The organism is Arsenophonus endosymbiont of Crataerina pallida, from assembly GCF_964020125.1.
Classification (GTDB): Bacteria; Pseudomonadota; Gammaproteobacteria; order Enterobacterales; family Enterobacteriaceae; genus Arsenophonus; species Arsenophonus nilaparvatae.
On sequence record NZ_OZ026540.1, the window covers coordinates 3,773,765 to 3,831,435 of the forward strand.

At 39.6% G+C, this 57,671-nt stretch carries 39 protein-coding genes, 2 tRNA genes, 3 rRNA genes and 7 pseudogenes (1 of these 51 cut by a window edge); 16 read left to right on the forward strand and 35 right to left on the reverse strand.

Going from position 1 to position 57,671, the window contains the following annotated elements; genetic code table 11:
* The 10 genes from murB to pepQ form a co-directional block, all read right to left on the reverse strand.
* Positions 1-673, reverse strand: partial view of a UDP-N-acetylmuramate dehydrogenase gene (gene murB / locus AACL31_RS20420; RefSeq protein WP_310513079.1) — the 5' portion only. It extends 368 nt beyond the left edge of the window; the window shows 673 of its 1,041 coding nt (coding positions 1-673); it begins with the start codon at positions 671-673; the stop codon falls past the left edge of the window.
* Positions 674-808: 135 nt separating this feature from the next.
* A 5S ribosomal RNA gene (rrf, locus tag AACL31_RS20425) occupies positions 809-924 on the reverse strand.
* 154 nt (positions 925-1,078) lie between these two features.
* Positions 1,079-3,970 (reverse strand): 23S ribosomal RNA (locus tag AACL31_RS20430).
* Positions 3,971-4,306: 336 nt separating this feature from the next.
* Positions 4,307-4,382, reverse strand: a tRNA-Ala gene (locus AACL31_RS20435).
* Between the two features lie 67 nt (positions 4,383-4,449).
* Positions 4,450-4,526, reverse strand: a tRNA-Ile gene (locus AACL31_RS20440).
* 66 nt (positions 4,527-4,592) lie between these two features.
* Positions 4,593-6,136 (reverse strand): 16S ribosomal RNA (locus AACL31_RS20445).
* Together the 16S, 23S and 5S rRNA genes with 2 tRNA genes alongside form the textbook arrangement of a ribosomal RNA operon.
* A 468-nt stretch (positions 6,137-6,604) precedes the next feature.
* Positions 6,605-7,132: a menaquinone-dependent protoporphyrinogen IX dehydrogenase gene (hemG, locus tag AACL31_RS20450; protein WP_310509796.1), complete on the reverse strand. Its 528-nt coding sequence runs from the start codon at positions 7,130-7,132 to the stop codon at positions 6,605-6,607.
* 27 nt (positions 7,133-7,159) lie between these two features.
* Positions 7,160-8,611, reverse strand: a complete 1,452-nt coding sequence (gene trkH, locus AACL31_RS20455) for a Trk system potassium transporter TrkH (RefSeq protein ID WP_310512350.1) — start codon at positions 8,609-8,611, stop codon at positions 7,160-7,162.
* Positions 8,612-8,641: 30 nt separating this feature from the next.
* Complete coding sequence (locus AACL31_RS20460; RefSeq protein ID WP_310512349.1) at positions 8,642-9,253, reverse strand: IMPACT family protein; 612 nt, start codon at positions 9,251-9,253, stop codon at positions 8,642-8,644.
* Complete coding sequence (gene pepQ / locus AACL31_RS20465) at positions 9,253-10,587, reverse strand: Xaa-Pro dipeptidase (protein ID WP_310512348.1); 1,335 nt, start codon at positions 10,585-10,587, stop codon at positions 9,253-9,255. Before pepQ ends, AACL31_RS20460 begins: the two co-directional genes overlap by 1 nt.
* A 269-nt stretch (positions 10,588-10,856) precedes the next feature.
* Here pepQ and fadB point away from each other — a divergent pair, with 269 nt between their 5' ends.
* Positions 10,857-13,043, forward strand: a complete 2,187-nt coding sequence (gene fadB, locus AACL31_RS20470) for a fatty acid oxidation complex subunit alpha FadB (protein ID WP_310512347.1) — start codon at positions 10,857-10,859, stop codon at positions 13,041-13,043.
* Between the two features lie 19 nt (positions 13,044-13,062).
* A pseudogene (fadA, locus tag AACL31_RS20475) lies at positions 13,063-14,235 on the forward strand (acetyl-CoA C-acyltransferase FadA).
* Positions 14,236-14,310: 75 nt separating this feature from the next.
* Here fadA and fre read toward each other — a convergent pair.
* The 3 genes from fre to pepE form a co-directional block, all read right to left on the reverse strand.
* Positions 14,311-15,012, reverse strand: coding sequence for an NAD(P)H-flavin reductase (gene fre / locus AACL31_RS20480; protein WP_310512346.1), 702 nt, complete (start codon positions 15,010-15,012; stop codon positions 14,311-14,313).
* Between the two features lie 10 nt (positions 15,013-15,022).
* Complete coding sequence (gene ubiD, locus AACL31_RS20485) at positions 15,023-16,495, reverse strand: 4-hydroxy-3-polyprenylbenzoate decarboxylase (protein ID WP_310512345.1); 1,473 nt, start codon at positions 16,493-16,495, stop codon at positions 15,023-15,025.
* Positions 16,496-16,612: 117 nt separating this feature from the next.
* A complete protein-coding gene (gene pepE, locus AACL31_RS20490; protein ID WP_310512344.1) occupies positions 16,613-17,338 on the reverse strand; it encodes a dipeptidase PepE in 726 nt (241 codons plus the stop codon).
* 134 nt (positions 17,339-17,472) lie between these two features.
* Here pepE and rfaH point away from each other — a divergent pair.
* Positions 17,473-17,882 (forward strand): annotated as a pseudogene (gene rfaH, locus AACL31_RS20495) (transcription/translation regulatory transformer protein RfaH).
* Between the two features lie 23 nt (positions 17,883-17,905).
* Here rfaH and tatC read toward each other — a convergent pair.
* The 9 genes from tatC to udp all read right to left on the reverse strand — a co-directional run bounded on the left by tatC (position 17,906) and on the right by udp (position 25,868).
* Positions 17,906-18,670 carry a Sec-independent protein translocase subunit TatC gene (gene tatC / locus AACL31_RS20500; protein WP_310512343.1) on the reverse strand — a complete coding sequence of 255 codons (765 nt, stop codon included), beginning with the start codon at positions 18,668-18,670 and terminating at the stop codon, positions 17,906-17,908.
* Between the two features lie 3 nt (positions 18,671-18,673).
* The gene (gene tatB, locus AACL31_RS20505; RefSeq protein WP_339053603.1) at positions 18,674-19,201 is read right to left on the reverse strand and encodes a Sec-independent protein translocase protein TatB; all 528 of its coding nucleotides are present in this window, start codon (positions 19,199-19,201) and stop codon (positions 18,674-18,676) included.
* A 9-nt stretch (positions 19,202-19,210) separates the two neighbouring features.
* On the reverse strand, positions 19,211-19,504 hold the full coding sequence (gene tatA / locus AACL31_RS20510; RefSeq protein ID WP_052044936.1) for a twin-arginine translocase TatA/TatE family subunit: 294 nt from the start codon (positions 19,502-19,504) through the stop codon (positions 19,211-19,213).
* A gap of 111 nt (positions 19,505-19,615) precedes the next feature.
* Positions 19,616-21,253 (reverse strand): ubiquinone biosynthesis regulatory protein kinase UbiB, encoded by a 1,638-nt coding sequence (gene ubiB, locus AACL31_RS20515; RefSeq protein ID WP_310512341.1) that lies wholly within the window; start codon positions 21,251-21,253, stop codon positions 19,616-19,618.
* Positions 21,234-21,893 carry a ubiquinone biosynthesis accessory factor UbiJ gene (locus AACL31_RS20520; RefSeq protein WP_310509785.1) on the reverse strand — a complete coding sequence of 220 codons (660 nt, stop codon included), beginning with the start codon at positions 21,891-21,893 and terminating at the stop codon, positions 21,234-21,236. The genes ubiB and AACL31_RS20520 overlap by 20 nt, the downstream gene beginning before the upstream one ends.
* Position 21,894: 1 nt before the next feature.
* Positions 21,895-22,650 (reverse strand): bifunctional demethylmenaquinone methyltransferase/2-methoxy-6-polyprenyl-1,4-benzoquinol methylase UbiE, encoded by a 756-nt coding sequence (ubiE, locus tag AACL31_RS20525; protein ID WP_290606513.1) that lies wholly within the window; start codon positions 22,648-22,650, stop codon positions 21,895-21,897.
* An 88-nt stretch (positions 22,651-22,738) separates the two neighbouring features.
* Positions 22,739-24,076: a DNA recombination protein RmuC gene (rmuC, locus tag AACL31_RS20530; RefSeq protein WP_310512340.1), complete on the reverse strand. Its 1,338-nt coding sequence runs from the start codon at positions 24,074-24,076 to the stop codon at positions 22,739-22,741.
* Between the two features lie 124 nt (positions 24,077-24,200).
* Complete coding sequence (locus AACL31_RS20535; protein WP_339053604.1) at positions 24,201-24,731, reverse strand: DedA family protein; 531 nt, start codon at positions 24,729-24,731, stop codon at positions 24,201-24,203.
* Positions 24,732-25,109: 378 nt separating this feature from the next.
* A complete protein-coding gene (udp, locus tag AACL31_RS20540) occupies positions 25,110-25,868 on the reverse strand; it encodes a uridine phosphorylase (protein WP_032116176.1) in 759 nt (252 codons plus the stop codon).
* Between the two features lie 352 nt (positions 25,869-26,220).
* Between udp and AACL31_RS20545 the strand changes: the two genes are divergently transcribed.
* The gene (locus AACL31_RS20545) at positions 26,221-26,613 is read left to right on the forward strand and encodes a YidB family protein (RefSeq protein ID WP_032116175.1); all 393 of its coding nucleotides are present in this window, start codon (positions 26,221-26,223) and stop codon (positions 26,611-26,613) included.
* 87 nt (positions 26,614-26,700) lie between these two features.
* Here the strand turns inward: AACL31_RS20545 and AACL31_RS20550 are convergent, their stop codons facing one another.
* From AACL31_RS20550 to AACL31_RS20560, 3 genes and pseudogenes are all read right to left on the reverse strand, one after another.
* Positions 26,701-27,570: a carboxylate/amino acid/amine transporter gene (locus AACL31_RS20550; RefSeq protein WP_310512338.1), complete on the reverse strand. Its 870-nt coding sequence runs from the start codon at positions 27,568-27,570 to the stop codon at positions 26,701-26,703.
* Positions 27,571-27,588: 18 nt separating this feature from the next.
* Positions 27,589-29,238: pseudogene (locus tag AACL31_RS20555) on the reverse strand (Na+/H+ antiporter).
* Positions 29,239-29,479: 241 nt separating this feature from the next.
* Positions 29,480-30,816 (reverse strand): annotated as a pseudogene (locus AACL31_RS20560) (NCS2 family permease).
* A gap of 722 nt (positions 30,817-31,538) precedes the next feature.
* Here AACL31_RS20560 and AACL31_RS20565 point away from each other — a divergent pair.
* The 3 genes from AACL31_RS20565 (at position 31,539) to AACL31_RS20575 (ending at position 34,517) form a co-directional block, all read left to right on the forward strand.
* Positions 31,539-32,465 carry a hypothetical protein gene (locus AACL31_RS20565; RefSeq protein WP_339053605.1) on the forward strand — a complete coding sequence of 309 codons (927 nt, stop codon included), beginning with the start codon at positions 31,539-31,541 and terminating at the stop codon, positions 32,463-32,465.
* Between the two features lie 433 nt (positions 32,466-32,898).
* Positions 32,899-33,171 (forward strand): hypothetical protein, encoded by a 273-nt coding sequence (locus AACL31_RS20570; RefSeq protein ID WP_339053606.1) that lies wholly within the window; start codon positions 32,899-32,901, stop codon positions 33,169-33,171.
* Positions 33,165-34,517, forward strand: coding sequence for a hypothetical protein (locus AACL31_RS20575; RefSeq protein WP_310512335.1), 1,353 nt, complete (start codon positions 33,165-33,167; stop codon positions 34,515-34,517). Before AACL31_RS20570 ends, AACL31_RS20575 begins: the two co-directional genes overlap by 7 nt.
* A 38-nt stretch (positions 34,518-34,555) precedes the next feature.
* On the opposite strand, the gene AACL31_RS20580 is transcribed toward AACL31_RS20575, so the two are convergent.
* Positions 34,556-35,500 (reverse strand): agmatine deiminase family protein, encoded by a 945-nt coding sequence (locus AACL31_RS20580; RefSeq protein WP_339053607.1) that lies wholly within the window; start codon positions 35,498-35,500, stop codon positions 34,556-34,558.
* 212 nt (positions 35,501-35,712) lie between these two features.
* On the opposite strand from AACL31_RS20580, the gene AACL31_RS20585 reads away from it, so the two are divergent.
* Positions 35,713-36,309, forward strand: a complete 597-nt coding sequence (locus AACL31_RS20585) for a TetR/AcrR family transcriptional regulator (protein WP_339053608.1) — start codon at positions 35,713-35,715, stop codon at positions 36,307-36,309.
* A 367-nt stretch (positions 36,310-36,676) separates the two neighbouring features.
* Here AACL31_RS20585 and ansB read toward each other — a convergent pair whose 3' ends face one another.
* Together ansB and AACL31_RS20595 are read right to left on the reverse strand one after the other, a co-directional pair.
* Positions 36,677-37,729 carry an L-asparaginase 2 gene (gene ansB / locus AACL31_RS20590; protein ID WP_310512332.1) on the reverse strand — a complete coding sequence of 351 codons (1,053 nt, stop codon included), beginning with the start codon at positions 37,727-37,729 and terminating at the stop codon, positions 36,677-36,679.
* A 451-nt stretch (positions 37,730-38,180) separates the two neighbouring features.
* Positions 38,181-38,720, reverse strand: a complete 540-nt coding sequence (locus tag AACL31_RS20595) for a single-stranded DNA-binding protein (protein ID WP_310512331.1) — start codon at positions 38,718-38,720, stop codon at positions 38,181-38,183.
* A gap of 269 nt (positions 38,721-38,989) precedes the next feature.
* On the opposite strand from AACL31_RS20595, the gene uvrA reads away from it, so the two are divergent.
* Together uvrA and AACL31_RS20605 are read left to right on the forward strand one after the other, a co-directional pair.
* Positions 38,990-41,824: an excinuclease ABC subunit UvrA gene (gene uvrA / locus AACL31_RS20600; RefSeq protein WP_339053609.1), complete on the forward strand. Its 2,835-nt coding sequence runs from the start codon at positions 38,990-38,992 to the stop codon at positions 41,822-41,824.
* A 472-nt stretch (positions 41,825-42,296) separates the two neighbouring features.
* Positions 42,297-42,474: pseudogene (locus AACL31_RS20605) on the forward strand (phenolic acid decarboxylase); the annotation flags it as partial.
* Between the two features lie 155 nt (positions 42,475-42,629).
* Here AACL31_RS20605 and AACL31_RS20610 read toward each other — a convergent pair.
* Positions 42,630-43,835 carry an IS91 family transposase gene (locus tag AACL31_RS20610; RefSeq protein ID WP_339053442.1) on the reverse strand — a complete coding sequence of 402 codons (1,206 nt, stop codon included), beginning with the start codon at positions 43,833-43,835 and terminating at the stop codon, positions 42,630-42,632.
* Between the two features lie 102 nt (positions 43,836-43,937).
* On the opposite strand from AACL31_RS20610, the gene AACL31_RS20615 reads away from it, so the two are divergent.
* Together AACL31_RS20615 and AACL31_RS20620 are read left to right on the forward strand one after the other, a co-directional pair.
* Complete coding sequence (locus AACL31_RS20615) at positions 43,938-44,231, forward strand: hypothetical protein (RefSeq protein ID WP_310513161.1); 294 nt, start codon at positions 43,938-43,940, stop codon at positions 44,229-44,231.
* 219 nt (positions 44,232-44,450) lie between these two features.
* The gene (locus AACL31_RS20620) at positions 44,451-45,455 is read left to right on the forward strand and encodes a hypothetical protein (RefSeq protein ID WP_310513162.1); all 1,005 of its coding nucleotides are present in this window, start codon (positions 44,451-44,453) and stop codon (positions 45,453-45,455) included.
* Between the two features lie 464 nt (positions 45,456-45,919).
* Here the strand turns inward: AACL31_RS20620 and AACL31_RS20625 are convergent, their stop codons facing one another.
* The 4 genes and pseudogenes from AACL31_RS20625 to dnaB all read right to left on the reverse strand — a co-directional run bounded on the left by AACL31_RS20625 (position 45,920) and on the right by dnaB (position 51,614).
* On the reverse strand, positions 45,920-47,578 hold the full coding sequence (locus tag AACL31_RS20625) for a filamentous hemagglutinin N-terminal domain-containing protein (RefSeq protein ID WP_339053610.1): 1,659 nt from the start codon (positions 47,576-47,578) through the stop codon (positions 45,920-45,922).
* Positions 47,579-47,828: 250 nt separating this feature from the next.
* A pseudogene (locus AACL31_RS20630) lies at positions 47,829-49,020 on the reverse strand (aromatic amino acid transaminase).
* 58 nt (positions 49,021-49,078) lie between these two features.
* Positions 49,079-50,164 carry an alanine racemase gene (gene alr, locus AACL31_RS20635; RefSeq protein ID WP_310512933.1) on the reverse strand — a complete coding sequence of 362 codons (1,086 nt, stop codon included), beginning with the start codon at positions 50,162-50,164 and terminating at the stop codon, positions 49,079-49,081.
* Between the two features lie 40 nt (positions 50,165-50,204).
* The gene (gene dnaB, locus AACL31_RS20640) at positions 50,205-51,614 is read right to left on the reverse strand and encodes a replicative DNA helicase (RefSeq protein WP_290607241.1); all 1,410 of its coding nucleotides are present in this window, start codon (positions 51,612-51,614) and stop codon (positions 50,205-50,207) included.
* 346 nt (positions 51,615-51,960) lie between these two features.
* Here dnaB and AACL31_RS20645 point away from each other — a divergent pair, with 346 nt between their 5' ends.
* Positions 51,961-52,281, forward strand: coding sequence for a hypothetical protein (locus AACL31_RS20645; RefSeq protein ID WP_310512934.1), 321 nt, complete (start codon positions 51,961-51,963; stop codon positions 52,279-52,281).
* Positions 52,282-52,330: 49 nt separating this feature from the next.
* On the opposite strand, the pseudogene dusA reads toward AACL31_RS20645, so the two are convergent.
* A pseudogene (dusA, locus tag AACL31_RS20650) lies at positions 52,331-53,364 on the reverse strand (tRNA dihydrouridine(20/20a) synthase DusA).
* A gap of 501 nt (positions 53,365-53,865) precedes the next feature.
* Between dusA and AACL31_RS20655 the strand changes: the two are divergent.
* The gene (locus AACL31_RS20655) at positions 53,866-54,273 is read left to right on the forward strand and encodes a pentapeptide repeat-containing protein (protein WP_310512935.1); all 408 of its coding nucleotides are present in this window, start codon (positions 53,866-53,868) and stop codon (positions 54,271-54,273) included.
* A gap of 488 nt (positions 54,274-54,761) precedes the next feature.
* Here the strand turns inward: AACL31_RS20655 and AACL31_RS20660 are convergent, their stop codons facing one another.
* Complete coding sequence (locus tag AACL31_RS20660; protein WP_339053074.1) at positions 54,762-55,730, reverse strand: IS110 family transposase; 969 nt, start codon at positions 55,728-55,730, stop codon at positions 54,762-54,764.
* Between the two features lie 123 nt (positions 55,731-55,853).
* Here AACL31_RS20660 and AACL31_RS20665 point away from each other — a divergent pair, with 123 nt between their 5' ends.
* Entirely contained in the window at positions 55,854-55,991 is a 138-nt protein-coding gene (locus tag AACL31_RS20665; protein ID WP_339053611.1) for a hypothetical protein, read from the forward strand.
* Positions 55,988-56,248: a hypothetical protein gene (locus AACL31_RS20670; protein WP_310512870.1), complete on the forward strand. Its 261-nt coding sequence runs from the start codon at positions 55,988-55,990 to the stop codon at positions 56,246-56,248. Before AACL31_RS20665 ends, AACL31_RS20670 begins: the two co-directional genes overlap by 4 nt.
* The last annotated feature ends 1,423 nt before the right edge of the window (positions 56,249-57,671 follow it).

The following is a 57,671-nucleotide window of genomic DNA, read 5'->3' on the forward strand; positions in this document are numbered from 1 at the left end:
GATCAGGTAACTTACTTTGCCGGATTTTACAAACAGCGTCAAAGATAGTTTCCGCTGTCACTGTTTGTGCTGCTAAGGAAGTCAAACCAGCATATGTTAATCTGGGTTGCCATAGTTTGTTAAGCTTCAGACCAACTGCAACAATAGCAAAATTTTCACGATATTTATGCTTAAAAATACTATCCCGATAACCAAATTGACATTCAGCGACATCTAAACGATATTGTTGACCATTATTTAGATTAACAATATCGACATAGTGACATGCATCTTTAAATTCCATACCATAAGCACCGATATTTTGTATAGGCGCTGCCCCTACAGATCCCGGAATTAACGCCATATTTTCTAATCCATAGATGCCATTTTTTATAAGTGTTTCAACCAATTGATGCCAATTATTTCCTGCGCCAACATGAATAAACCATTCCTTAGCTGATTCAGTTATCTCTAACGCCATAATTCGATTTAAAATAACCAGGCCATCAAAGTCACTAATGAAGAGAACATTACTCCCGCCGCCCAATAATAAAATAGGCCACCCTTTTAGTCGTGCATTTTTCCATAACATAAGCAACTCTTCTACTGAAGTAGCCGAGTATATTGCTTTTGCCTTAGCATCAAGACTAAAAGTATTATATTTTTTTAATTCATTATGATTATCAGAATGCATATATCAAAACTCAATTAATATATAGTAATTATATAGTCTATTAATGTAGATATATAGAGAATAGATAAGAGTTACAAAATCAAACAATAAAACGTCAAAAAGCCACCCTTGGGTGGCTTTCTTAACATAATCAAAGTCTGGCAGCTCCCTACTCTCACATGGGGAGACCCCACACTACCATCGGCGCTACGGCATTTCACTTCTGAGTTCGGCATGGGGTCAGGTGGGACCACCGCGCTATTACCGCCAAACAAATTCTTTTCTATTTATCCCGTCTTATTTCGCTGCCTTACAGTCTGCTCACCTACCTCAGTAGCGAACACACCTCGGCCTTCAGTAAAATTCGACCAGATTCAATCTCAAAACAAGCTAAAATTCTCTCTCTCAAAACACCTTCGGTGTTGTCAGGTTAAGCCTCTCGGGTCATTAGTACTGGTTAGCTCAACGTATCGCTACGCTTACACACCCAGCCTATCTACGTCCTCGTCTCGAACACCCCTTATAGGACATTACTGTCAGGGAAGACTCATCTTGAGGCAAGTTTCCCGCTTAGATGCTTTCAGCGGTTATCTCTTCCGCACTTAGCTACCAGGCGATGCCATTGGCATGACAACCTGTACACCAGTGGTGCGTCCACTCCGGTCCTCTCGTACTAGGAGCAGCCCCCCTCAATCTTCCTTCGCCCACGACAGATAGGGACCGAACTGTCTCACGACGTTCTAAACCCAGCTCGCGTACCACTTTAAATGGCGAACAGCCATACCCTTGGGACCTACTTCAGCCCCAGGATGTGATGAGCCGACATCGAGGTGCCAAACACCGCCGTCGATATGAACTCTTGGGCGGTATCAGCCTGTTATCCCCGGAGTACCTTTTATCCGTTGAGCGATGGCCCTTCCATTCAGAACCACCGGATCACTAAGACCTACTTTCGTACCTGCTCGCGCCGTCACGCTCGCAGTCAAGCTGGCTTATGCCTTTGCACTAACCTCACGATGTCCGACCGTGATTAGCCAACCTTCGTGCTCCTCCGTTACGCTTTGGGAGGAGACCGCCCCAGTCAAACTACCCACCAGACACTGTCCTCAGCCCGGATTACGGGCCTAAGTTAGAACATCAAACATTAAAGGGTGGTATTTCAACGTTGGCTCCATGCAGACTGGCGTCCACACTTCAAAGCCTCCCACCTATCCTACACATCAAGGCTCAATGTTCAGTGTCAAGCTATAGTAAAGGTTCACGGGGTCTTTCCGTCTTGCCGCGGGTACACTGCATCTTCACAGCGAGTTCAATTTCACTGAGTCTCGGGTGGAGACAGCCTGGCCATCATTACGCCATTCGTGCAGGTCGGAACTTACCCGACAAGGAATTTCGCTACCTTAGGACCGTTATAGTTACGGCCGCCGTTTACTGGGGCTTCGATCAAGAGCTTCGCCTTACGGCTTACCCCATCAATTAACCTTCCAGCACCGGGCAGGCGTCACACCGTATACGTCCACTTTCGTGTTTGCACAGTGCTGTGTTTTTAATAAACAGTTGCAGCCAGCTGGTATCTTCGACTGGCTTCAGCTCCGGATGCAAGACCCTTCACCTAATGCCAGCGTGCCTTCTCCCGAAGTTACGGCACCATTTTGCCTAGTTCCTTCACCCGAGTTCTCTCAAGCGCCTGAGTATTCTCTACCTAACCACCTGTGTCGGTTTGGGGTACGATTAATGATTACCTATCGCTTAGAGGCTTTTCCTGGAAGCTGCGCATCAACTACTTCACCACCTTGGTGGCTCGTCATCACGTCTCAGTGTTGTAGCAGTGCGGATTTGCCTGCACTACCCACCTACTCGCTTAAACCGGGACAACCGTCGCCCGGATAGCCTAGCCTTCTCCGTCCCCCCTTCGCAGTAACCCTTAGTACGGGAATATTAACCCGTTTCCCATCGACTACGCTTTTCAGCCTCGCCTTAGGGGTCGACTTACCCTGCCCCGATTAACGTTGGACAGGAAACCTTGGTCTTTCGGCGAGCGGGTTTTTCACCCGCTTTATCGTTACTTATGTCAGCATTCGCACTTCTGATACCTCCAGCAGACCTCTCAGTCCACCTTCTACGGCTTACAGAACGCTCACCTACCCAACAACATCTAAATGTCGCTGCCGCAGCTTCGGTGCATGGTTTAGCCCTGTTACATCTTCCGCGCAGGCCGACTCGACCAGTGAGCTATTACACTTTCTTTAAATGATGGCTGCTTCTAAGCCAACATCCTGGCTGTCTAAGCCTTCCCACTTAACCATGACTTGGGGACCTTAGCTGGCGGTCTGGGTTGTTTCCCTCTTCACGACGGACGTTAGCACCCGCCGTGTGTCTCCCGTGATAACATTCTTCGGTATTCGTAGTTTGCATCGGGTTGGTAAGTCGGGATGACCCCCTAGCCGAAACAGTGCTCTACCCCCGAAGATGAATTCACGAGGCGCTACCTAAATAGCTTTCGGGGAGAACCAGCTATCTCCCGGTTTGATTGGCCTTTCACCCCCAGCCACAAGTCATCCGCTAATTTTTCAACATTAGTCGGTTCGGTCCTCCAGTTAGTGTTACCCAACCTTCAACCCGCCCATGGCTAGATCACCGGGTTTCGGGTCTATACCCTGCAACTTAACGCCTAGTTAAGACTCGGTTTCCCTACGGCTCCCCTATGCGGTTAACCTTGCTACAGAATATAAGTCGCTGACCCATTATACAAAAGGTACGCAGTCACACCCTTTCGGGTGCCCCCACTGCTTGTACGTACACGATTTCAGGTTCTATTTCACTCCCCTTGCCGGGGTTCTTTTCGCCTTTCCCTCACGGTACTGGTTCACTATCGGTCAGTCAGGAGTATTTAGCCTTGGAGGATGGTCCCCCCATATTCAGACAGGATAACACGTGTCCCGCCCTACTCTTCGAGTTCACAACACTTACCGTTTCAGATACGGGGCTATCACCCTTTATTGCCGGCCTTTCCAGACCCTTCTCCTGCGGTAAATATTGATGTTGACTCTGGGCTGCTCCCCGTTCGCTCGCCGCTACTGGGGGAATCTCGGTTGATTTCTTTTCCTCGGGGTACTGAGATGTTTCAGTTCCCCCGGTTCGCCTCGTTTGACTATGAATTCATCAAACGATAGTGCATTAATGCACTGGGTTTCCCCATTCGGACATCGCCGGCTAGTACGCTTCATATCAGCTTACCGACGCTTTTCGCAGATTAGCACGTCCTTCATCGCCTCTGACTGCCTAGGCATCCACCGTGTACGCTTCATTCGCTTAACCTCACAACCCGAAGGTGTCTTCTACTGTCTTTTTGTTGGGTTATGGCTGCGCGTCCACCAATTCTTTGTTGGGCAGTGCGCGCAATGCTCACGTACTTTAGTACGCTGCGCTTGCTGTGCGCTGGCCGCCTCGAATTGCTGACTGCTCGCTCATAACGCTTCATCATGACAACTAAAACCCAACTGATTGGAGTTTTGAGAGTCCTCCACACTATTTTTTCAATAATGTGTGTTTCAATTTTCAGCTTGTTCCAGATTGTTAAAGAGCATTATTATTCGCAGCATACTGTTGCCAGCCTGCTCTGAATAACTTTTTTTCTATTTTTATCTTGCAATATGGTGGAGCTAAGCGGGATCGAACCGCTGACCTCCTGCGTGCAAAGCAGGCGCTCTCCCAGCTGAGCTATAGCCCCATTAAGATTGTCGTATCATTACACCTTACTGCTAACCTTGCCTTTCAGCCACTTCCATCGGCAATGTTGGTAGGCCTGAGTGGACTTGAACCACCGACCTCACCCTTATCAGGGGTGCGCTCTAACCACCTGAGCTACAAGCCTAATGATACCTTCTGCTCAATCTTCATCAGACAATCTGTGTGAACACTCACATTCCATCTATCTAGGTAAGGAGGTGATCCAACCGCAGGTTCCCCTACGGTTACCTTGTTACGACTTCACCCCAGTCATGAATCACAAAGTGGTAAGCGCCATCCAAAAGGTTAAGCTACCTACTTCTTTTGCAACCCACTCCCATGGTGTGACGGGCGGTGTGTACAAGGCCCGGGAACGTATTCACCGCGACATGCTGATCCGCGATTACTAGCGATTCCGACTTCATGGAGTCGAGTTGCAGACTCCAATCCGGACTTCGACGTACTTTCTGAGTTCCGCTTCCCATCGCTGGCTCGCCTCTCTCTGTATACGCCATTGTAGCACGTGTGTAGCCCTACTCGTAAGGGCCATGATGACTTGACGTCATCCCCACCTTCCTCCGGTTTATCACCGGCAGTCTCCTTTGAGTTCCCGACTCTACTCGCTGGCAACAAAGGATAAGGGTTGCGCTCGTTGCGGGACTTAACCCAACATTTCACAACACGAGCTGACGACAGCCATGCAGCACCTGTCTCAGCGCTCCCGAAGGCATTCCTCTATCTCTAAAGGATTCGCTGGATGTCAAGAGTAGGTAAGGTTCTTCGCGTTGCATCGAATTAAACCACATGCTCCACCGCTTGTGCGGGCCCCCGTCAATTCATTTGAGTTTTAACCTTGCGGCCGTACTCCCCAGGCGGTCGATTTAACGCGTTAGCTCCGGAGGCCACAGTTCATGACCACAACCTCCAAATCGACATCGTTTACAGCGTGGACTACCAGGGTATCTAATCCTGTTTGCTCCCCACGCTTTCGCACATGAGCGTCAGTCTTTGTCCAGGGGGCCGCCTTCGCCACCGGTATTCCTCCACATCTCTACGCATTTCACTGCTACACATGGAATTCTACCCCCCTCTACAAGACTCTAGCTAACCAGTCTTGAATGCCATTCCCAGGTTAAGCCCGGGGATTTCACATCCAACTTAATTAACCGCCTGCGTGCCCTTTACGCCCAGTAATTCCGATTAACGCTCGCACCCTCCGTATTACCGCGGCTGCTGGCACGGAGTTAGCCGGTGCTTCTTCTGTCGCTAACGTCAATTGCTAAGGTTATTAACCCTAACACCTTCCTCACGACTGAAAGTACTTTACAACCCGAAGGCCTTCTTCATACACGCGGCATGGCTGCATCAGGCTTGCGCCCATTGTGCAATATTCCCCACTGCTGCCTCCCGTAGGAGTCTGGGCCGTGTCTCAGTCCCAGTGTGGCTGATCATCCTCTCAGACCAGCTAGAGATCGTCGCCTAGGTGAGCCCTTACCCCACCTACTAGCTAATCTCATATGGGTTCATCCGAAGGTGTGAGGCCAGAACGGTCCCCCACTTTGCTCCTTAGAGATTATGCGGTATTAGCCACCGTTTCCAGTGGTTATCCCCCGCCTTCGGCCAGATCCCCATACCTTACTCACCCGTCCGCCGCTCGCCGGCAAGGAAGCAAGCTTCCTTCCGCTGCCGCTCGACTTGCATGTGTTAGGCCTGCCGCCAGCGTTCAATCTGAGCCATGATCAAACTCTTCAATTAAAAGCTTGATGCTCAAAGAATGTTTTACTGACCGTAACGCCCTTTTGTTCAACTCCCTTTGCCGATGTTTGACCACCTTCGCCGCTGCCGACCAAAATAACGTTACTGCATATTAGTTCATATATGAATTAACTGTTTTGTCACTCTTCAAGACTTTAAAATCAAATATTTTTTGATGATGTCTTGCGAGTGCCCACACAGATTGTCTGATTAATTGTTAAAGAGCGTGCGACCCAGGCCGCGAGGTGGCGAATATTACGCTTTTCACCTGTAAAGTCAAGTAGTTATTTCTACTTTTCTTTACCCTGCGTCAAGAAAATTCAATCCAATTGATTCGTTCTATACTGACTCAGTGGGGGCGCATTATAGGCAGTTTTACGCAGCTGGCAAGCAATAATTTGTAAACTTTAGTCGTTTGCTCTTTTTTTCGACAAAAAGCAGAAAAAATAGCAATTTTTAATCAAATTTTTATTTAAGCGCATTAAATTCACGCGCAAAGTATTCGACTTTTTGCCAATCAGTATATTCAACCTCTTTATTTGTATTCGTTTCTCCACCTGTTATTTTCATAATAAATTGGATCATAATACGATCTAACCATTTATATTGGGGATAACGTAGCGCTCCGGCAAACACATTAGTAATAGTTGGTTGCCACGGAATTTTAGCTAAAAATTTACGTACATAAACATTTGTTTCAGGTGTATCTTTGCCCTGTTTTCTGGCCGTCAAATTAACGCCAAAAAATGCACTTGGCATAGTATTCAACTCTTTTTGGTGATTTTGCGCAAAACTCAACACTGCAGGATTAAAATGACCATAACGGATTGAAGCACCGACTAATACTTTTTGGTAGACAGAAAGATTAAAATTTTTATCCATATTTAAATCTCTAACATCACATTGCTTACCTTCTTTACGTAAATATTCAGTAATTTTAAGTATTATTTTTTTAGTCTGACCATTTTCACCAGAATAAAGTAGCAAATAGCTCATGTGTTACCTATAAAATTATATAAATGATTATTCCCGCCAAAAGGTTGGAGTGAAAAGAACAAGTAAAGTGAACACTTCCAATCGGCCAAATAACATAGTGACTATTAAGATCCATTTTCCCGTTGGATTCATGGTAGTAAAGTTTTCAGCTACCGAGCCTAATCCTGGCCCTAAATTATTCAGTGTTGCCGCAATTGCGGCAAAAGCAGAAAACTCATCTACACCGGTAGCAATTAACAATAATAAACTTATAATAAAAACCAATGCATAAGCAGAAAAAAAACCCCAAACAGCTTCAATAATACGTTCAGGTAATGCCCTGGAGCCTAATTTTATCGTGTAAACAGCATTTGGATGTACTAACCGTTTTAACTCCCGTGAACCCTGCAAGAATAATAGTAAAATTCGAATAACTTTTAATCCACCTCCAGTTGATCCTGCACACCCACCGACAAAAGCAGCACAAAGTAACAATATCGGTAGAAAAAGCGGCCAATTTGCAAACCCATCGGTACTATAACCGGCTGTTGTTGCGACAGAGACAACCTGAAAAAAGGCTTGATCAAATGTTTGTAATAGAGAGTCATAAACTGAATGATATAGAAGTACTAACGTACAAATGATTATCAAAACTATTTGAAAACCGATAAATACTCTAAATTCAGGATCACGCCAGTAAATTGTCAGACTACGACCAGATAATACGGCAAAATGAAGACCAAAATTACAGCCAGAAATCAGCAAAAAAATAGCAATAATGGTATTAATAGCAGGGCTATTAAAGTAGCCAATACTTTGGTCATGAGTAGAAAATCCACCAATAGCGACAGTAGAAAAACTATGGGAGATAGCATCAAAAACATCCATGCCAGCGCCCCATAATGCTATCGCGCAGACTATAGTAAGCAAAACATAGATTAACCAAAGTGTCTTTGCCGTTTCTGCAATCCTTGGACGCATTTTATTGTCTTTAAGTGGGCCAGGCATTTCTGCCCGATAAAGCTGCATTCCACCTACGCCTAATAAAGGTAATATGGCTACCGCTAAAACAATAATTCCCATACCACCTAACCACTGTAGCATCTGTCGATAAAAGAGTATTGCTTTGGGTAAAGTGTCTAACCCAACCAATGTGGTTGCTCCAGTTGTTGTTAAACCGGAAAAAGATTCAAAAAAAGCATCGGTAACCGAAAGATGAGGCCGATCAGAAAAAATAAAAGGTAGTGCTCCAACACTACCTAACACGGTCCAAAAAAGGGCGACTATCAGAAAACCTTCTTTAGGTTTTAGATCATGTCGATTGTTTCTGTTTGGTATCCATAGTAACAATCCGATAATTAATGCCGCAACAAAGGTTTGGCTAAAGGCGCGTCCTGCTCCATCTCGATAAATCAATGCCACTATGCCTGGAATAATCATAGTGACAGAAAATAAGATAACAAGTAGCCCAACAATTCGGGTTATTGCTCGAAAATGCATGAGTGGTTCCTTGAGAATCTAGTCATAACATTAAGATTTAGGGGTTAAATTTAATGCGCCTCTACTTAAATTACGTAATTTATCCGCAAACTTTTGTTCAACATTGATAGGTAGTGAAATTTCTAATATCACATTTTCACTATATTCTCGCGCTAGGATCTGCCCTGCTGATTGTTGTATTAATTGCTCAATCATTTTTATATACACATATTCACAATGTATTAAATAATATTTTTGTAGCACTTTTTGCTGGGTGTTTAAGAGGTTAAGTGCATGTTGAACACTATTACCATAAGCTCTAACCAAGCCCCCAGTTCCCAATTTAATACCGCCAAAATAACGCACCACAACGACAGTAATTTCACCAATATGGCTAGCTAATAACTGAGTGATCATCGGCTTACCTGCCGTTCCTGTTGGCTCACCATCATCGGAAAAGCCTAATTTTTGGCAATCATCAGGCCTACCAGCAACATAGGCCCAACAATAATGGCGAGCATCAGGGTATTTATGTTTGATAGTTTGGATAAAATTTTTTGCTTCTGCAATTCCATCAGTATGTTCCAAATAAGTAATGAAACGGATTTTTTTAATCTCTTCGGTAACAACAACCGACTCTGCGGGTATCAAATAAGCATTCATTATTTTAAATGTAAATTACGTGTCATATTTTCAACTTTATTCTCATATATGATGATATTATCTTCGATACGAATACCACCATAGGGCATAAAGGACGCAATTTTAGACCAGTTAAAATATTTACTAAACGATCCTTCGCGCCAAGGAGCTAATAGTGTCTCGATGAAGTAGAGACCAGGTTCAATAGTTAATACCATACCAGGTTGTAAGATCCGAGTGCAACGTAAGAAAGGATAACATTCTGGTGCAGCCAAAGACTCTCCCGTTTCATCCTGCATCAATCCACCAACATCATGAACTTGTAATCCCAAAAGATGGCCTAAGCCATGCGGGAAAAATGGTGTTGTAAGCCCTTTTTCTATCATTGTCTCTACACTGATATTGCAAATAATGCCATGATCTAGCAATAAAGATGCAATATGTTGATGCATCTGTTGATGATATTCAGTATAGCGAATACCGGTTTTAATTGTATCGATCAATATCTGCTGTTTACTATCCAAGCCGTTAATCAAATTAGCAAATTCATCATTATTTTTAGCCGCATAAGTACGCGTAATATCTGCTGCATAACCGTGATATTCAGCGCCCGCATCAATTAAAAAACTATACATTTTCTTTGGTGGCTGATATTTCAATTTAGTGTAGTGGAGTACTGAACAATTTTCATTGAGTGCAATAATATTACTGTATGGCACGTCGATATCTCGCTGACCTGTAGCCTGCAAGTAACTAACATTAATATCAAATTCACTCGCTCCCTGATAGAAAGCCTCACTAGCGGCATGATGACCAGCTATTGCCATTTTCTGCGCTTGTTGTAAGCAACTCAATTCATAGTTGGTCTTATAAGCCCGATGAAAATGAAAATAATCTAATACCGATTTGCGATTAATATTAACCGCTGAAATACCTAATTCTTTAGCTAGATCAATAGATTCACCAATATAACCAGTATGTTTTTTATCTAACTGAAATAACCATTTTTTAATATCATTAGCCTCCTTTAAATGGAACAACTCAAACTCTTTTAGCCAAAAGCTGTCCGGTAGAGGATCAATACTATGCCAATAATCAATTGGAGAATAAAACCACAATTTAGGTTTACTAACTCCATCAACTAATAACCAACAATGGGCAACTTGAGTAATAGGTAGCCAAGCTTTGAAATGTGGATTAGCTTTGAATGGATAATGGTAGTCATCAAGAAAAACGCCTTTCGGCTCTCCAGAATGGATAAGTAAGGCATTCAATTTATTATTTTTCAAAACATTCTGGGTACGTTGCTGTAATGTTTTAATATGTTCTTGATATTGACTAGCAAAATTTTCCATTTTTAGTTCACCTGTTATTTTTATCTCTAATATTCAGCAAAATATCAGATTAAATATTATCATTAATTTAATAAATGCTTTTCCCCAACTAAAGTGTCTCATTTTTATCAATAAAAACAAATAAGTAAGTATTAGCGCGGTTTTCAATAATCCATAGAATTTGTTGTGATCAGGCTAGCATATTTTTTATACTTAATTTGCATTTTTTTAACAAAAAAATCACACTGCTAATCCCTGGTCGTACCAAACGGAAATCATAGGAGAACAGTATGCTCTATCAAAGTAATACTATTCAGGTTGATTGGATAAAACCCGGTATCGCAAATTTGGTATTTAATTCGCCAAATACCATTAATAAATTTGATTTAGAAACCGTTGATTCACTAAACAAAGCTATTGATTCACTGGAAAACAAAAAGATCCTAAGTCAATTAAAAGGGCTTATTCTGATTTCACAAAAACCCACTTTTATTGTTGGTGCAGATATTAAACAATTTCTCTCGCTATTTAATGCACCAAAGTCACAACTTCAACAATGGCTTAATTTTACTAACAGCATCTTTAATCGTATCGAAGACTTACCCATTCCGACCGTAACCGCCATTAATGGTTACGCTTTGGGAGGAGGCTGTGAGTGCGCATTAGCAACAGATTACCGTATCGCTACACCCGATCTTAAAATTGGTTTACCAGAAGTTAAACTGGGTATTATGCCTGGGTTTGGTGGTTCAGTACGGCTACCGCGCTTAATTGGTTTAGATAATGCACTACAAATGATCACCACAGGAAAAGATATCGATGCCGAAACCGCTTTAAAAAATGGTCTAATTGATGCGATTGTGGCCAAAGAACAGTTACTAAATTCAGCCCTGGTACTATTGGAAAATGCGATTGCCAGCAGATTAGATTGGCAGCAGGTACGGCAATCTAAAACCCAACCTTTAAAACTGAATAAAATAGAACAAACGATGAGTTTTAATGTCGCAAAAGGTTTAGTCATGAAAGCGGCAGGCTCACATTACCCAGCACCATCGAAAGCGTTAGAAACTATCGAAAAAGCGGCCAATTGTGGACGTAAAGAAGCGTTATCATTGGAAACTGAAGCTTTCATTCCACTGACTGACACCCCTGCAGCACATGCTTTAATTAGAGTTTTTCTCAATGATCAATATGTTAAAAATTTAGCTAAACAGAGAAGCCAATCCATTGAAGCCCCCATAAAAGCTGCCGTTGTTGGCGCTGGTATCATGGGTGGTGGTATTGCTTATCAATCAGCACGTAAGGGTATACCTATCATAATGAAAGATATTAATGAAAAATCTCTTCAGTTAGGTATGAATGAAGCCGCTAAATTGCTAAATAATCAATTTGAACGTAAGCAAATTTCAGCGCTGGAGATGGCGAAGATATTATCTTCAATTACTCCAACGCTAAATTACTCTGGAATTGAAAATGCGCAAATTATTGTCGAAGCGGTGGTTGAAGATCCAAAGGTCAAAACGGTCGTTTTAGCCGAAACAGAAAAATTATTAAATCAAAATGCTCTATTAGCCTCCAATACTTCAACTATTCCCATCACAAAATTAGCTAGTGTTTTACAGCGGCCGGAAAATTTCTGTGGCATGCATTTTTTTAATCCTGTTCATCGAATGCCATTAGTGGAAATCATTAAGGGCGAAAAAACTAGCACCAAAACTATCGATATGATAACTGCCTACGCAAATAAAATGGGTAAAACAGCTATCGTCGTCAATGATTGTCCAGGTTTTTTTGTTAACCGTGTACTATTCCCTTATTTATCTGGCTTTAATTTACTATTACAAGATGGTGCTGATTTTTATCAAATCGATAAGATCATGGAAAAACAATTTGGCTGGCCGATGGGGCCGGCTTATTTAATTGATGTTATTGGTATTGATACCGTGCAACACGCCCAACAAGTTATGGCTGACAGTTTTCCAGAACGTATGGCAAAAATTGATCAAGATGCTATTACTGTTCTATTTAATCATCAGCGTTTCGGCCAGAAAAATGGCGTTGGTTTTTATCAATACGTTACCGATAAAAAAGGAAAAATACAGAAACAACGCGATCCTAAAATTAAAGACTTACTAAGCAAAATTGGCGCTACTGGCAAACAATTTACTGAGCAAGATATTATCATGCGCATGATGATACCGATGATTAATGAAGTGGTTCGTTGTTTAGATGAACACATTATTGCTAGTCCAGCAGAAGCCGATATTGCCCTGGTATACGGTTTAGGTTTTCCGCCATTTCGAGGTGGTGCGGTCTGCTATCTTGATAATTTCGGTATCCAAAATTTTATCGAAATGGCGGAAAAATATGCCTCTTTAGGCCCTTTATATGCCATTCCTGACAGTTTAAAAAACAAAGCAGAAAAACAAGCAAGTTATTATCCAACGCCAGAAAAAATCACCTTCAACAGCAAATAATAGGCTTAAGGTCGTGATCATGGAAAATGTTGTAATTATTGATAGCATACGCACCCCAATGGGGCGCTCGAAAGGTGGGGCTTTTCGCCAGGTCAGAGCAGAAGAGTTGTCCGCCCATTTAATGACGCAATTACTAAGCCGTAATCCTGCCCTCAATAACAATAAAAATGATATTGACGATATTATCTGGGGGTGAGTACAACAAACCTTAGAGCAAGGATTTAATATTGCTCGTAATGCTGCGCTATTAACAGATATTCCCCATACTGTACCCGCCGTAACGGTTAATCGGCTGTGCGGTTCTTCTATGCAAGCATTACATGATGCCGCCCGATTTATTATGTCAGGTGATGCCAATGTTGTGTTGGTCGGTGGTGTCGAACATATGGGACATGTTCCTATGACCCACGGCATCGATATCAATCGTAAACTTGCTATTCATATTTCTACCGCTTCAGCTGCAATGGGATTAACTGCCGAGATGCTCGCCAGACAAAATCAAATCAGTCGCACTGAACAAGATGAATTTGCTTTACGTTCTCATCAAAAGGCAGCTGAGGCAACTCATCATGGATGGTTTAATAATGAAATCATAGCAACTGCCGGCCATGATATTGACGGCAATCTGGTTGCCATCAAGCAAGATGAGGTGATTCGATTTGATGCAAATTTAGCCAGCCTGACGGCTTTACCTCCGGTCTTTGATCCTATTTCAGGCTCAGTTACCGCCGGAAATTCATCGGCGCTATCAGATGGTGCAGCCGCCATACTTGTTACCAGTGAAAAATATGCTAAAACACATGAATTAAGAGTAAGAGCTAAAATTCGATCTATGTCCGTTATTGGTTGCGATCCCGCCATTATGGGATATGGACCTGTTCCTGCAACTAAAATTGCATTACAACGGGCTAATTTAACTCTCCAAGATATAGATGTTTTTGAAATTAACGAAGCTTTTGCTGCACAAGCTCTGGCTTGTTTAAAAGATTTACAGCTTATCGATAAAATGGAAGAAAAAGTTAACCTGCATGGTGGCGCGATTACCTTAGGTCACCCTTTAGGGTGCTCTGGTGCGCGGATCATCACTTCTTTACTAAATATTATGGAACGGAAAGATGCTCAGTTTGGTTTAGCTACTATGTGTATTGGTTTTGGACAAGGCATCGCTACACTTGTTGAGCGGATTAAATAACTAGTCTACGCTTTATGGTATGTTGTTGCTATTTTCCCGCCCAGAAGGGCGTTTTTTTTTGTTTTGTTATTATATTTAGATAAATTCGAATGCATCACCATAAAGATATTCAGGGCTGATCCCTCTTTCACTACAAAAACGTTCCCTCGCAATTTTTGCCATTTCAAAACGCCCGGCAATGTAAATTTCATATTTTGTAAGAGAACCAAAGTCATCCAGCACAGCACTCAAAACCGTACCTGTCCGTCCTCGCCAATCTGATTCAGGTTGTTCAACAACAGGAATAATTTTTATGTTGCGATATTGCTCTGAAAGAGACTGCAATTCACCCAAATCATAAAGGTGCTCTAATCTTCGTCCTCCCCAATAGAAGGTAATATCTCTGTCAGGGTTTTCTTCCAATGCAGCATATAAAATAGAGCGGGTATAAGAAAATCCTGTTCCCCCGGCAATAAGAATTATTGGTTTTTTACTTCCCTGGCGAAACCAAGCTTTACCATGAGGAATATCAATATTGATACTATTTTGCGCAAAAATACGCTCCATCACCGCCATGGCATAAAGATTAAACTCTGACGCCCCGATATGAAGCTCAATTAGTTTTTTTTCTGAAGGAATTGAAGCCAAGGAAAATAGACGCTTATCACGCTCATCCATAATGACCATTAAATATTGACCGGCACGAAAGGAAAATTGACCATCAGGTAATAAGCGAACGCGATAGACCGTATCAGTGATAGATTCTATAGAAACTACCTTACAACTTAATGTCGACATTCACATCCTCTCATAATTTAAAAATATCCAATTCATGCCAAATGTCATCTATCCGTTTTTTTATTTTTTCTGTCATAACAATTGGACGACCCCACTCTCGTTGTGTTTCACCCGGCCATTTATTGGTTGCATCAAGTCCCATTTTTGAACCTAAACCTGAGATAGGTGACGCAAAATCAAGATAATCGATCGGGGTATTTTCCATCATAACGGTATCTCGTGCTGGATCCATTCTGGTTGTTATTGCCCAGATAACATCATTCCAGTCACGTGTATTAATATCTTCATCACAGACAATGACAAATTTTGTATACATAAATTGCCGTAAATAAGACCAAACCCCCATCATAACGCGCTTAGCATGCCCAGCATATTGTTTCTTTATTGTTACCACGGCAAGCCGATAAGAACAGCCCTCAGGAGGTAAATAAAAATCAACAATTTCTGGAAACTGTTTTTGTAATATAGGGACTAAAACCTCATTTAGTGTAGCACCCAAAACGGCGGGCTCATCAGGGGGCCGGCCGGTGTAAGTTGAATGATAAATCGCATCACTACGTTGAGTAATATGCGTAACGGTAAATACCGGAAATTTATCGACTTCATTATAATAACCAGTGTGATCACCATAAGGCCCTTCCGGTGCAAATTCTTCAGGATCAATATAGCCTTCCAGAATAATTTCTGCACCCGCCGGTACCTCAAGCTCATTAGATATACATTTTACAACCGTTGAACGGTGTCCGCGTAATAATCCCGCAAATGCATATTCTGAAAGCGTATCCGGAATAGGTGTCACCGCGGCTAGAATAGTAGCAGGATCAGCCCCTAAAGCTACTGCGACAGGAAAAGGTTTAGCGGGATATTTATTACACCATTCTTGAAAATCCAATGCCCCACCCCGGTGAGATAACCAACGCATAATCAACTTATTTTTAGTTAATAGTTGTTGCCGATAGATACCTAGATTTTGCCGTGTCTTATGAGGCCCTCGAGTAACCGTCAATCCCCATGTTATAAGTGGTGCGACATCTTCTGGCCAACAATGCATTATGGGAATACGAAATAGATCAACATCGTCACCTTGCCAAATCTGTTCTTGACAGGCTGCCGACTTTAACCTTTTGGTTGGCATATTAAGAACTTGCTTAAATTTTGGTAACTTGTCGATTAAATCAGCGAATCCCTTAGGTGGATCCGGTTCTTTAAGAAACGCCAATAATTTGCCAACTTCATGCAATGCTTGGATATTTTCTTGCCCCATCCCCATCGCAACGCGTTCAACGGTCCCAAACAAATTACACAGAACTGGCATAGAAAAACCTTTAGGGTTTTCAAATAACAGTGCAGGCCCACCGGCCCGCAGAGTTCTATCTGCTATTTCTGTCATTTCTAAATAAGGATCGACTTCATAGCTGATACGCTTCAGTTCTTTTTTTTGTTCTAATAATGATATGAAATCTCTCAGATCACGGTATTTCATTATATATTTTCTACTTTTTAATTTGCTGGAGCTTCATTATAAATTGTTCCATGCAGGTTACCAATAAAGGTTCAGTCTGTTCAAATTAGTGAATATTTTGAATTAATTACAATGCAATTAAATACATTGATAAGGAACCCATTTTTTTAATATTTTTGTATCAAATTGCTCTGGAAAATGTTGGTTATACTGAAAAATCTTAAATCCTTCATTTTTGCCACTAAAATAATGTAGTTCATTATCTTTAATCTGTAAGCCACTACCTTCACGTAAGGCAATAACAATTTCATGGGGATTGATCACACAAAACTCAGCAATACGATCATCACGAGTTTCTCCCATATGCCCACTAATATGACTATCAATATAGTGCGGATTAATTTGTATTGGAAATAGCCCCAAGGAAGGCATTACAACTACATTAGTTACAGGCATATCATTGGTGGTTCTTATACTAGGAGTGGCGACATTGCATCCTGCACTCCAGCCAATATAGGGAATATTACGTTCAAAAACAGCACGTTGAATAGCTACGATCAATCCATTTTCATGCAGGCATTTATTTAGCCACCAAGTATTTCCTCCACTAACTAAAATACACTCCGCTGACTCAATCGCCTCTACAGGCGACTCAAAGTGTTCAATCGAAACCACTTCAATACCTAATGATTGACTAAGCTCAGCCGCACGTTGATTATGATCACCGCGTAAGACAGCATAAGGAACTAATACTGCTTTACGGATCTGACGACGTTGAAACATCTCTTTTAAACGTGATGTTACATAATTTAGCCATTGAGAATTCGTAGTTAATCGACCATTGCTAAGAAGAAAAATATCCATCTATCCCTAAGATCATCATATAAAACTATATTAATTGAATCATAAAGAATTAATCATGCTGGTTCTGGCGACATATCTTAATAATTTATAATTTGATATAATGATAAAGTGTAATTTTATTTTTGAGCCATAACATGGAAAATTGGTATCTTCTTTACTGTAAACGCGGGCAAATAGAGCGAGCAATAGAAAATCTAAAAAGACAGCATGTTATCTGCTTAACGCCAGAAGCTCAAATACAAAAAATGGTGCGAGGCAAACGCATCACAATTACTGAAGCATTATTTCCAAACTACCTTTTCGTTAAATTTAATCCTGAAGAAATCCATACCACAACGATACGTTCAACTAGAGGGGTTAGCCATTTTATTCGATTTGGCCTCTATCCTGTGATCGTACCAGATAATATTATTAATGAACTAAAATCCGCATCTAAACAAGTTCAGAACCTGATGGTGAAAATCGTTCAGTTATTCTTTTTAATATCCTTAATCAAAATGTAGCTAAGCTAATAGATAATAAACAATTTAAGAAAAGTGATTGATTGTAATTAAAAAAAATAGCGTTTTATTCTATTATTTCATTCGAATTTTTATCATCTGCTGCTTTGCGGCCCTTACCAACATAAAATTGTGACAACAACAAGCCCAATTCAAATAATAAATACATTGGTACCGCCAATAGGGTCTGAGAAAACACATCTGGTGGTGTCAAAAACATACCTACAATAAAAGTACCCACAATAATATAAGGACGCTTACGTTTTAAAGAATCGGGCGTCGTAACGCCTGTCCAGCAAAGTAGAATAATAGCAACTGGAACTTCAAACGCCGCACCAAAAGCCATAAAAAGTGTCATAACAAAGCTGAGATATTTACTAATATCAGGAATGAAATTCACACTTTCTGGTGTGGTTTTTACAAAAAAACCAAATGCTAAAGGAAAAACAACAAAATAGGCAAAAAGCATCCCCAGGTAAAAAAGTACACTACTGGAGACCAGTAAAGGCAACATCAAGCGCCGCTCATGCTTATAAAGGGCAGGAGCGATAAAAGCCCATAACTGATATAAGATCACTGGAATAGAAATAAATACCGCCACCATAAACGTCAGTTTAATCGGGGTAAAAAAAGTTGATGCCACATCAGTCGCACTCATGCGAGAACCGACGGGGAGCTGTTCAATCAAGGGTGCAGCAACCAAATGATAGATATCATTGGAAAAATAGACCAGAGCTAGAAAAACCACTGCAACTGTAAATAAGCTATAAAGAATGCGTCTACGTAATTCAATTAAATGGCTAATAAGTGGTTGAGGATCATCGATAGACATAGACTAATTTTCACCGTTAGTTTGATCAGAGCGCTTTTTTACTTTCTTTGCTGGAGATTTGAGCGTATTTTTACTTTTAGTAGGACTATCTGACGCGGTTACCAACTGATCAGTCTGTGCTGGCTGAGATTGTTTATTGGTTGTTATCGGTATTTCTTCATCTATTTTAGCTGTGCTATTTTCATCAAGATCGCTAGTAAATGCTTTTACTTTAGCCAATTCTTCTTCGATACGACTGTTCGATGATTGATAATTTTTCTTTAATAGCTCAGTAGATTCTCTCAATTCTTCCATCGATTGTTTAAGTTCCGGTGAAAGGGTCTGTAATTGTGCTTTTTCTTCTGCCTTCCTCAAGGTTTCCTGCAATTTTAACTCTTGTGAGAGTTCATGCTGAACGTTAGCAACCAATGAACGCAACGCACGTATCCAACCGGCAACCGTTTTGACGGCTATCGGCAAACGCTCCGGACCAAGAACCACTAGGCCAATAATCATAACCAATAACAGTTCACTAAAACCAATATCAAGCACGGTTTATACCTACTCTTTATTTTTTTTACTTTCAGCCGTTTCTTTTGTCTGACTTGTTGTTGTTTTCTCAGTAATATTTTTGGGTTCAAAATCAGCATCAGTATGCTGTTTTTCTGCTTTGTTACTATCATCAGTTTTACTGTGATCATCACTCATCGCTTTTTTGAAGTTTTTCAATGACTCCCCCAAATCTGAGCCGAGTGAGCGTAACTTCTTAGTACCAAAAATTAAAACAACCAGTAAAGCAATAATAAGAAGCTGACCGGGACTACCAAATGTAGCCATAGCAATTGTTGTTCCCATTGATATATACCTCTACGAAATTAGGTTCAACTATGTATAACCATATTATATACAACTAACTTTATCTAAGAAACATGCAGAGCCTAAGATAAATGTGTTTAAAGACGAACTTTAGCCAATTTTACCTGTTCGATACCATCCTATAGCCCATGAAATTATACCGAAAGATATAAACCCAATAGCAGCAATTTTTGAATCGAAAATCTGCAATAAAGTACCACATAACAAGCAAGTTGCTCCAATTCCTAGTAAATATTGGCCTTGTCTTTGCTTTACTTGTCGCCCTTGTAGCTGGACTGTGAATTTATCGATACTATCTTGTAAATATTTATGCTGCTTAAGCGCTCCGTAAATAAGATCGGGAATTTCTGGCATTTTTTCTGCCCAATAAGGTGCTTTTTCCTTAAACGCACTAATAATCGCGGCTAAACCCATTTGTCGATGTAGCCAATCTTCAAGAAAAGGTTTAGCTGTTTTCCACAAATCTAGTTGAGGATAAAGCTGCCTTCCCAATCCTTCAATATAGAGCAAAGTCTTTTGAAGTAATACTAACTGAGGCTGAACCTCCATATTAAAACGACGGGCGGTATTGAATAAATTGAATAAAACATGACCAAAAGAAATTTCAGCTAGCGGTTTCTCAAAAATTGGCTCACAAACGGTTCGAATGGCAAATTCAAAATCTTCTACATTAGTATCTGGTGGTACCCATCCCGAATCAACATGTAATTCAGCTACCTTACGGTAATCACGATTAAAAAAGGCGATAAAATTTTCTGCCAAATAACGTTTATCTTCTTTATTCAGCGAACCGACGATACCACAATCAATACCAATATATTGCGGATCTTCAGGATGTTCTCGACTAATAAAAATATTACCAGGATGCATATCAGCATGAAAAAAGCTATCGCGAAAAACTTGGGTAAAAAAGACTTTTACTCCGCGTTCAGCTAATAACTTCATATTAATTCCCTGTTTCTTTAACGCGTTAATATCAGAAACTGGAATACCATAAATACGCTCCATAACCATCACATTTTCCCGACAGTAGTCTGAATAGACTTCAGGAATATAAAGCATGGAGCTATTTTCAAAATTACGCCTTAATTGGAGAGTATTCGCCGCCTCACGCAACAAATTTAATTCATCAATTAATGTTTTTTCATACTCTCGAACAACTTCTCGTGGACGTAAACGTCGTCCATCCGGGAAAAGAGGGAGCCAATTAGCCAGCCGATACATCAAGCCTATATCGGCTTTAATAACCGGCAATATATCTGGGCGAATAACCTTAATTACAATTTGTTTATTATTTTGTTTTAATTTTGCAGTATGCACTTGAGCAATCGATGCCGAGGCTAAGGGCACCTCATCAAAATCATCAAACCAGGTTTCAAGTGAACCACCTAATGACTGTTCTATATGTTGGCGAGCCAATCGGCCATCAAAACTGGCCACTTTATCTTGTAATAATGCTAACTGATCAGAAATTATCGTTGGAAAAAGATCGCGATGGGTAGATAACATCTGACCAAACTTAATCCAAACCGGGCCTAAATCTTGTAGAGCTAAACGTAAACGTTCACCAAGGGGTTTGTCTTTATGCTTATTTGATAACCAAAAAAAACAACGGCGTCCAATCCTTAAGGGTAAAGTAAATTTAATTTTGGGAATGAGTTCATCTAAACCATAATTTAGAAATACTCGAACGATAAAATAGAGACGTTTAATTTCTCCTGGTCTCATATTTTTCCTCCAATTTAGCTAAACGTTGTTCCAGTGCTGAAATATCTGCCACCACCTTCTCAACCTTATCAGCAAAACTTAGCACTTCCAATGTATTAGGAGACATTCGCCATTCTTCCACCAATACATTTTTAAACTGTTTTTTTTGTTGCTTTAGCAACCCATTTATTCCAACTATACCTTTTTTAACCCAACAACTCACCCCTTCGGCAACAACATCACCGACATAAGGAGCAAGATAATGAGCAGGATCCCATTCAGTCGCATCTAGTAATGCAGACCAATGCTGCACAACTTGCATATCACCCTCTATAACAACCCTACCGTCGTTGATCAGAGTCGAAAGTTGCTGTTTATCTTTAAGATGCCTCAAGGTCACTAACGCGGTTTTTATCACGCAATCTGCCGGTGTTGGCCACTGGTTTACTACATCAACTCGTTGCTCAGAGAATATAAATATCAATGGTTGAGATAATTCTTTTAAATCAATCGCCAACACTTTGCCAACCAACCTTACTCTGGCTGATTTCAACGCCACTTCCTGATAAAAAAATCTATTCAACATAAGCTGTAAAAAGGAAGCAATTCCGGCATGTAATAGCGGGATTTTTGAATAGCTTTTGGTTGACGGGGTATCCATCTTAAAATTTGAACCCTCTGTGTAGGGCCACAATTCCACCGCTCATATTGGTATAAGAAACTTGTTCAAAACCGACTAACTCCATCATTGCTTTTAAAGTGTCCTGATCCGGATGCATGCGAATAGATTCAGCCAGATAGCGATAGCTATCAGCATCTTTGACTATCATTTGACCAACTCGTGGCAAAATATGAAAAGAGTAGGCATCATAAGCTTTAGTTAATGCTGAAAAAATCGGTTTTGAAAATTCTAATACTAATAAACGACCACCAGGTTTTAACACCCTAAACATTGATTTAAGCGCTTTATCTTTATCAGTAACGTTGCGCAGGCCAAAAGAAATACTTATACAATCGAAGTAGTTATCAGGAAAAGGTAGTTCTTCAGCATTAGCCTGAACATAATTAACATTACCAACAATACCGCGATCGCGGAGCTTTTCGCGCCCCATTTTCAGCATAGAATCGTTGATATCAGCCAGAATAACCTCACCTTTTTCGCCAACTATTTTGGCAAATTTAGCGGTCAAGTCTCCAGTGCCACCAGCAAGATCTAAAATATGTTGCCCACGGCGTGCACCACTGGCTTCTATCGTAAAACGTTTCCAGATTCGATGGATCCCTAATGACATCAGATCGTTCATAAGATCATATTTGGCAGCCACCGAATGAAAAACAGCAGCAACCAAATCCGCTTTCTCATCCTTGGCTACTTTGCGAAAGCCAAAATCAGTGCTTTCTTTAATTGGATCTACCATAATTTGCGCTCATTTAATCATTAAAATAATCGAAATTGTAATCATGTTTATTGTAAGATCTTATTTACGATCTAACGATTCTTCTTAATTATGATTTAGCAGTCTGTTTGCTAAATTCAATATCAATCGGGCGTTTAACTTCTATTCCTAATTCTTTTAAACTTTCCGCCTGGCTAATCAAATTACCTTTTCCTTCCGCTAATTTTTTGATCGCCGATTGATAATTCACCTGTGCTTTGTTCAAGCTCTGACCTAACACCTGTATATCATCGACAAATAACCGCATTTTGTCATACATTCTAGCAGCACGCTCGGCAATTACTTGTGCATTTTGACTCTGTCGTTCATAACGCCACAAATTATTAATTGTACGAACTGCCACCAATAAAGTTGAAGGACAAACGAGTAAAATATTATTCCGCAAACCTTCGTCAATAAGTTCAGGCGCTTCGCGTAAAGCAATCAAATAAGCCGGTTCGAGTGGAATAAACATTAATACATAATCCAGCGATCTTAACCCATTTAATTGATGATAATCTTTTCGGCCAAGTTCTTTTATATGATTGCGTACTGAATTAACATGCCCTCGTAATGCCGTTGCCCGCTGTTGCTCATCTTCGCTATTAAAATAGTGCTCATAAGCTGTCAATGACATTTTGGCGTCAATAACAACATCTTTACCTTGTGGTAGACGAATAATCACATCAGGTTGATAACGACTATTGGAGGTATTAATACTGACTTGAGTTTCAAATTCATGCCCCTGCCTTAGCCCAGAAGCTTCCAATATGCGAGAGAGAATTGTCTCACCCCAATTTCCCTGAATTTTATTATCTCCTTTTAACGCTTTAGTCAGATTAATCGTTTCTTTTGCCATTTCTGCATTTAATTGCCGAAGCTGACGAATTTCATGAGCTAGAGTATGGCGCTCACGCGCTTCCTGGCTAAAACTGTCATGTACCTGACGGCGAAAACCATCTAGTTGTTCGCGGAAAGGGGTTAACAGTGCAACTAAACTTTGACGGTTCTGCTCAGAAGCTCGACGTTCATTTTGTTCAAAAATACGATTGGCTAAATTCTCAAATTGAACATTTAACCGCTGTTCACTATTGAGTAACAGCCGCTGTTTCTCTTCAAAAGCCAGCCGTGTCTCTTCAAGCCGTGTCATGACTTCACGTAGTTCAACTTCTTGATTACGATTAATTTCCCTTTGTGACCTTAATTCTTGGTCACGGTGCCCACACTCAATTTTCCAATATTCAAGATGGGTAATTTTTTCCTCATAGCTAGCTTGGATACTGTAAAAATCTCGCAATTCAGACTCTTTTTTATTCATTTTTTGCGCAATAATTAGCCAAATTAAACTACCACCAAAGAGTGTGCCGGTAAGAAAGCCAATAATTGCATATAATAACTGAATATCCACCTTGGTTTCCTTAAAATAGTCTTTATTTTATAAAGTAACTTAGTGGTATACTGTATAAATGTCCAGAATAAATTTTGCTTATTTTGGTCAACAAATAGCACCAGGATGAAATTTAACGGCTATTTTACCCCATCCACTGAGCAAGCCAAGATAAACCAAATGCCCCTGGCGCTAAAATAGCAAATGCCCAGACCATAGCAGAAAGTAAATTAGCGAGTTGAAAATAATGTTTAGGCATAGCACAGATGCCCGCTACCAAGGGAATTACTGCCCTTAATGAACCAAAAAAACGGCCGATAAAAACACTCCATACTCCCCAACGTTCAAAAAAAAGATGACCTCGATCGAGCACTTCAGGACAACGGGAAATTGGCCACATATGGCGTACGCTGTTCTTATAATGAAAGCCAAACCAATAAGATAACCAATCGCCCAAAAAAGCACCACAGGCAGCAGCTAACCATATTGGTAAAAAAGTGAGCCCATTATCACCAATTAATGCGCCTAAACCAAGCAAAATCACTGTCGCAGGGAGTAATAATGAAATGAAGGCTAACGATTCGCCAAAAGCTAATATAAAAACAATAAAGATAGCTAATATTTGATGGTCGTGAGCAAATTCGGTAATAACATTAATAATCTCTGACAATGTCAATTTATTATTCCTATTTCAGTTAAATATTCGTTATTATGCAGCCAATAATGTAAATTATTGTCAGATTAAAATATAATAATGCGGCAAATTTAACTTACAAAATGTTAAATTTAAGTTATTTTATTCTATGCTATTATCCGGCTATTAACATTCATTAGTTTACTAAAAAATACCAAATAACAAAAATTATCCGTTAATTTATCAAAATAAAAATTACTAAATACATTCGATAAAAAAATAAAACTAGAATTACTTAAGACAAATAAAAACAGCGATTAAATAAAAAAGATATAAAAAATAAATTTATCTCTATTTTCATAAAAATAACAATTAGTTATCCTCGTTTTATCGAAAAATTAGCCAAACCTGCAGAACTTTTTAATTTAATAACCGGCGAGCAGCATCAACCACGATCCCTAAAACATTCCCTTCTGTTTGGCGTAATAATGTTTCATCTGGCGTTTCTTGTTGTGTACGGTTAACAATCACGCCAGCTATCATACCTGCTGATAATCCCTGGCTTGCACACATAGTAAGTAAAGTGGCCGACTCCATTTCATAATTAATCACTCCCATTTTTTGCCACTCTTCCATCGATCCGCGAAAACGACGAACAACGCGCCCACTATAGGTATCATAACGTTCCTGACCAGGATAAAAAGTATCCGAAGACGCAGTAATACCAACATGGGTTGTGCTCCCTGCTGCTTTAGCTGCATCATAAAGCGCATTGGTACAATTAAAATCAGCTACCGCAGGATATTCTAAAGGCGCAAAATGTAAGCTAGCACCATCTAGACGTACTGCACCAGTAGTAATAAGTACATCACCGACATTGATATTTTTTTGAATTGCACCGGTAGTACCAATACGAAGAAAAGTACGTATGCCTAATTGTGCTAATTCTTCAACGGCAATAGAAGTCGAGGGGCCACCAATACCGGTTGAACAAATAATAATCGACTTACCATTAAGTTCAGCACGCCATGAGGTAAATTCACGTAACGAAGCCAGATATACCGGGTTATCCATTAATTTGGCAATTTTTTCTACCCGATTTGGATCGCCAGGCACAATAGCAAGCGTTGCACCTTGTAAGTCATTTTTAGTTAATCCTAAGTGAAAAACATCAGACATAATTACACCATACTGTATTTTTAATTTATTTAATCCATTAATTTAATAATAAAATGATAACCTTTTAATGATAGGGATCATTTAAAGCAATAATGAAAAGCTGCTTTTACACAAAAATATGATCAAATTATTTATGCTAGCTTGATCATATCGTATTTTTAATAAATAAAAATCACTTAATTAATTAAAAGGATCCGGTAAATCTTTTAAGGCTTTTATTGTATTTTTAGCTTATCACTCACTATTATTAACGTATGACTAGCAAAGATTTTAATAATTTCTAACCTTGTTGAATTTAAAGGTTGGAAGATACCAATCGTTTAACCAATTTTGATGTTGCAAGGGGGTTATCATGGGATTTTTAGATCAACTTACCGATATGGTTGGTGGTGAAAAATTTAATCAATATAAAAATATTTTAAGCTGGATTGAAACACAAGGTGGCATTCGGGGCTTAATTAATAAATTTGAGCAACAAGGATTTGGTGGAATTATTCAATCCTGGATAGGCTCAGGGGAGAACTTACCCGTAAGTATGGAGCAAATTAGCTCAATATTTGGTACAAGTAATATTTCTGCCTTAGCCAGTAAAGTCGGTTTAAATTCAGAACAAACGTCTTCCTTAATCGCAGAGTATTTGCCTAAATTAGTTAATACAGCAACCCCAGATGGTAAAATACCGGAAAAATTAGATTTAACGTCGATTGGTCTTAAACTACTAAAAGATAAATTTTTTGGTAGCTAATCATTATTGCCCATCCCTGTTACGATGGGCAAATTTCGTTTAATTAGCGGCGACCATTTCTGTCACTCTGGATCCAATTGTTGGCGTTCAATCTATCTTGCTTAAAGTTGATCGATAGAGCCAATGCCGATGTACCCAAAGAGATAACAACAGTAGACTGCTACCTAAAATAAAGCTAAGCCAATCGGGATGCTGTTGCCAGACAACAAAATTGACCAATAATCCGGCTGGTACCAACATATTATTCATAATGGCCAAAGTACCAGCATCTACCTGCGTCGCGCCATAATTCCACATAGAGTAGCCAATACCAGAAGCGCCGACTCCCAACCAAATTAAAACACCCCACTGTATTTTTGTGGTGGGTAATTTACTAACATCACCAAATATCATCCAACCGAATAGTGCTATAGTACAGGCTCCGATATAGAACCAAGAAAAGGCTTGCCGCTGTGGAATAGGATAAATTTCCATCATTCTTTTGTAACCCACTTGGCCAATCGTAAAGGAAATATTCGCCAATTGCACATAAAGTAAACCTAGCCAAAAAGATCCGCTCAAATGATCATAACGAATGATAGCAGCACCAATCACTGCCAGCATTGCACTCAACAAATATCCCCAGCGTAGATGCTGCCTTTCCAATAGATCATAAAATAACGTTATATAAAGCGGGGTTAACACTGTAAAGAGTAAAAATTCAACGACGCTAAGATAGTTATATGCCTGAAAAACAAATAGATACATGATGCCTAACTGAAAAGCACCAACTAGAATATAAAGTAAAATAATTTTCAACGACAATCCACGCCAGCGTAGAAAAGGTAAAAAAACCATTGTCGCCAGAGCAACCCGGACTAAAACAGCAAACCAACTATCAACTTGTCCTGCTAAATATTCGCCGATTAAACTAAAAGACGCTGCCCACAGCAGCGTCGTAATAACTAACAATCCCATGGTCTGTCTCTTAGTAGATTAATGCTCTTTATCAATCAACAAAGCTTCCATCAAATCAAGATCTAATAATAGTGTTCGCATGGTTTCATTACTGATCTCTTTCGTTGCACGTAAGTGATATAACTCTGCCCGCTCGGCTCGTAACGCCGTTAAACGAAAACGACGCTCTAAATCTTCTATTAACAAATTATGCTCCATTTCATCCTGACCGGCGGTTCTACGACGCAGATAACCAGTAACACGGGAAGCAACTTCATTAATAACGTCAGGATCTAGCGCTTCTTAAGCATCGGCCGAAAGGCGCTCTTCCATTTTATTTAAGCTGACAATAGCCACTTCCGCCATCGCCGCTTTTGCCATTCGCATCTCATTAATATCTGCCAGTTTGTCACCCACTTTAAAGTTATGCAATAAAAGCGGTAAAGCAAGCACGCCAATAAAAATCGATAGCATAATAACCCCAGCGGCAATAAAAACTAACTGATAGCGAGCGGGAAAAGGGGTACCATCGGTAAGAAATAGCGGTATGGAAAGGACACCTGCCAAGGTGATTGCTCCACGTACTCCAGCAAATGATGCCAACCACAATTCACGATAAGTATAAGAAGCAAATTGTAACGGCCGTTTTTTTAATAACAACCGACTAAATCGCTTCATCAACCATAACCAACTAAACCTTAACAATAATAAAGAGGTATAAATAATGAAAACGGCGACAAATAGCATCCAAGTTTCAACACTAGGATCAAGCTCAGCTTGAATAACAGAGGTTTCCCAGATACCTGGTAACTGTAAGCCAAGCATGATAAAAACTAAGCCATTAAAAACAAACTCCAGCATCGACCAAACATTATCCGATCTTAACCGCATGGCTAGTGGTGCATTGCGAATGACCCCAGCTTTACTGATGGTCATGCCCGAAGCAACAGCCGATAAAATACCAGAAAAACCAATATGTTCAGCAATAAGATATGAGGCAAAAGGTAATAATAACATTAAGATCATCTGGGTTGCCGGATCATCACCACTCCAGCGACTCATAATGCGCAGTGATTTGCTATAAATCCAAGTCACTGCAATGCCTATCAATAAACCACCGACAGCAACTTTAAAAAATTCAAGGGTGACACCAGATACAGTAAAGATCATAGTTCCCATAGCAATGGCGACAGCAAATTTTAGTGCCACCAAGCCGGAGGCATCATTCATCAGTGCTTCACCCTCTAACACACTCATCATCCGCTTCGGTATTCGGCCTCGACCGACAATTGAGGAAAGTGCCACCGCATCAGTAGGGGAAAGAACTGCCGCCAATGCAAAAGCCGCAATAAGCGGGATACCTGGTAACAGCCAATAGATCACGTAACCTATTCCAACTACCGTTACCAATACTAAGCCTAAAACTAGGATAAAAATTTCACGTCCATTTTGAAAAAATTCACGTGTTGGAGTTTTCCAACCATCAACAAATAATAGCGGCGGAATCAACAGAACCAGAAAAAGCTCTGGATCAAAATCAACATGTAAACCAAAATGCGGCCACGCTAACAATGCTCCTATCGCAATTTGCATAATAGGCAACGGTATACGAAACGGAATAACTTTTGTAATAACGCCAGATACTGAAACCACCAAAATCAAAATGAGGATGGTAAAAAATATTTCCATATTATCCTTACTTATAAGTCTGGGTTATAAGCCGAGCAAAGTATTATGCTTAACAGATATTGATATAAAATAAGACTGTGCTAGAGAAAAAATGAACTAACCGTCGTAAAACTACTATATTTCGCCATATTCTATCCTTAACAACAAACTATCAGTGACAATATTTTTGACTTTAAGATTAATCGTATCAGTTAACTTTATATTCCATTTTACGTTGGAATTAACATCAACGTCTATAAACTTAAATAGCTAAGCCACTAATGTAAAAAGCGACTAATATTATTGCGATCAGAACGGTACCAATATTTAATTTACGCCACTCTCCGGCACAAATGCGGCCAATCACTAAGCCAGTAAAACCAAGCATGATACCAGTGACAATATTACAGGTTAAGACAATGAATACTGCACACAGTAAACCGGAAACGGCATCAATGAAGTCATTAAAATCCAGTTGAGCAACATTACTCAGCATTAACAAACCAACATACATCAATGCTGGGGCCGTTGCATAAGACGGTACTAAATAAGATAAAGGGGACAAAAATAAAATTACCAAAAACAACAAGCCAACCACTACCGCAGTTAATCCTGTTTTGCCACCCGCAGCCGTACCCGCTGCCGATTCAATGTAAACTGCTGCTGGTGAAGCGCCAATGACACCGGCAAAAACACTGCTAACTGAATCTGCGGTTAACGCTTTACCACCATCAATAATTTGACCATTTTTGTCCAACAGTTGAGCTTGACCGGCTACTGCACGGATTGTTCCTGTGGCATCAAAAATAGCTGTCATAACCAAGGCAAATAAACTGGGTATAACAACTGTCTGTAATGCGCCAACAATATCCATACTAAACAATAACGATAAACCGTCTTCACCCAGGGTTGGTAATTTAAAGAAACCTTGGTATTTCACTTGCGGATCGAAAATTAAGCCAATAATAGAAATCACAATGATCACCATTAATACCCCACCTGGCGTTTTTCTTCTTTCCAAACCAAAAATAACCGCCAAACCAATCAGTGACATGATCACAGGAAAAGAAGTAAATTGTCCAAGCGCAACCGGCAAACCGGCCTGCTCATTTTTTACCACCAAGCCAATACCATTGGCGGCTATCAAAAGCAAAAACAGCCCGATACCAATTCCTGTCCCCTGAGTAATCCCTTTTGGCATACTGCGTAGAATAAAACTACGTACACCAGTAATGGAAATAAAAGTAAATAAACATCCCATTAAAAAAACGGCACCTAAAGCAACAGGAATGCTCACCTGCTGACTAAGAACCAGACTAAATGCGGTAAATGCGGTTAATGAAATAGCACAACCGATAGCCATCGGTAAATTAGCCCATAACCCCATCAATAATGAGCCAAATCCTGCTACCAGGCAAAAACTGCTGTGGGTGGGAAACCGGCTTGACCTAACATACCAGGTACCACAATAACAGAGTAAACCATGGCCAAAAATGTGGTGAGACCTGCAATAATCTCGCGACGAATTGTTGAGCCTCGTTGCTGTATTTTAAAAAAATGATTTAGTTTGCAATTCGAAGGAGTTTGCCTAGCAGACATGTTGATCCTCTGTTTAGAAATTCAAGATAACTTTCAACTATGAAAGAAAACGATTGCGTCAAAAAAAATAAGCCATTGCAATTATACGCAATCGTTTGGCATCATAAAAAGAAAAAAAGAGATTTTAGAGACGCAATTATCTGGTGATCCTAAGCAAATAATCAAGCATTTTTCACCACAAAGATAATTAGCGCTATTTTATTGTTATGAAAAACCAGGCAATTTTTCTGTTTATTTTTTATGATAAGGAAACAAAAAGTAGCACCCTATTGTAGATAAGATAATGATATTATTTTGTCAGGCAAAAAGATTTTATTGAATGAAATCAACATTGAGTAATTAAAAATATTATTTATCAATATAAAATGTGCTATATCAGGCTTCTATCCCAGCATACTTTTTTCTGCTGTTTAAAGATAAACACCAGTCTATGCCTTCTACATTATGAAGTGATGGTGTTGTCGACAGACGGACTATCAAAATGTGCTGTACATTAATCCATCATCAGCGTCACTTGGTGATCACTGTAATGAGCTTGGTATTGTTGACCATTCCTTAAATAAAGCAAAACTAAACATTTGGGGAGAAATTTACAAATCATATTTTTTTATTTACATTTTTATTATTTTTAATTTTACAAAAAATAATTATAGTAATTTCATTGTCAATTATATGCATTTTTATAAATCCAACTGAAAGACTCCAAATAGGATTAATTATATATGCTTACTCCACCTGCCAGTTACACCACGACAAACACTAATTACTATACAAATTTACCCACTACATCTGCCAGTAGAAATTTGACAGCAGAAGATCTTCTTATTGAAAGTTTAGGTGGGATCGATAATGTGGAAAACAGAAGCTGGGCACAAGAATTACTCGCCAGATATGACTTTCCGCCAAACAGTATTCATAGCCCATTGGAGTTTGCCAGGCATTACATTGAATGGGAGCAAATACCACTATGGGCGGAGCGATATGAAATACCCCCCATTGAAACTCGCGTTTTAGATAAAGCCGGAAATTATCATACCTTATGTTATTTTGCTAATCACACTATCAACGCAGGCTGTGACGGTGAAGTTTATCAAGACCATGATGAAAATTATGTGATAAAAAAATATTATGAAAAATATGACTGTCAACGTGACAGTGATATCGTTAGTATTAGTGACAGTGACAGTGACAGTGACAGTGACAGTGACAGTGACAGTGACAGTGACAGTGATATTAAATCAATTGAAAAATCGATCGCATTTTTTTGTCATTACTATGGTGAAAACACCGCCAAAATTTATCACGATGATGAGCAGAATTTATTTGTCAGGATGAAAAAAATTGCCGGGAAACCATTAAGTCAGGTTGATTCATTTCCAGCAGAAGCAATTGAAAAATTTAATCATATGTTAACTGAGCTGACAGAAAAAAATATTTTTCACTCAGATTTACAAAAAAATAACATTTTGTGGGATAGTGAAACAGGAAAATTCAACCCCATTGATTTTGGTAATGATCCTCGTAATCTATCCAAACTAAGTCAAGAAGATCTTTCTGATGCACTGCAAAATTATGCAAAAGATTGTATTGAATTTATCATGCAGAAAATTGAACCGCCGCCCCCTGGGCCAAATTTATTTTGGCCATGATAGTTAAAATTTGATTTAAAATATTATCAACCTGTTATTAACATTCTCCTCGTCCTAGCAGGACGAGAATATTTATCATAATCAGAATATAACTTATGCAACCAACACGCCATAGGTTTATTCACCAATAAACTGGCTGTTTCATATTATGATTTTTTTTAAAATTTAATTAAATGTAAAATATTTATTTTTATTTCCGACGCGAGTAAAGTCCGCAATTTTAAACCAACAATGTTATTAACATTTATGCTAATATATTTATCGATGATTATTATATTATGCAAACCATTTGAGTATATTATAAACATAAGTCATTGCTGGTCTTAATGACAACGGTATTTATTTAATTAACTAATCTAATTTCATGACAATAATAAATAACAACCCTTTATCCAAAACAGATATAAAAACGCTATTCGGTTTCTTACTGTTTATGTTGATTTACCTGCTGCCAGGTATCTTTGGACATAATCCTTGGAAGCAAGATGAAAATTATAGTTTTGGTATTATACAAACTATGTATGAAACAGGTAATTGGCTGATATCCACTAATGCCGGCCAACCGTTTATGGAAAAACCCCCGCTCTACTATTGGATTGCAACCACTGCTGTCCACCTGTTTTCCTCTTGGTTACCCATGCATGATGCAGCCAGAACGGCCACGCTATTTTTTTCTGCTTTGAGTTTATTTTTTTTGTTTTGTTAGCTCGCCGTTTCTTCTCCGCTGACAGCTTCTCTGATTATCGTATCTGGATAGCATTGGCATTATTTGCTTCAGCGCCGGGTATATTACGTCATAGCCACGATATGTTTACCGATACTGCTTTGATAGCAGGCACTATTATTGGTTTATATGGCTTATTAGGTTTGATTAAGCAGGAAAAAAATCTCTTTTCCACCTTTTGGTTAAGTGCCGGTACCGTTATTACCATGCTATCAAAAGGAGTTTTTATCCCTGGCTTAATTTGGATCTGTTTAATTTTAGCGCCGATTTGTTTAAAAGCTTGTCGCAATAAACACTATTATTCTCTAGCTATTATTGCTGGCTTGCTGTCTTTAATTTTAATTTTACCCTGGCCAATTTTACTTTTTCGTGATAGCCCTGAATTATTTAAAGTTTGGTTCTGGGATAATAATGTTGGCCGTTTTTTGGGTTTTTCAGTTGAACAATTAGGTGCAAAAGCAAAAGCCTTCCGTATCCCTGAAGCAATACTTCTTTTCGCCTTACCATCAGGTATCTTAGCTATTATTTTTATTTTGAAACAACCAATAAAAAATCTAACAGACAATAGGCTTTTTTTACCAACCTGTTTTATATTGCTAGGCGTTATTTTGTTACAAATCTCAGCCTCTGGCCGCGCGTTATATTTATTACCTTTTATCGCACCGATGACATTATTAGCGACCCACTGTTTTTGTCTATTACCATCGCTGTTATATAAAATTGGTTATTACTTCAGCCAAATTTTGTTTTCCCTACTCATCCCTCTGTTATGGATTGGTTACGGGTTATCTTTTTCGACTAAACACCACCAATTGCTGGCAATTTTTAGCCAATGGTTGCCAAGTGGCTATCAGCCGCACTTTTCTTGGATGGCTTTTTTATTTGCGTTAACCATTACGTTGATCTGGTTGTTTAAAAAATGTTTTCTGGCCGACCGGCTGGCTTTAAAAGCGGCTCAAATATGGTGTCTGGGACTCACTGTTATCTGGGGATTAGTCTTTACACTTTTTATCGGCTGGATAGATTACGCCAAAGGTTATCAAAATGTGTTTGCCGATCTAAAACAACATATTGCCAGCGAATTTCTCCCTACCGACTGTATGGTCTCCCATGAAGTGGGGGAATCAGAAGCGCCAATGCTTTACTACTACACCGGAATTTTACATCAATCACAATATCACTATGAAACACCGCCTAATTGCCGGTGGCTGCTCGATCTTTCAAAAGAGGTCAGAGAACCGCCCCCTGGTATGGAAATATTCTGGATCGGCCATCGCCCTGATGAAACAAAAGAGAATTTGGTGCTATATAAGAAGATCGATCGTTGATTAGCCATTGTTATGGTTATGATGGAGAACCGCTATTATCAAATAGCGGTTTTAGGTTGTTGTTGCGTCACACAATGAATACCACCACCGCCAATAGCGATGGTATCAATATTAACAGGGACAATTTTATGGTTGGGAAAACAGTCCGTTAATATTTCTACCGCGGCGCTATCAGCGTTTTGATCGCCAAATTGCGGAATTATCACTGCCTGATGACAAAGATAATAATTAACATAACTGGCAGCAAATTCAGGATAGCGTTGACGGTTAACTCTGACATTTTGCGGCGTATTTAATGTGGTTATATTTTTAATTTTATTCATCGCTATTAAGCTATTTTGATGCTCTCTGGTAACGCGATAATCAAAAGAATAAGTATCGTTTTCCAGACTAATAATAATACTGTTGTCATTAATAAAACGAGCATAAAAATCGATATGGCCATCGGTAATATCATAACCTTTAATACCTTTTAACCAGATAATATCCGTCAATCCTAAATAGGTTTTTAACTGATATTCTATTTGCTGTCGCGTACAATTAGGATTACGATCACTATTTAAGATCGCACTTTCGGTAAATATTCTTACTCCTGAGCCATTAACTTCAATGCTACCACCTTCAAGGTTAATATTTGCTTTAATTAATTGGCTTTCTGCGTAGTTCGCCATAATTGTGGCAACATGACGATCAAAATTATACCGCTGTTTATTGCCCCAACCATTAAAATTAAAATCGATAGCCACCAGCTGCCCCGAACTTTTATCCAACACAAAATTAGCGCCACTATCCCTGATCCAGATATCATTAAGTGGTGCTTTAATATAGTTCACCGAGCTGCCAAGTAAATTCCAGGCAACGGGATAATTTTCAGGCGTAACCAATAAATTAACCGGTTCAAATTCTGCAATTGCTAATGCAATATCGGCTAAATTCTGCTGTAAGCTGGCAATTAATTTTTTTGGCCAAATAGTTGTAGACATGCCAAATGACATCCAAGTGCAAGTATGTGCATGCGATTCGTGCGGGAAATAATACATCTTCACGCTATCCTATTAAAATAGTTTAACAAACAAGTAACTAGCTAAAATAAACCGCTATTTAACGTTAACCGGTGAAAAGCGCTTTATTTCTGGCTTTAAAATAGATAGAGTAATCGGTCTAAAAATTATTGTCTACTTATTTGGAGATCAATATGACTGAACAAACGGAAAAACAGCGCGCTAAGAAAAAACAGATCATTGAGGCAGCTATCCGCTGTTTTGTTGAAAAAGGCTTTCATGCCACTTCAACGGCGGAAATATGTAAAGCCGCTGGAATGAGTCCCGGAAATTTATTTCATTACTATCCAACTAAAAATGCCATTATTGAAGCTATTGCCTTACAAGATCAGGCCGATTTTGCCACACTACTACAAATCGAACAGGTCACCGATTCGACCATCGAAACTGTTATCACGATTATGACCAGACTGATACAACTTTATAATGAACCAACTTATGCCAGACTAAGCCTGGAAATTATTGCTGAAGCCAGTAGAAACCCGGCAATTAACAACACTTTTATTGAAAATGAAAAAATTGTCAGACAACGACTGGTTGATATCCTAAGGCATGGCGTCAGTAATGGCCAAATTGATCCAGAATTACCGATTGAAAATACCGCTTCCTGGCTGATGACCATCGCTGACGGTGCAATCGGTCGTGATCTTATGGAGCCAGAGTTCCATTTAGCTGATCGTTTAGGATCATTTATTTATATAATCAAAAAAATATTGATGCCAATTAAGTAGCGATTAATACCATAATTGTTATGTTGATAAAACCTAATAAAGCATTCGCAAGTGAGGAGATGGCTTCGGTGATATATGAAGTTTAGATGGATATGTTGTTGCTCAATTTAACAGAGCTCTGTAATCAAGGGCAATTTAAAATGTCTGCCGATTAACAACAAATCGCGAGCATCAACAATTCAAACTCCGTTGCATCCAATTACTTTAATTTGTCAGATTTTGGTCACTTTCGTTTCAGTGGTTCACAATAATGACCACTCATATCTTATAGCGCACTTGCAAATTTTTTATTTTATCAAACAGACAGATCAATTTTCCCAGGCACATCAGCAGGGGGTAAAACGGGGCTGTAAGCCCCCGTTCATCATTAATACTGCATGAAATATTGTTGGATTTTGTTTGGATCTTTCGTTTGTGTCAGAGCTAGCATAAGTAACACGCGGGATTTATAGGGACTTAGCGTTCCGGAAGCAACGAAGCCGTATTTGTCATCATTAATTTCGCCATTACGTGCAGTTGCGCCGGAAGGAACACGTGAGGAACGCACCACAACTATGCCTTTTTTACTTGCATCAGATAGCGTATTTAATAGATCATGGGAGATATTGCCATTACCAACGCCCGCACTGACAATGCCCTGATAGCCGTTGGCAATAAAGGCCTTGGCAGGAATGTCAGATGCATTAGCGTAATTGTAGACAATACCCACCTCTGGCAGTTGGGTTAGCTTGCTAACGTCGAACGCTGTTTGGGTAGTGTGCTTTTGCACAGGCGTGCGGGTATAAATGACTTTGCTGTCGGCGATAGCCCCTAAAGCGCCATAATGGATCGACTGAAACACTTCCAAATTCTCCGAGTTCATCTTCGTCACATCCCGAGCATCAAGGATCTTATTATTCATCACGAGCAATACACCTCGCCCGGCGCTAGCCGGTGATGCTGCCGTCAGAATTGCACCATACAAATTTGCCGGTGCGTCAGAGCTGAGCTGAGTAACCGGACGCATTGCCCCCGTCAGCACAACAGGTTTCTCACACTTCACCGTCAGGTTTAGAAAATAGGCAGTTTCTTCAATGGCATCAGTACCGTGAGTAATAACAAAACCATCAGTGTCCTGACACTGCGCGTTTATTTTATTCGCCAGCTTGAGCCATACAGAGGTATCCATATCTTGCGAACGGACATTAACCACCTGTTCGCCTTTAACATTGGCAACCTGTTTTATTTGTGGCACCAGTTCCAAAAGCTTATCGACTTTGATTGTTCCTGGAGTGTAACTGGCTTTGACCGGAGAATCTCCGCTGCCTGCGATAGTCCCGCCGGTTGCCAGGACAGTAATATTGGGTAATACCTGCGCTGCATAAGAGAAAGAAACGCCGATTGTCAGCGCCAAAAAGCTCATTTTCATTTTTACTTTCATTTTATGTACTCCTTAAACAACGAAATTGCCAGCGCATCATACAAGGATGCAAACACAAGGAATGCCTTTTTAGATCAAACAATTAAGTGGAAAATGAGGAGAAACAACGGTTCTGTCACATTAAAAGAATTTGTTTAATAAAATAAAAGTTTGGATAGGGGGATGTAGAAACGCTGTGACTTTAATGCCCTTAAAATTGTGATGAAAAATCATTCATCACAAATCAGCTCCTTGATAGCAAATAGCAAAAAGCCTCGCAAAAGCGAGGCTAATAATTTTTTTAACTTCACACTTGGCGGTAGTGACTCACCGATTCTTTTAACTTCACACTTATCACAAACTTGGCTGATAACCAAAAAGTTCTCAAGTGGATATTACATTTATAAATAAAGGAGAACCCCGAATCACGGGGCTTACAGATTGAAATTTAACAAATAACTCTATGTATTTTTTAAAACGGAATATCATCATCGAAATCGATGGGTGGCTCAGCTGGTGTAGCTGGAGCAGTTTTACCGGAACGGGCAGCAGGCGCTGGCGCGTTACCACTAAACTGTTGAGTTGGTTGTGGCTGTTGCGGCTGTTGTGGTTGCCCCCAACCACCCGCTGGATTATTTTGTGGCATGCCTTCTTGTGAGCCACCACGCGCACCTAACATTTGCATGGTACCACCAATATTCACCACCACTTCGGTAGAGTAGCGATCCTGGCCATTTTGATCTTGCCATTTACGAGTTTGTAGTGAGCCTTCTATATAAACTTGTGAACCTTTACGCAAATATTCACCTGCCACTTCCGCCAGCTTGCCAAAGATCACAACGCGGTGCCATTCTGTTTTTTCCCGCATTTCACCACTTTGCTTATCACGCCAACTTTCAGAGGTTGCCAGAGTAAGATTCGCAACCGCACCACCATTTGGCATATAACGAATTTCAGGATCTTGTCCCAAGTTGCCGATAAGTATGACTTTGTTAATGCCTCTGCTGGCCATTCTCTACTCCTGATGAATTAATTTTTAATATGCTAGTTTAACATGCTAACACGTTATTGAATATGCAAACCAAACCGTTGCCATTGCGCTTTGCGAAACGCCTTAGAAAATTATACTGCAATATTGCTAAATTTTTTCAAGTTTGGCTATTAAATTGCAGAATATGATTCCCTATACTGTACTGTACTGTATATTCATTCAGCCAAAATTGTGTAATAATAAAACGTTTTATTTATTGTTTGAATATGTTCTCATCCGGGATGTGGTATATGGATAACATTGAAGTCAGAGGTGCGCGCACCCATAATTTAAAAAATATCAATTTAATTATTCCTCGCGATAAATTAATTGTTATTACTGGGTTATCAGGTTCAGGAAAATCTTCTCTGGCATTTGATACCCTGTATGCAGAAGGTCAGCGCCGTTATGTTGAGTCACTGTCTGCCTATGCTCGGCAGTTTTTATCCTTAATGGAAAAACCGGATGTTGATCATATTGAAGGGCTGTCACCAGCCATTTCAATTGAACAGAAATCCACTTCACACAATCCACGTTCAACGGTAGGTACCATTACCGAAATCCATGATTATTTACGTTTATTGTTTGCCCGTGTCGGCGAACCCCGCTGTCCAGATCACGATATTCCGTTAGCCGCCCAGACCGTTAGTCAGATGGTTGATAATGTCCTGGCGCTGCCGGAAGGTAAGCGACTAATGTTGCTAGCACCGGTAGTTAAAGAACGTAAAGGTGAACATATCAAGCTACTGGATAATCTGGCAGCCCAAGGTTATATTCGCGCCCGCATTGATGGTGAAGTGTGCGATCTATCCGATCCACCTAAATTAGAACTACATAAAAAACATACCATTGAAGTGGTGGTTGATCGTTTTAAAGTTCGCGCTGACCTGGCACAACGACTAGCTGAATCGTTTGAAACCACGCTTGAGTTATCAGGTGGTACTGCAGTTATCACTGATATGGATGACAACCAGGCAACCGAATTAGTTTTCTCTGCTAATTTTGCCTGCCCTGTCTGCGGTTATAGCATGAGCGAGTTAGAACCGCACCTGTTTTCTTTTAACAATCCAGCGGGTGCCTGTAGTTCCTGTGATGGGCTCGGAGTACAACAATTTTTCGATCCAGAACGCGTGATCCAAAATGAGGAAATTTCTTTAGCTGGCGGGGCAATTCGTGGTTGGGATTGCCGTAATTTTTATTATTTCCAGATGCTACAGTCGTTAGCTAAACACTATAAATTTGATGTTGAAGCCACGTTTAATTCGTTAGAACCATCGATCAAGCAAATGATCTTATATGGCTCCGGCAAAGAAGCGATTGAATTTAAATATCAAAACGATCACGGTGATGTTACTGTCAGATGCCATCCTTTTGAAGGGGTGATCCATAATATGGAGCGTCGCTATAAAGAAACCGAGTCGATGGCGGTGCGCGAGGAGTTGGCAAAATATATCAATAATCGGCCATGTATTGCTTGCCATGGCACCCGCTTACGGCAAGAAGCCCGTTATGTATTTATTGAAAATACCACCCTGCCTGAAATTTCCGATTTTAGTATCGGCCATGCGATGACATTTTTCCAAACATTGCAGCTCAGTGGGCAACGGGCACAAATTGCGGAAAAAATTCTGAAAGAGATTAACGATCGGTTAAAATTTTTGGTCAATGTGGGATTAAATTACCTGTCTCTTTCCCGCTCAGCTGAAACATTATCCGGTGGCGAAGCACAGCGCATTCGGCTGGCAAGCCAAATCGGTGCCGGTTTAGTTGGTGTCATGTATGTATTGGATGAGCCATCAATTGGTTTACATCAACGAGATAATGACCGGTTATTACAGACTCTGCTGCATTTACGTAATTTAGGCAATACGGTTATAGTGGTGGAACATGATGAAGATGCGATCCGTGCTGCCGATCACATTATCGATATCGGCCCAGGCGCCGGCATACATGGAGGACGCATTGTTGCTCAAGGCAACCTGGACGATATTATTAGCAATCCAGATTCATTAACCGGTAAATACCTTAGTGGTGAACGTAAAATCGCCATCCCGCCCAAACGAGTAGCTATCGATGCAGAAAAAACTCTGAAACTGATTGGTGCACAAGGTAATAATCTAAAAAATGTCACGCTGGAGTTGCCTGTTGGCTTATTTACCTGTATTACCGGCGTTTCCGGCTCAGGTAAATCAACTCTAATTGATGATACGTTATTTCCTATTGCTCAGCGTCAATTAAATAAAGCTACTAATGCCACTCCAGCACCTTACACCGATATCGAAGGTTTACAGTATTTCGATAAAGTGATTGATATTGACCAAAGCCCGATTGGCAGAACGCCACGTTCCAACCCAGCCACCTACACTGGCGTATTTACGCCAGTACGTGAATTATTTGCCGGCGTACCCGAGTCTCGTGCGCGGGGTTATACACCAGGAAGGTTTAGTTTTAATGTCAAAGGCGGTCGCTGCGAAGCCTGCCAGGGTGATGGTGTGCTCAAAGTTGAGATGCATTTTCTGCCCGATGTCTATGTTCCCTGTGATCACTGTAAGGGCAAACGCTATAATCGTGAAACGTTAGAGATCAAATATAAAGGTAAAAATATTCACGAAGTATTAGAAATGACCATTGAGGAAGCACGTGAATATTTTGCTGCGGTTCCAACGTTAGCGCGTAAATTGCAAACATTGATCGACGTTGGGCTTTCCTATATTCATTTAGGTCAATCCGCAACAACCTTATCGGGTGGTGAAGCACAACGGGTTAAGTTATCTCGCGAACTTTCCAAACGCGGTACCGGCCAAACGCTCTATATTTTGGATGAACCGACTACCGGTTTACATTTTGCTGATATTCAACAACTGTTGCATGTATTACATCAACTCCGTGATCAGGGCAATACTATTGTGATTATTGAACACAATTTAGATGTGATTAAGACCGCCGACTGGATCGTTGATCTGGGACCTGAAGGCGGTAGTAGTGGTGGTGAGATTTTATTTGCCGGTACACCCGAGCAGATAGTCAAATGTAAGCAATCACATACTGCTCAATTTTTAAAACCGATCCTAAAACGCGGTTACTAATCAGCAGTAATTTCCGCTATCAAAATTGAAAAATAGCCCGGCGCAGCTGCCGGGAACAGTATTGTTGAGCAATAATCAAAGTGCAATATTTGATAATAAGAAATTTTTTTTTATGCTAGTTCCATGCTCATAATCGGTTTGGCTGCTGTTTTTGATGGCATAAATACAAAAATTCTACATCTATTCTATTATTAACAAAAAGTTAACGATAAGAACGAATTTTCAGCAAGAATAATCTTAGGCTGATTCTTACTTCTTCACCTTACTTTTTTATCCACAGTTTCAAGTGTTAAATATAAACAGCGTCTTACTGCACAATTTTAGCAAACGCTATTATTACCGTGTTGCACTATCGCTAATTAAGTTGCTATTAGATTCTGTTAAAACAAAAATTACCTTGTTAAGTAATTGCGTTTTCTGGTCAAAAAATTAATAAATACTTTAGTTAACACCCACCAAAAGAGAGTGAAAAATGAACAATTTTGAAAAGCATGATTTAACTAATTTGGTTGGCAAACATCTCATATATTACTTATGAAAACGGTTGGCAGCATGAAATTTACATAAAAAATGACAGTACCCTTGATTATCGGGTCTGTAGCGGCTTGGCCAGTAACCGATGCGTGAAAGATCAATCTGCCTATATCGTACATGGTTAGGAAATTGAATGTTAATTATTTCTTTTTTTCTGACCTTAATTGCTGATACGGATGACCGATCTCTAGTTTCACCATCAAGTAGTCGCCTGGCTTTTCGTCAACCAGAGGTTTTTTTATACAATAAATTGAATTTAGTTAGATCTTCCCTACGCGGTTTTCCGTAACCATCGCGCCTTTTTGACTATCTTACGGCGCATTTCCAGTAATACTTCTGCTCTGATACCCACCTGTACGCTGTTAAAAATCATCCGGCTCCCACATAATATGCATTGATACGGATCCACATTCGTAAAGTGTTTCATCAGCGACGCAAAGCCCGGTTTATGCGGTTTTTTCTTCACCTGCATACCCAGTGCCGCATAGACTTTCGGCAGCAAAATCCCCCGTTTCCGGTTGGCCAGAAAGCCGTAATACCGCACCATCTTAAAATGCTGTGACGGGATATGGCTGATGTAGCGCAACAACATTGCTTCCTGGCTCAGATATTGGGTGCGGTGCTTTCCCGTCCGGTGATCATAGTAATGATGGACAACAGTGCCGCCGTTATAATGACGCAGTTTTGAGGCTGCAACCGGCGGGCGTTTCAGGTAACGGCCAAGATAATTGACATTTTGTCGGGCATGTTTGGTTTTTTTCGCAAAGTGAATTTTCCAGCGCCGCTGGTACTGTGATTCCAGAAACTGACACCATTCCCGGTAGTCGCGGATATGCACATAGCCGGCAGCAGGTAAATTCAGCCCGCCGTAATTCTCTCGAAGTAACGCGATGACAGCCCGGCGCCAGTACCGCTCTACTACTTTCTTTTTGAAGAAAACCGGTCGCCAGACGTCGTGTTTGCGGCATAATCCGCCGCGGGTCACCGATAAATGGATATGCGGGTGTTGGTTAAGCTGACGCCCGTAAGTATGTAGGGCGACAAACAACCCGATTTCGATATTGAGTTTTTCTGCCCATTTCAGCAGGGTTCGAGCGGCACAGGCAAACAACTGATTCAGTAATGGCCAGTTGTGATTAAATGCCGGCCAGAGTTTATCGGGCATAGTGAAAGTGATGTGCTGCCATTCGCAGTCTGGCAAAATGTGTTGCTGCTCGGCTATCCACTGTTCGGTGGCTTTCATCCCGCAGGCGCTGCAGCCTTTGCTTTTGCAGCTCTGACAGAAATATTTGGTGTGCGGGCAGTCAGGGGAGTCGCAGCAATAACGACGGATACCCATAGCACCGGTGCCACAGGCGAGCATCCGTTCGACGACCAGTTTAGTCCATTCGGGAACGGAAGAGCCGTATTTCATGAGTAACCGGTTCCAGCCGTCATCTATCTGGAAGAGAAGTTTTGCGGGTCGGGGAATATACATACACCGGATTATAACGGGAGGCGGTTACTAAGGACAGCCATTTACTTACAGCGTCTTAGCTCCCGACGCAGGCGGGCTACTGTCCATTCAGTCACTGGGGCGGTGCAACGGAAAAATTTGCAGGACAAAATTAAAGAGTCGATTGATCCCAGATTCCAATTAAAAAAAGCTGAACTGACGAATGACATTGTTATCAATAAATTGAATGTTGCTACTACATCAGTTTCAGTTGTCTTAGACTCCTTAGGATCCGATGTAACTAAAGAGCAGATCGACAAAATCATAAGTAATTCCATAAAACGAAACCAAGTTGAACTCGATGAAATCGACTCTTTGACCAAAACTACCCTGGCTAAACTCGATAAATCCAGAGGTTTCTGGACCGATGAAGGCTAATTGGCTTAATCTGTATTAAATAGATGTTATTGAATAACAAACCTAATCGCACCATTTTATTGACTGAAACTGCAATTCAGTTGCTTGTGACGCTTATTGCGTTAACGAAAACCAAAGGTGCTCAAGATGTAATTTTGATAAAACTTAAGCTGCTATTGCTAACATAATGGCAAAAATTAACGCTTTTAAATTAAAAACGGCCAATTGAATGAGGTGAAAATGAGTTTTTGGAGTGATTTTGCTGATGGCTTCACCAGTGTCTACACAAAATATCTTCCTGGCTTATTTACTGGCGATACCTATTTCCCAGATAACCCGGTTAGAGAAGCCAGAGCGCATGAAATAGCGGTAGATTGCCAAACCTATGCCAGTAAAAATGCACTATTGATTAAGGAGATCCAAAACAATGTTGTTGAATTAAATAATCATCTTAAAGAATTGTACCAAAAAGAAATAAACGATGAAAAAATTAAATTTGAGAAATTCTCTTTTGACACATTAAATTTTGAGATACCAACAATGCTCGCCTCTATCATTACCGCAAATATTGTTTCAGAGTCGATAACTGTTGGTGCAACAAGTTATTTAGTTTCTACAGGAGAAATAGGCGCAGCGGCACTGGTTGAGTTAGTTGGATTACCTGCTTCCTTCGAAATTGCTTCAATGGCAGCATCTGGCGGAGCTACTATCGGGGTTGTACTTGCTATCGGCTCTGTCGTTGGAAAAATTAAACGAGATAAATTACAAAAGGCTATTCATGACGGCTATCAATCTCGATACAAACTTGCGAAAGCAGCCAATATCAATCATTCAATTTCTCAATCGATAAAAGTGATCAATGCCAGTATTTCAGAATTAAAGGAGATCAAGGTGCCTTTTGCCGCAATAGAAGAACACATTTCTGTATTAATAGAAAAACAATTAAACAACATTAACGAAAATAGTCAATCATCGACAATAGTTGAACTACAAAATTTGGATGAAACCGAGGCTCTTGGACAAACGAGGACGGATCTGTTTAAATACCAAAATAATGTCTGTACAGATCTAGCAGTCTGTCACCTTAAGGGAAATTTAAGCTCCCTGCATCAGTCGCTAGATAGACCTACTGCAATTAATTACTCTTTTCCTTTTGTTACACTATTTGTGACTATCACTAGCAGGGTTCTATCACCTTCAGTGATACTTTTTTGCGAAAATTTCAAATCTATTCCATTAAGATAATTCACTATTGCTGCCGCATTTGGATCTTTTAGCTTTTCATCTTTTATGTGTAATGGATGGGTATCACTGGCTTCATTAATATACCCTGTAATAAGCTTTTCCCTAGTCAGGCAAAATACACCGCCACCGGTACAATCTTCTACTAGTTCTTAGCAATTCTTATACTAATATCAATGGACTATTGAATAATTGAACACAATCCCCTGCGGCTGCTTTACCAGCTGCTAAATCTTTCTCTAATTGCTGAAATTCTTTAATCGTAAGAGTGATTATTCTGCACCACTATAGGTACTTTCTGCGGTTCATGAGGTAAGGGCTCCAACTAGGCCACTTATCACTCGGCTGATTAATGGGGATTAAGGTGTCTTAATGTCAAGAGTAAATGATGCATCAGGTGCTTTGTCTGCCGGTATAAAGGAAAGATATTGGTCTTGATCGATAGAATAACGGATACAAACGTCATCCTAATCATTATCTTGATAAGTATAATCTGGCAGGTATCCAATGCTACAGCTGAGGTAAGGATCCGTACAGTAAAGTATACATCTAGCGCATTTTATAAAACCTACCCAGACAAATTTTTCACCCAGTTTTTGATTAATGGCGGTAATATGCTTACTGTGCAAATAACTATCATGGTGCGCAGAAATAACAGATTTATTATTAACTAATTGATTACTTTTAATATAGAGATTGTTACCAGCAGAAATACCACCAACCACCAGAGGGGAAGCTAATGTGTAAGCCGTTTTCTCCAATTGAACAAATTGCGTGAACACTGGATCGATTTCACCAAACCAGCGCTGTTTTCCATTGATCTGATAATTAGGTTTTAGATTTATGTTGACACTTGTACCCAGGCCACCACCATTTGCCCTGACAACATAGGGTTTAACTTTGTTACTATCCGGCGTTGTTAATTGTTGCGTGATGTTAGGGTTATTGCTTTGGTTAATCACGTATTTGACTTTCAGGAACAGATCACCGGTTTGCGTTAAGATAGTCGCCGCGCGATTTTCAAACCTTTCACTTAGCTCACCCTGGGCATTTTTTTGTAGCCACAGATTATCATAGGCTTCAATTTTAGCGCTTTCACCCTGATTGCTGATGACATTACTAAATAGATGAATATTTTGTTTAGCCGTTACTTTACCTTGATTAATTAGGCTATCGCTTTCAAGTAATAGGTCTTGCTGAGATAAAATTTCACTGCTTGCCGGAATTATAATAGCTGACGCTTTGGCGGTTAAATGCCCTTTAGTGGTAATATGACCTAGCGTCAGTTTACCTTTAGCTGAAATAAATAACTCATTTTCACTGGTTTTAATATTATCCAGCTTAACTTCACTGTCTGGTTCGGTAGCAATGATTTTAATACAATTAGCATAAATCCCACCAGGCTCTGTAATGTTAACCGCAAATTGGGGTTTTAGGCCCGGGCTAGTTATTTGAGAAACTGTTCCAGTCTGATAGTCAATCGCATTCGTGCCTTGCAAAAAGCTAATATTTTTGCTGAGAATACTCGCATTGACAGTAACAGTACGGCTGATCATTTCAGTATAATTTTGGCTACCACTATGGAGCCCTTTATTACGGAAGATAATATCGCCTTTCTCCACCTTTAAATGGGCAAATTCGCCGCGTTGATTTAGTGTCGGCTGGCCAGTAGTTAAGGTTAAGCCACCAATATTGCTGAAATGACAACCATCACAGCTGATACCATTTGGATTGGCGATGATCACATCCGCTTTCTTGCCTGCAATTTCCAATTTGCCATTCAGTTGTGAAGAAGATAAACCAGTTACTTCATTAATAATCAAACTGGCCGTCTGTTCACCAAGCTGCCCATTTTTAGCCAGCTGGCCGGCTAGTTCACTTTTCGCTGGTTGGATAGCATTGTTCAGCACCGCACCTTCTGGCGGTACATTAAATTGCTGATATCGATTATGAGAAATACCCGCCCGATTAGGTGCCGCTATATCGATGACAGCAATTTGATTTTTAACCGTTAGTTGAGTTTTTTCATCCGCTGGTTGAACAGTGGAACTGAAAGCCGGTAACAGAGGATAACAGGCGATGAAATAAATTATGTTTCTGCTATAGCGAATCTTTTTATTTTTCATAGCATTACCTATATTCTATTTTTGTATTAATATGACGATGAAAGTTACCGCTTCAAAATAGAAAAGAAAAATTTAATAGGCAATATATAATAATCAATAATTTAATTAGTTAATCCAATGATAATCATTATTTTTAATTATAATTCAATATGTTAAATTTAATTAATACTATTTTATTTTTATTCCTAAAATAAAATTTGATTTTAATATTTTTATATTTAATAGAATTATTGATTGTAATTAAATTCAGTTAACGACTTACTGCTGCAAAAGCCTGAGCAATACGTTGAACATTATGTTCATTAACACCCGCCATACAAATACGCCCCGTACTAACCAGATATATGGCAAATTCCTCACGTAGACGCTCAACCTGTTCTGCGCTAAAACCGGTGTAACTAAACATACCATGCTGCTTTAATAGGTGATCAAAGTTTTTTTCAGGTAACGCATTTTCCAAATTGCTAACGAGCATTTTCCGCATGGCAAAGATGCGCCGACGCATCGATTCTACCTCACTTAACCATTCAGCGCGTAATGTGTCATTTGTCAAAACATGTTCAACAATTTTTGCGCCATTTGATGGTGGGCTCGAATAGAGACGACGCACACCCGCCTTTAGTTGGCCAAATACCCGCTCACACTCCGGTTGATTTTGACAAATAATCGATAGACCGCCAACCCGATCACCATACAGACCAAAAATCTTGGAAAATGAATTACTGACAAATACCGGTAATCCGGCCTGAGCCATAGTGCGAATAGCATAAACATCCTCATCCATACTTTTAGCAAATCCTTGATAAGCCATATCAAGAAAGGGAATAAGGCGCCGCTCTTTAGCCACTTTGGTTATTTGATCCCACTGTTGGGGTGTTAAATCAGAACCGGTTGGATTATGACAACATGGATGCATTAAGATAATGCTTTTTTCTGGCAGCTGTTTGAATGTTGCCAGCATTTCAGCAAATTTTATCCCTTTAGTCTCGGCATCAAAATAGGGGTAATAATGGACGTTAATTCCTGAACCCATGAAGATAGAAGCATGATTTTCCCAGGTAGGATCACTACACCAAACCTCTGACTCAGGGAAATAACGATGTAAAAAATCGGCTCCCAGTTTTAACGCCCCTGAGCCACCAATAGTCTGTACTGTTGCAATTCGTTGTTCTTTAATTAGTGGGCTATCAGCGCCAAAAAGCAGTTTTTGAATCGCTAACCGGTAGTTATGTAGTCCTTCCATCGGTAAATAGAGGGAGGCTATAGCAGGAAATTGATTAAGCTTGGTTTTCGCTTTACCGACAGTGCCAAGTTGGGGAGTATTACCCTTGCCGTCATAATAAAGGCCAATGCTAAGGTTAATTTTATTTTCACGCGGATCTTTATTAAATTCATCCATCAACGATAGGATCACCGGCAAAAGCATCAACATTCTGAAACACTTAAAATTCTCTCCACTATCATCATATCTATTTTTTTATTAAATAACCGACAACAAATTTATTTGTCCAGGTATTCCATTGCCACCCGTGAGGTTAGCTTGGTCAGTAATTCATAATCACTGACACCAGTATATGCCGCCACTTCTTCAACAGGCAATAGATCTCCCCATATAATTGCTTCATCGCCGACCTTATCGTTGGTTTCAATTCCTAAATCGACTGAAATCATATCCATGGAGACTCTACCTACAATCGGCACTTTGCGCCCATTTATTAATACTGGTGTGCCTGACGGGGCATTACGGGGATAACCATCGCCATAACCAATTGCCACTACACCAAGATTGGTATCCTGCTCACTAACCCAAACTCCACCATAACCTACCGGCTCTCCGGCTTTATGTTGACGAATAGCAATTAGATTAGATTTGAGGGTCATCGCTGGCAGGAGACCAAAATCTTTGCCTTGTTTACCTTCTTGTGGTGAAGCGCCATACATCATGATGCCAGGACGCACCCAATCAAAATGTGATGTTTGCCATAGTAGAATACCGGCAGATGCCGCGATCGATTTTTCTCCTGGTTTATCTTTTATAAAAGCATTAAAACAAGCCAATTGCTGCTCTGTCGCCGCGGGTAAACCAGGCTCATCAGCACGACTAAAATGACTCATAATATTGATAGGCTTTTGAATATTTTGACATGCCATCAAGCGCGTATAAGATATTTTCGCCTCTTCAGGTCTGAACCCCAAACGGTGCATACCGGTATCAAGTTTCATCCAAACTTTTATCGGCTTTTCTAATTTAATCTGTTCTAATGTTTCAAGTTGTTCAATACTCTGTACAACAACATCAATCTCATGCCTGGTGATAATAGGTAATTCAGCTAGCTCAAAAAAACCTTCTAATAATAAGATGGGGTTGTTGATGCCATTTTCACGTAATGCGATTGCTTCGCTAATACGAGCAACACCAAAGCTATCAGCCAGATCTTTAACTGTGTGCGCTGTTTCTAGAAAACCATGCCCATAAGCATTAGCTTTAACGACAGCAATTATGCGGCTATGAGGCGCAATTTCCCGAACTCGTTGTAAATTGTGACGCAGAGCGCGGCGGTGAATGACAGCGGTTGCCGCTTTCATTTTACTCTCCGTATTAACGTATTAAAATTAAATAGATAGATTATTCGTCGTGGTAGATTGGCCCAGCATAGTTATCAAAACGTGACCATTGTCCATTGAAAGTCAGACGTACTGTTCCAATCGGGCCATTACGCTGCTTACCGATAATAATTTCTGCTACCCCTTTAAGATCTGAATTATCGTTATAAACCTCATCTCGATAAATAAACATAATTAAATCGGCATCCTGCTCAATGGAGCCGGATTCCCGTAAATCTGAATTGACCGGTTTTTTATCCGCTCGTTGTTCCAGGCTACGATTAAGTTGTGACAATGCGATCACAGGTACTTGTAACTCTTTTGCCAATGATTTAAGCGAACGGGAAATTTCGGCAATCTCAAGTGTACGATTATCAGACAGGGAAGGAACTCGCATAAGCTGAAGATAATCGATCATAATTAGACTTAAACCACCATGTTCACGGTAAACCCGGCGAGCACGTGAACGAACTTCTGTCGGCGTTAACCCAGCAGAGTCATCAATATACATATTGCGTTTTTCCATCAACAACCCCATGGTACTGGAAATACGCGCCCAATCTTCGTCATCAAGTTGGCCAGTTCGAATACGAGTTTGATCAACACGCGATAAAGAAGCTAACATACGCATCATGATTTGATTAGCCGGCATTTCCAAACTAAAAATCAAAACCGGTTTTTCTTCTATCATGGCCGCATGTTCACATAAATTCATCGCAAAAGTGGTTTTACCCATGGAAGGACGAGCTGCTACGATAATCAGATCAGAGTTTTGTAGTCCTGCCGTTTTTCGATCCAGATCCTGGTAGCCGGTAGAGACACCGGTTACGCCATCATGAGGCTTCTGATATAACTGTTCAATTTTTTCCACCGTCTCAGACAGGATCTCTTCAATCCCTTTCGGACCGTCATCTTTATTAGCACGAGTTTCTGCAATTTGAAAAACACGTGATTCAGCTAAATCCAGTAACTCTTCGCTGCTGCGACCTTGAGGATCATAACCCGCATCAGCGATCTCATTTGCCACCGCAATCATGTCACGAACAACAGCACGTTCGCGCACAATATCTGCATAAGCGTTAATGTTGGCAGCACTTGGGGTATTTTTAGCTAATTCTGCTAAATAGGCAAAACCACCGACGCTATCCAATTCGCCTTGCTGTTCTAACGATTCAGATAAAGTAATTAAATCAATTGGTCTACTCTGTTCAAGCAGACGTTGCATTTCAGCAAAAATGGTGCGGTGTGGTCGGCTAAAAAAATCTGCGTTGGTCACGCGTTCTGAGACATGATCCCAACGCTCGTTATCCAACATTAATCCACCCAGTACCGATTGCTCAGCTTCTAAGGAGTGAGGTGGCATTTTTAGCCCCTCTATTTGACGATCTTTCTGACCAATAAATACGGTTTCTGCGGAATACTTCTTCGCCATAGCACTTTCTTTACCCATTAATCAATAGAGTCGCTCATCAGTATATGCTATTTACTGCTATTTCGTGACAATTTGATCATTTAATGTGAGATAAAACCTCAACGATTCTTCACTGTTATCTTTTACAGAAAATCTGAAAATGTTGCAATGTTCCTCAATCAAACATAGCAAAATATTGGCAATAAATCTGAACTTTCCGAAAAATATTGCAATCATGGCTAATAAGCGACTAGTTAAACATAAGCATTAACCAACTGCACTTTCAGATTGTTTTATTCGCGAATATTTATATAGTTTATTAATTCTTTAATAAGGAAACCTTTTAATTAAACGGAGTTTAATTGCTATGAATAGTTATCAAGAGATCAATACATTTATTAATCATGTTTATGGCGAAAACCGTTTTTCTAATGATGAATTTCAAACTATTTTTCATTATGCCAATCATAAATTTGACACTCTTCTGACACAATTTGATAAAAATCAGGAATTAGCCGATTTTCAGCAATCAATTAATCATACTGTACAATTGATGCAAAACAGTCTGGAAAAAATTGGCCAAAACGGGGACATAAAATGTGAACAAAAAAATAAAATAAAAGTCGCTTTTATTAGTCAAATGCTCTATTTATTCGCTAATTTTGATCGCACTTTTAGTTCTCTTTAATTAAACGCACCCCAGGTATGGCATAGATAAAATAACCTGGGTTAGTCAATTATTTACCGGTAATAAACTCGAGTGCCTGCTTAACCACGGTTACATCGGCGCCTTTTTTATGGGCATTTTCACTCAAATGACGGCGCCACTGGCGAGCGCCCGGAATAGCTTGAAATATTCCCAACATATGACGAGTAATATGACCTAAATAAGTTCCCTGTTTCAACTCTCGCTCAATATAAGGATACATTGCTTGTACTGCAACAATCGGATCAATAACCAGGTTACTTTGATCAAAAAATTCAACATCAACCTGAGTTAATAATGCAGGATTTTGATAAGCTTCTCGCCCTATCATAACACCATCAAGATGGTGTAAATGCTGTTTAGCCTGATTAATGCTTTTGATACCTCCATTAACCACAATGGTTAACTGAGGAAAATCTTTTTTCAATTGATAAACGCGTGAATAGTCTAAAGGTGGTATTTCCCGATTCTGTTTTGGACTTAACCCCGATAGCCAAGCTTTACGAGCATGAATGATAAATAAACCACATTGACTCTCTGCCACAATTTTATCAGTAAAATCGGTTAAAAAAGCATAACTATCGTCATCATCAACGCCAATACGGGTTTTTACTGTTATCGGGATCGTAATAGCATCCTGCATTGCTTTTATACAATCCGCTACTAGTGCGCCTTCACGCATCAAACATGCACCAAAACGGCCATTTTGGACCCGATCTGAAGGACAGCCAATATTTAAATTAACCTCATCATAACCACTTTGCTGAGCCATTTTTGCACAATCGGCAAGGCCGCAGGCTCATTACCACCCAACTGCAAAGCAACTGGATGTTCCTCTTCACTATAAGCCAGATAATCACCTTTACCATAAATAAGCGCACCAGTTGTCACCATTTCTGTATAAAGTAACGCTTCTTTAGTTAATAAACGGTGAAAATAACGGCAATGACGATCTGTCCAATCAAGCATCGGCGCCACGCTAAAACGATGGTGGTTAAAATTATCTGTCGATGCCGTTAATTCGTTACCTGGCGTTAATTTTGTGTTAGTTGTGTTATCGTGCATTTTTCGGTTTTTTGGTATGTTGTTTTTTATTACCACTAAATGGCATTACTCGTTTTTAACAGCCATTATAGCGAGAATTTATTTGTATGCTGCCTATTATACCATAGAGAAACACCCTGGTGTGGGATGGCTTCACTCACAACAAAAAACTACCAGACAGCCATGACTTCAAGCCAATAGTTTCAATTGAAAATGGTAATTAATGAGAGTTAAAAATTAAATGATAAGCAATTGATAACCACCGTAGACTCAATAGCGTTCATCACAAAAATTAGATTATATACTCATGCATTCTCTGATGGGATCATAGAAAAATTGGTTAATTGAATTGATACTCCTGCTTAGCTGATAGTTTTAACACCAGCTGTGTGAAAACTTATATAAAAAATTAAAAAAAATTCTATTTGTGATAATTTATTGCATTTACAAAAATGTAATTGCTTTATGGATAATAAAATTAATATTGTTACTTTTTTGTTGCTTATACTTTAATGGTAAATTATGAAATTATTATTTATGACATTAACTATTGTCTCATTTTTAGGACTTAGCTCTCTTTCTTTAGCAGATAAAAACAATGAGACTATATCAGGAGATACGAATTACCCAGATTTAACTGCCGCAAATTTAGGTAGAACGAATTTAACTAAAGCAAATTTAACCGCAACAAATTTAGCTACAACAGATTTAACTGCAACAGATTTAATTGCAGCAAAATTAGGCAGAACATATTTGACTAAAGCAGATTTAAATACAGTAAATTTAAGTGCAACAGATTTAACTAAAGTAGATTTAACTGCAGCAAATCTAGGTGTAACACATTTAACTGAAATAGATTTAAGTACAGCAATTTTAACTGAAATAGAAAATGGAAAAATTCTCGCTGAAGCAGGTTTTGATGCCAACTAATGTTACGCCACTAACAAAAATCATACATCCTATCGTATTGACAAATAGAAATTAAGAAACAGTCTTTTAGCTCCGTTCCCTAGTGAAACACTTAAATAAACCAAGCATACCTCTTCACATTAAGAAGAGGTTAATAAGATAATTAGCTGTACTTTATTCAAAGTAAATTAAGATAATAACTGGCATAACAAAAATTATAACTACAGAGATACTGATTTATTCTTTTACTTTATAATCTGTCTTAACCGCTTCCTTAACCCAGAAACCGAGCTTCTAAGGTTTCAAGTTAACTCCTGAGACAAAATCATTTACGCTGAATCAGCTATTAATTTAATAGATTTTGCATCCTTTATAGTTGATTTCACTAGAAATGTTATTAATTTAATTATAATCCTTTTAATTAAATTAATGGTTAATTAAATGTTAAATATTAGTGTATTGTTAATAGTGATTTTCATTTATTTTAGCAACTGTCTTGAACGTTAAAATTATGGAGAAACGTGATGGTACGACTCATTCCATTCTTCGTTCTTTCTGAGCATCGCGTTCAGGATAGTCAGCAGCTTGCGCATACAGGCGACCAGCGCCACTTTTTTGGCTTTTCCCGCTGCAAGCAGACGCATGTAAAAGGCTTTTATCACCGGATTAAAGCGAGTTGCTACAAGCGCGGCCATATAAAGTGCTGTTCGGACTCCGTCCCTTCCGCCAAATATGGTTCGCCGACCACGCATGGTACCCGAGTCCCGGTTTATGGGGGCAACGCCTACAAGCGCGCTAATAGCTCGCCTCGAGAGGCTGCCCAGTTCGGGAAGCTCCGCCAACAACGCAGCAACTGTCATGGTACCAACCCCTTTAATGCTGCTCAGCCTAGCGGCCAGATCCTTAAAGTGGTTCCTTATGTGGTTGTTCATATCCTCATCGATTCTGGCAAGTTCATCTTCCAGCGCCTTGATGATGATGTTGATGCTTTTTCTATTCTGTGGATGTGCGGTATACAGCCTATTACGTTCTGCCACCAACATTGTAATCAACTGGCGTCTGCGTACGACCATCGCAGCAAGAACCTGACGTTCTGCATTTGGCAGAGTCCGGATAAAGCGCTCTCGCTCCGGATGTCGATTAATAACCTCTGCCATTTGTGCAAGCACTTTGGCATCAATACGGTCAGTTTTTGCCAGATAGCCCATAGCGCGGGCAAAGTCTCGGGATTGTCTGGGATTGATCACAGTGACGTCAAAGCCTTCAGCCTGGAGCGAGCAGGCCACAGTAGCTTCAAGCCCGCCAGTTGCCTCCATCAGAACCAACACCACCGAATGCTTTCTCAATTCGGCGATAATGGCATCAAAACCGTCAGAGTCATTACTGACCGTAAACTGTGCAATATCACAGCTGGCTGCTATGTCCAGCGTTGCTTTAGAAACATCAATACCCACACAAAGTGGATTTGGCTGACTCATGATTACCCATCCTTGCAAATGCGTTATGGAGTACGGACAACTGTTCGGGTTTCAGATGAGTGGCTCAGTGTATGCGCCGGTCGCTAATTAACGGGCTTAAAACCCTAGGAGGAATCGGGCTGCATGCACCTTGCCAAATCTAATCGTAACTATTTTAAACCGTTTTCAAGATACAAGGAGGAATCGGGCTGCATGCACCTTGCCAAATCTAATCGTAACTATTTTAAACCGTTTTCAAGATACAAGGAGGATAAATTATGAGATCATTATGCAAAATCTTTTCGATTATCGCTGCTCTAGGATTTAGTTTTATTACGATAGCCAATGATAATAACACCAAAAGGCTAGGTTATGTTATTGTTCCAACACCTAAAGGTGATGTAAAAGCAGAATCTTGGTCTAATGAAAAGAAAAACGGTGATATAGATCTTTGTTGGCAAGATCCTAAGAAAGGGCCAAGTTGTTTTGATTATGGTACTCGTGAAGTATATGAGGCCCCTAACAAAATATCTAACTAAATACAGATATAACTGTTTTAATCTTTAAAAAAGTAAATAAAACTCATCCTTCAGTGCTGTAAGCTAAAAATATTTGATTGTTTTACCAAAGCAACTGCGATCAATATTAGCAATGGTGGAATAACGTGAGCCGAAGAGATGGGTTTTAAGATCAACTAAATTGGGTGAAAAATTATCTAAAAGATTAAAAAATGTGATTGGCAGCATTCTATTGTATTTATATCAATGTTATTGAATTGCTGATGGTTAAGGCTGAAAATATTTTTTAATTTAATCATAAGAAGATAAATTATGAAATCATAATTATTTTTACTCTATTTTTAGAAAATAGTTTTTTATCAATTGCCTAAAAAGAAATAATTGACTGTGAATACATATCTGTACCAAGTGAAGATAATATATTTCTAAATGAAGACAACAAGTAAAGAAAAATGTTTGTTACGAAACATCAAAAGCATGGAAAAATGAATACTCTAGATTAACCAGAAAATTAATTTTGCTGGTTAATGCCATCCCACTATACAAATTCTACAGTTTAATTGATATATTCCCCATTCTTTGCTACCGATAACATAAATTAAACATAATAGCAATATTTATAATCACATCTCATAATAACAACAAAAAACCTACAATACTGTCAATAAATCAACATGGGATTGCTGTAAATTTACACAGAAAGTATTTATTTATTTTTAACATATAACATCAATCAGAAACTTAATATGTTTAGAACAAATCCTGCGACTAATGTCTGACTAGACTCAGCAAAAAATAAATACTAATGGTATATTAGTAACAATATACTGATTTAAAATATAAATTCTCAATCCATGCCAATAAGAATTGAACACGATAACTTGCTACAATTAGCTACCCTTTACATTCCTCGATAAAAATAAAATCACTGTTTTTATCTCAAATCGAAGACTATAAATCCAATATAACCATAAATAAAATACATTATTCACGATGAAAGTAAATTTCAGCAAATATGACAGCAACTATATGTGATAAAAGCTAGGCAATTATTCAATTATACTGAGGAAAAAATCACTATCTTGCAAATACTGGATACTATCAGTAGATAATGCTGTTTGCAGCAGCGCAAATGCATAACATAATCGGGTTAATTATTTCTAAATTTAGATGAAAAAATATAATATTAACTTATTAAAAATATCTCAATTAAAGAATTTTGTTCGGTATTACGTTAAATACAATTTTCATATCGATAAAACTAAGCTATGAAGATGATACCTGTTGTGCCCCCGCCCAACTGATCTTGATTGCATTTTAAAGAGTGCTAATTTTTCGTTTAGCCGCTCCAATCACCAAGAGAAATTTTGTTAACTTAACCAGGATATAAAGTGTAAAAGCATTAATATCTCTGACAAACTATGACAATCAAAAATGGTAAAAT

Bases quoted from the DNA above. Each gene is read 5' to 3' on its own strand.
- hemG (WP_310509796.1), bottom strand. From the start codon at position 7,132: ATGAGCTATTTGCTACTTTATTCTGGTGAAAATGGTCAGACTAAAAAA.
- trkH (WP_310512350.1), bottom strand. From the start codon at position 8,611: ATGCATTTTCGAGCAATAACCCGAATTGTTGGGCTACTTGTTATCTTA.
- AACL31_RS20460 (WP_310512349.1), bottom strand. From the start codon at position 9,253: ATGAATGCTTATTTGATACCCGCAGAGTCGGTTGTTGTTACCGAAGAG.
- pepQ (WP_310512348.1), bottom strand. From the start codon at position 10,587: ATGGAAAATTTTGCTAGTCAATATCAAGAACATATTAAAACATTACAG.
- fadB (WP_310512347.1), top strand. From the start codon at position 10,857: ATGCTCTATCAAAGTAATACTATTCAGGTTGATTGGATAAAACCCGGT.
- fre (WP_310512346.1), bottom strand. From the start codon at position 15,012: ATGTCGACATTAAGTTGTAAGGTAGTTTCTATAGAATCTATCACTGAT.
- ubiD (WP_310512345.1), bottom strand. From the start codon at position 16,495: ATGAAATACCGTGATCTGAGAGATTTCATATCATTATTAGAACAAAAA.
- pepE (WP_310512344.1), bottom strand. From the start codon at position 17,338: ATGGATATTTTTCTTCTTAGCAATGGTCGATTAACTACGAATTCTCAA.
- tatC (WP_310512343.1), bottom strand. From the start codon at position 18,670: ATGTCTATCGATGATCCTCAACCACTTATTAGCCATTTAATTGAATTA.
- tatA (WP_052044936.1), bottom strand. From the start codon at position 19,504: ATGGGAACAACAATTGCTATGGCTACATTTGGTAGTCCCGGTCAGCTT.
- ubiB (WP_310512341.1), bottom strand. From the start codon at position 21,253: ATGAGACCAGGAGAAATTAAACGTCTCTATTTTATCGTTCGAGTATTT.
- AACL31_RS20520 (WP_310509785.1), bottom strand. From the start codon at position 21,893: ATGGATACCCCGTCAACCAAAAGCTATTCAAAAATCCCGCTATTACAT.
- ubiE (WP_290606513.1), bottom strand. From the start codon at position 22,650: ATGGTAGATCCAATTAAAGAAAGCACTGATTTTGGCTTTCGCAAAGTA.
- udp (WP_032116176.1), bottom strand. From the start codon at position 25,868: ATGTCTGATGTTTTTCACTTAGGATTAACTAAAAATGACTTACAAGGT.
- AACL31_RS20545 (WP_032116175.1), top strand. From the start codon at position 26,221: ATGGGATTTTTAGATCAACTTACCGATATGGTTGGTGGTGAAAAATTT.
- AACL31_RS20550 (WP_310512338.1), bottom strand. From the start codon at position 27,570: ATGGGATTGTTAGTTATTACGACGCTGCTGTGGGCAGCGTCTTTTAGT.
- AACL31_RS20565 (WP_339053605.1), top strand. From the start codon at position 31,539: ATGCTTACTCCACCTGCCAGTTACACCACGACAAACACTAATTACTAT.
- AACL31_RS20570 (WP_339053606.1), top strand. From the start codon at position 32,899: ATGTTGATTTACCTGCTGCCAGGTATCTTTGGACATAATCCTTGGAAG.
- AACL31_RS20580 (WP_339053607.1), bottom strand. From the start codon at position 35,500: ATGTCTACAACTATTTGGCCAAAAAAATTAATTGCCAGCTTACAGCAG.
- AACL31_RS20585 (WP_339053608.1), top strand. From the start codon at position 35,713: ATGACTGAACAAACGGAAAAACAGCGCGCTAAGAAAAAACAGATCATT.
- ansB (WP_310512332.1), bottom strand. From the start codon at position 37,729: ATGAAAGTAAAAATGAAAATGAGCTTTTTGGCGCTGACAATCGGCGTT.
- AACL31_RS20595 (WP_310512331.1), bottom strand. From the start codon at position 38,720: ATGGCCAGCAGAGGCATTAACAAAGTCATACTTATCGGCAACTTGGGA.
- uvrA (WP_339053609.1), top strand. From the start codon at position 38,990: ATGGATAACATTGAAGTCAGAGGTGCGCGCACCCATAATTTAAAAAAT.
- AACL31_RS20610 (WP_339053442.1), bottom strand. From the start codon at position 43,835: ATGTATATTCCCCGACCCGCAAAACTTCTCTTCCAGATAGATGACGGC.
- AACL31_RS20620 (WP_310513162.1), top strand. From the start codon at position 44,451: ATGAGTTTTTGGAGTGATTTTGCTGATGGCTTCACCAGTGTCTACACA.
- AACL31_RS20625 (WP_339053610.1), bottom strand. From the start codon at position 47,578: ATGAAAAATAAAAAGATTCGCTATAGCAGAAACATAATTTATTTCATC.
- alr (WP_310512933.1), bottom strand. From the start codon at position 50,164: ATGAAAGCGGCAACCGCTGTCATTCACCGCCGCGCTCTGCGTCACAAT.
- dnaB (WP_290607241.1), bottom strand. From the start codon at position 51,614: ATGGCGAAGAAGTATTCCGCAGAAACCGTATTTATTGGTCAGAAAGAT.
- AACL31_RS20645 (WP_310512934.1), top strand. From the start codon at position 51,961: ATGAATAGTTATCAAGAGATCAATACATTTATTAATCATGTTTATGGC.
- AACL31_RS20655 (WP_310512935.1), top strand. From the start codon at position 53,866: ATGAAATTATTATTTATGACATTAACTATTGTCTCATTTTTAGGACTT.
- AACL31_RS20660 (WP_339053074.1), bottom strand. From the start codon at position 55,730: ATGAGTCAGCCAAATCCACTTTGTGTGGGTATTGATGTTTCTAAAGCA.
- AACL31_RS20665 (WP_339053611.1), top strand. From the start codon at position 55,854: ATGCACCTTGCCAAATCTAATCGTAACTATTTTAAACCGTTTTCAAGA.
- AACL31_RS20670 (WP_310512870.1), top strand. From the start codon at position 55,988: ATGAGATCATTATGCAAAATCTTTTCGATTATCGCTGCTCTAGGATTT.